Annotated in this window: 55 protein-coding genes; 28 read left to right on the top strand and 27 right to left on the bottom strand. The window is 54.3% G+C overall.

The window, feature by feature from the left end:
- Window positions 1-331 precede the first annotated feature (331 nt).
- Both QQZ17_RS25965 and QQZ17_RS25960 read left to right on the top strand, forming a co-directional pair.
- Window positions 332-1162, top strand: coding sequence for a transketolase (locus QQZ17_RS25965; protein ID WP_152405546.1), 831 nt, complete (start codon window positions 332-334; stop codon window positions 1160-1162).
- Entirely contained in the window at window positions 1155-2090 is a 936-nt protein-coding gene (locus QQZ17_RS25960) for a transketolase family protein (RefSeq protein ID WP_152405545.1), read from the top strand. Before QQZ17_RS25965 ends, QQZ17_RS25960 begins: the two co-directional genes overlap by 8 nt.
- A gap of 3 nt (window positions 2091-2093) precedes the next feature.
- Here QQZ17_RS25960 and entD read toward each other — a convergent pair whose 3' ends face one another.
- Complete coding sequence (gene entD / locus QQZ17_RS25955) at window positions 2094-2717, bottom strand: enterobactin synthase subunit EntD (protein ID WP_152405544.1); 624 nt, start codon at window positions 2715-2717, stop codon at window positions 2094-2096.
- 51 nt (window positions 2718-2768) lie between these two features.
- Entirely contained in the window at window positions 2769-5042 is a 2274-nt protein-coding gene (locus QQZ17_RS25950; protein ID WP_152405543.1) for a TonB-dependent siderophore receptor, read from the bottom strand.
- Between the two features lie 243 nt (window positions 5043-5285).
- On the opposite strand from QQZ17_RS25950, the gene fes reads away from it, so the two are divergent.
- From fes to wzz(fepE), 4 genes are all read left to right on the top strand, one after another.
- Entirely contained in the window at window positions 5286-6488 is a 1203-nt protein-coding gene (gene fes / locus QQZ17_RS25945; RefSeq protein WP_178823980.1) for an enterochelin esterase, read from the top strand.
- Window positions 6489-6518: 30 nt separating this feature from the next.
- The gene (locus tag QQZ17_RS25940; RefSeq protein ID WP_152405541.1) at window positions 6519-6737 is read left to right on the top strand and encodes an MbtH family protein; all 219 of its coding nucleotides are present in this window, start codon (window positions 6519-6521) and stop codon (window positions 6735-6737) included.
- Entirely contained in the window at window positions 6734-10630 is a 3897-nt protein-coding gene (entF, locus tag QQZ17_RS25935) for an enterobactin non-ribosomal peptide synthetase EntF (protein WP_152405540.1), read from the top strand. Before QQZ17_RS25940 ends, entF begins: the two co-directional genes overlap by 4 nt.
- 226 nt (window positions 10631-10856) lie before the next feature.
- Window positions 10857-11990, top strand: coding sequence for an LPS O-antigen length regulator Wzz(fepE) (gene wzz(fepE) / locus QQZ17_RS25930; protein WP_152405539.1), 1134 nt, complete (start codon window positions 10857-10859; stop codon window positions 11988-11990).
- Between the two features lie 37 nt (window positions 11991-12027).
- Here the strand turns inward: wzz(fepE) and fepC are convergent, their stop codons facing one another.
- The 3 genes from fepC to fepD are packed head-to-tail and all read right to left on the bottom strand — an operon-like array spanning window position 12028 to window position 14812.
- Entirely contained in the window at window positions 12028-12822 is a 795-nt protein-coding gene (gene fepC, locus QQZ17_RS25925; RefSeq protein WP_152405538.1) for an iron-enterobactin ABC transporter ATP-binding protein, read from the bottom strand.
- Window positions 12819-13811: an iron-enterobactin ABC transporter permease gene (fepG, locus tag QQZ17_RS25920; RefSeq protein ID WP_152405537.1), complete on the bottom strand. Its 993-nt coding sequence runs from the start codon at window positions 13809-13811 to the stop codon at window positions 12819-12821. Before fepG ends, fepC begins: the two co-directional genes overlap by 4 nt.
- The gene (gene fepD, locus QQZ17_RS25915; RefSeq protein ID WP_152405536.1) at window positions 13808-14812 is read right to left on the bottom strand and encodes a Fe(3+)-siderophore ABC transporter permease; all 1005 of its coding nucleotides are present in this window, start codon (window positions 14810-14812) and stop codon (window positions 13808-13810) included. The genes fepG and fepD overlap by 4 nt, the downstream gene beginning before the upstream one ends.
- Window positions 14813-14923: 111 nt before the next feature.
- Here fepD and entS point away from each other — a divergent pair, with 111 nt between their 5' ends.
- Window positions 14924-16162, top strand: coding sequence for an enterobactin transporter EntS (gene entS / locus QQZ17_RS25910; protein WP_152405535.1), 1239 nt, complete (start codon window positions 14924-14926; stop codon window positions 16160-16162).
- 47 nt (window positions 16163-16209) lie between these two features.
- On the opposite strand, the gene fepB is transcribed toward entS, so the two are convergent.
- Window positions 16210-17151, bottom strand: coding sequence for a Fe2+-enterobactin ABC transporter substrate-binding protein (gene fepB, locus QQZ17_RS25905; RefSeq protein WP_152754347.1), 942 nt, complete (start codon window positions 17149-17151; stop codon window positions 16210-16212).
- A 190-nt stretch (window positions 17152-17341) separates the two neighbouring features.
- On the opposite strand from fepB, the gene entC reads away from it, so the two are divergent.
- The 7 genes from entC (at window position 17342) to QQZ17_RS25870 (ending at window position 24722) form a co-directional block, all read left to right on the top strand.
- Entirely contained in the window at window positions 17342-18517 is a 1176-nt protein-coding gene (gene entC / locus QQZ17_RS25900; protein WP_152405533.1) for an isochorismate synthase EntC, read from the top strand.
- A 9-nt stretch (window positions 18518-18526) separates the two neighbouring features.
- The gene (entE, locus tag QQZ17_RS25895) at window positions 18527-20134 is read left to right on the top strand and encodes a (2,3-dihydroxybenzoyl)adenylate synthase EntE (protein WP_152406376.1); all 1608 of its coding nucleotides are present in this window, start codon (window positions 18527-18529) and stop codon (window positions 20132-20134) included.
- 13 nt (window positions 20135-20147) lie between these two features.
- Window positions 20148-21005: an isochorismatase family protein gene (locus QQZ17_RS25890; RefSeq protein ID WP_152405532.1), complete on the top strand. Its 858-nt coding sequence runs from the start codon at window positions 20148-20150 to the stop codon at window positions 21003-21005.
- Window positions 21005-21760: a 2,3-dihydro-2,3-dihydroxybenzoate dehydrogenase EntA gene (entA, locus tag QQZ17_RS25885; RefSeq protein ID WP_152405531.1), complete on the top strand. Its 756-nt coding sequence runs from the start codon at window positions 21005-21007 to the stop codon at window positions 21758-21760. The genes QQZ17_RS25890 and entA overlap by 1 nt, the downstream gene beginning before the upstream one ends.
- Window positions 21761-21762: 2 nt before the next feature.
- Window positions 21763-22176, top strand: coding sequence for a proofreading thioesterase EntH (gene entH / locus QQZ17_RS25880; protein ID WP_152405530.1), 414 nt, complete (start codon window positions 21763-21765; stop codon window positions 22174-22176).
- 185 nt (window positions 22177-22361) lie between these two features.
- On the top strand, window positions 22362-24467 hold the full coding sequence (gene cstA, locus QQZ17_RS25875) for a pyruvate/proton symporter CstA (protein ID WP_125368887.1): 2106 nt from the start codon (window positions 22362-22364) through the stop codon (window positions 24465-24467).
- A gap of 57 nt (window positions 24468-24524) precedes the next feature.
- Entirely contained in the window at window positions 24525-24722 is a 198-nt protein-coding gene (locus QQZ17_RS25870; RefSeq protein ID WP_042320768.1) for a YbdD/YjiX family protein, read from the top strand.
- Between the two features lie 48 nt (window positions 24723-24770).
- Here the strand turns inward: QQZ17_RS25870 and QQZ17_RS25865 are convergent, their stop codons facing one another.
- The 3 genes from QQZ17_RS25865 to dsbG form a co-directional block, all read right to left on the bottom strand.
- Complete coding sequence (locus QQZ17_RS25865) at window positions 24771-25388, bottom strand: IbrB-like domain-containing protein (protein WP_152405529.1); 618 nt, start codon at window positions 25386-25388, stop codon at window positions 24771-24773.
- Complete coding sequence (locus tag QQZ17_RS25860) at window positions 25373-26596, bottom strand: phosphoadenosine phosphosulfate reductase (protein ID WP_152405528.1); 1224 nt, start codon at window positions 26594-26596, stop codon at window positions 25373-25375. Before QQZ17_RS25860 ends, QQZ17_RS25865 begins: the two co-directional genes overlap by 16 nt.
- A 310-nt stretch (window positions 26597-26906) precedes the next feature.
- Window positions 26907-27653 (bottom strand): thiol:disulfide interchange protein DsbG, encoded by a 747-nt coding sequence (gene dsbG / locus QQZ17_RS25855; protein WP_152405527.1) that lies wholly within the window; start codon window positions 27651-27653, stop codon window positions 26907-26909.
- Window positions 27654-28029: 376 nt separating this feature from the next.
- Between dsbG and ahpC the strand changes: the two genes are divergently transcribed.
- The 6 genes from ahpC to QQZ17_RS25825 all read left to right on the top strand — a co-directional run bounded on the left by ahpC (window position 28030) and on the right by QQZ17_RS25825 (window position 34749).
- Window positions 28030-28593: an alkyl hydroperoxide reductase subunit C gene (gene ahpC, locus QQZ17_RS25850; RefSeq protein WP_152405526.1), complete on the top strand. Its 564-nt coding sequence runs from the start codon at window positions 28030-28032 to the stop codon at window positions 28591-28593.
- Between the two features lie 211 nt (window positions 28594-28804).
- Window positions 28805-30370, top strand: coding sequence for an alkyl hydroperoxide reductase subunit F (gene ahpF / locus QQZ17_RS25845; protein WP_152405525.1), 1566 nt, complete (start codon window positions 28805-28807; stop codon window positions 30368-30370).
- 228 nt (window positions 30371-30598) lie between these two features.
- Entirely contained in the window at window positions 30599-31162 is a 564-nt protein-coding gene (locus tag QQZ17_RS25840) for a TorD/DmsD family molecular chaperone (protein WP_152405524.1), read from the top strand.
- Complete coding sequence (locus QQZ17_RS25835; RefSeq protein WP_152405523.1) at window positions 31152-33428, top strand: molybdopterin-dependent oxidoreductase; 2277 nt, start codon at window positions 31152-31154, stop codon at window positions 33426-33428. The genes QQZ17_RS25840 and QQZ17_RS25835 overlap by 11 nt, the downstream gene beginning before the upstream one ends.
- Entirely contained in the window at window positions 33425-33982 is a 558-nt protein-coding gene (locus tag QQZ17_RS25830; protein WP_152405522.1) for a 4Fe-4S dicluster domain-containing protein, read from the top strand. Before QQZ17_RS25835 ends, QQZ17_RS25830 begins: the two co-directional genes overlap by 4 nt.
- Entirely contained in the window at window positions 33982-34749 is a 768-nt protein-coding gene (locus tag QQZ17_RS25825) for a dimethyl sulfoxide reductase anchor subunit family protein (RefSeq protein ID WP_152405521.1), read from the top strand. Before QQZ17_RS25830 ends, QQZ17_RS25825 begins: the two co-directional genes overlap by 1 nt.
- Before the next feature lie 55 nt (window positions 34750-34804).
- Here QQZ17_RS25825 and uspG read toward each other — a convergent pair whose 3' ends face one another.
- From uspG to rnk, 3 genes are all read right to left on the bottom strand, one after another.
- Window positions 34805-35233 carry a universal stress protein UspG gene (gene uspG, locus QQZ17_RS25820; protein WP_046477250.1) on the bottom strand — a complete coding sequence of 143 codons (429 nt, stop codon included), beginning with the start codon at window positions 35231-35233 and terminating at the stop codon, window positions 34805-34807.
- Between the two features lie 111 nt (window positions 35234-35344).
- Window positions 35345-35434: a small membrane protein YldA gene (gene yldA / locus QQZ17_RS25815; RefSeq protein WP_284554214.1), complete on the bottom strand. Its 90-nt coding sequence runs from the start codon at window positions 35432-35434 to the stop codon at window positions 35345-35347.
- A gap of 147 nt (window positions 35435-35581) precedes the next feature.
- Window positions 35582-35992, bottom strand: a complete 411-nt coding sequence (gene rnk / locus QQZ17_RS25810) for a nucleoside diphosphate kinase regulator (protein ID WP_152405520.1) — start codon at window positions 35990-35992, stop codon at window positions 35582-35584.
- Between the two features lie 273 nt (window positions 35993-36265).
- Between rnk and QQZ17_RS25805 the strand changes: the two genes are divergently transcribed.
- Together QQZ17_RS25805 and QQZ17_RS25800 are read left to right on the top strand one after the other, a co-directional pair.
- On the top strand, window positions 36266-37102 hold the full coding sequence (locus tag QQZ17_RS25805) for an alpha/beta fold hydrolase (RefSeq protein WP_152405519.1): 837 nt from the start codon (window positions 36266-36268) through the stop codon (window positions 37100-37102).
- Window positions 37103-37198: 96 nt separating this feature from the next.
- Window positions 37199-37822 carry a flavin reductase family protein gene (locus tag QQZ17_RS25800; protein ID WP_152405518.1) on the top strand — a complete coding sequence of 208 codons (624 nt, stop codon included), beginning with the start codon at window positions 37199-37201 and terminating at the stop codon, window positions 37820-37822.
- Between the two features lie 38 nt (window positions 37823-37860).
- Here the strand turns inward: QQZ17_RS25800 and rna are convergent, their stop codons facing one another.
- The 8 genes from rna to citC form a co-directional block, all read right to left on the bottom strand.
- On the bottom strand, window positions 37861-38667 hold the full coding sequence (gene rna / locus QQZ17_RS25795) for a ribonuclease I (protein ID WP_152405517.1): 807 nt from the start codon (window positions 38665-38667) through the stop codon (window positions 37861-37863).
- A 111-nt stretch (window positions 38668-38778) separates the two neighbouring features.
- A complete protein-coding gene (gene citT, locus QQZ17_RS25790) occupies window positions 38779-40242 on the bottom strand; it encodes a citrate/succinate antiporter CitT (RefSeq protein ID WP_152405516.1) in 1464 nt (487 codons plus the stop codon).
- 25 nt (window positions 40243-40267) lie between these two features.
- Window positions 40268-41176 carry a triphosphoribosyl-dephospho-CoA synthase CitG gene (gene citG, locus QQZ17_RS25785; RefSeq protein WP_152405515.1) on the bottom strand — a complete coding sequence of 303 codons (909 nt, stop codon included), beginning with the start codon at window positions 41174-41176 and terminating at the stop codon, window positions 40268-40270.
- On the bottom strand, window positions 41148-41699 hold the full coding sequence (citX, locus tag QQZ17_RS25780; protein WP_152405514.1) for a citrate lyase holo-[acyl-carrier protein] synthase: 552 nt from the start codon (window positions 41697-41699) through the stop codon (window positions 41148-41150). The genes citG and citX overlap by 29 nt, the downstream gene beginning before the upstream one ends.
- Window positions 41700-41702: 3 nt before the next feature.
- A complete protein-coding gene (gene citF, locus QQZ17_RS25775) occupies window positions 41703-43235 on the bottom strand; it encodes a citrate lyase subunit alpha (RefSeq protein WP_152405513.1) in 1533 nt (510 codons plus the stop codon).
- A gap of 10 nt (window positions 43236-43245) precedes the next feature.
- Window positions 43246-44154, bottom strand: a complete 909-nt coding sequence (gene citE, locus QQZ17_RS25770; RefSeq protein ID WP_046477264.1) for a citrate (pro-3S)-lyase subunit beta — start codon at window positions 44152-44154, stop codon at window positions 43246-43248.
- A complete protein-coding gene (gene citD / locus QQZ17_RS25765) occupies window positions 44151-44447 on the bottom strand; it encodes a citrate lyase acyl carrier protein (protein ID WP_152405512.1) in 297 nt (98 codons plus the stop codon). Before citD ends, citE begins: the two co-directional genes overlap by 4 nt.
- Window positions 44444-45520: a [citrate (pro-3S)-lyase] ligase gene (gene citC, locus QQZ17_RS25760; RefSeq protein ID WP_152405511.1), complete on the bottom strand. Its 1077-nt coding sequence runs from the start codon at window positions 45518-45520 to the stop codon at window positions 44444-44446. The genes citD and citC overlap by 4 nt, the downstream gene beginning before the upstream one ends.
- A 389-nt stretch (window positions 45521-45909) precedes the next feature.
- Between citC and dpiB the strand changes: the two genes are divergently transcribed.
- Both dpiB and dpiA read left to right on the top strand, forming a co-directional pair.
- Entirely contained in the window at window positions 45910-47571 is a 1662-nt protein-coding gene (gene dpiB, locus QQZ17_RS25755; protein ID WP_152405510.1) for a sensor histidine kinase DpiB, read from the top strand.
- A complete protein-coding gene (gene dpiA, locus QQZ17_RS25750) occupies window positions 47540-48217 on the top strand; it encodes a two-component response regulator DpiA (RefSeq protein WP_042320718.1) in 678 nt (225 codons plus the stop codon). The genes dpiB and dpiA overlap by 32 nt, the downstream gene beginning before the upstream one ends.
- Before the next feature lie 54 nt (window positions 48218-48271).
- Here the strand turns inward: dpiA and dcuC are convergent, their stop codons facing one another.
- A complete protein-coding gene (dcuC, locus tag QQZ17_RS25745) occupies window positions 48272-49657 on the bottom strand; it encodes an anaerobic C4-dicarboxylate transporter DcuC (RefSeq protein WP_152405509.1) in 1386 nt (461 codons plus the stop codon).
- 443 nt (window positions 49658-50100) lie between these two features.
- On the opposite strand from dcuC, the gene pagP reads away from it, so the two are divergent.
- Both pagP and cspE read left to right on the top strand, forming a co-directional pair.
- Entirely contained in the window at window positions 50101-50679 is a 579-nt protein-coding gene (gene pagP / locus QQZ17_RS25740; RefSeq protein ID WP_152405508.1) for a lipid IV(A) palmitoyltransferase PagP, read from the top strand.
- Between the two features lie 173 nt (window positions 50680-50852).
- Entirely contained in the window at window positions 50853-51062 is a 210-nt protein-coding gene (gene cspE / locus QQZ17_RS25735) for a transcription antiterminator/RNA stability regulator CspE (RefSeq protein WP_000034826.1), read from the top strand.
- A gap of 53 nt (window positions 51063-51115) precedes the next feature.
- Here cspE and crcB read toward each other — a convergent pair whose 3' ends face one another.
- The gene (gene crcB, locus QQZ17_RS25730; protein ID WP_152405507.1) at window positions 51116-51499 is read right to left on the bottom strand and encodes a fluoride efflux transporter CrcB; all 384 of its coding nucleotides are present in this window, start codon (window positions 51497-51499) and stop codon (window positions 51116-51118) included.
- Window positions 51500-51590: 91 nt separating this feature from the next.
- Between crcB and QQZ17_RS25725 the strand changes: the two genes are divergently transcribed.
- Window positions 51591-52379, top strand: a complete 789-nt coding sequence (locus QQZ17_RS25725) for a deaminated glutathione amidase (RefSeq protein ID WP_152405506.1) — start codon at window positions 51591-51593, stop codon at window positions 52377-52379.
- A 129-nt stretch (window positions 52380-52508) separates the two neighbouring features.
- Window positions 52509-52712: a twin-arginine translocase subunit TatE gene (tatE, locus tag QQZ17_RS25720; RefSeq protein ID WP_152405505.1), complete on the top strand. Its 204-nt coding sequence runs from the start codon at window positions 52509-52511 to the stop codon at window positions 52710-52712.
- A 97-nt stretch (window positions 52713-52809) separates the two neighbouring features.
- Here tatE and lipA read toward each other — a convergent pair whose 3' ends face one another.
- The 5 genes from lipA to dacA all read right to left on the bottom strand — a co-directional run bounded on the left by lipA (window position 52810) and on the right by dacA (window position 57565).
- Entirely contained in the window at window positions 52810-53775 is a 966-nt protein-coding gene (gene lipA / locus QQZ17_RS25715) for a lipoyl synthase (protein ID WP_042320707.1), read from the bottom strand.
- Between the two features lie 208 nt (window positions 53776-53983).
- The gene (locus QQZ17_RS25710; protein ID WP_152405504.1) at window positions 53984-54937 is read right to left on the bottom strand and encodes a YbeF family transcriptional regulator; all 954 of its coding nucleotides are present in this window, start codon (window positions 54935-54937) and stop codon (window positions 53984-53986) included.
- Between the two features lie 301 nt (window positions 54938-55238).
- Window positions 55239-55880 carry a lipoyl(octanoyl) transferase LipB gene (lipB, locus tag QQZ17_RS25705; RefSeq protein ID WP_152405503.1) on the bottom strand — a complete coding sequence of 214 codons (642 nt, stop codon included), beginning with the start codon at window positions 55878-55880 and terminating at the stop codon, window positions 55239-55241.
- A gap of 102 nt (window positions 55881-55982) precedes the next feature.
- Window positions 55983-56246, bottom strand: a complete 264-nt coding sequence (gene ybeD, locus QQZ17_RS25700) for a DUF493 family protein YbeD (RefSeq protein ID WP_042320704.1) — start codon at window positions 56244-56246, stop codon at window positions 55983-55985.
- 107 nt (window positions 56247-56353) lie between these two features.
- Entirely contained in the window at window positions 56354-57565 is a 1212-nt protein-coding gene (gene dacA / locus QQZ17_RS25695; protein ID WP_152405502.1) for a D-alanyl-D-alanine carboxypeptidase DacA, read from the bottom strand.
- Window positions 57566-57671: the final 106 nt, after the last annotated feature.

Here is a 57671-nt window from a genome sequence, read left to right as displayed (position 1 = left end):
CATTATCTTAGAAACTTTTATCATACGCGAAAACAAAAGCCAGGTAAGTGTGATAAAGCTCTAACTTTAACCAATCCTCAAAAACAGGGATGGACAAATACGGAAATGTGGTTGCATAATTGAATAAAGAATCATTTGTGAATATATATTCATAGTGATTTCAGGTCAACTGATTATTCCCGACGTCAATGTGGTCGCGGTGAGGAGGCAGAATGTTCCTGAGTAAGAGACCGTGGCGTAAGCCGTGTGATGCGAAGCAAAGGGATTTCTGGTTTTTTTAGTCCCTGATGGAATAAATATTCCATATTGAAAATAAATTCAGAGGTGTTAAATGAATCCCTGGCACTATGATATCCAGACTCTTGAGCGCACAGCGCGAGCGGTGCGCCGTCACATCGTCAAATTAAACGCCTACAGCCCGGCAGGAGGGCATACCGGTGCGGACCTGTCTCAGGTTGAACTGCTCACCGCACTCTATTTCCGCATTTTGAATGTCGCCCCGGATCGCATCGACGATGAGGAGCGTGACATCTACATTCAGTCCAAAGGCCACGCGGTAGGCTGCTACTACTGTGTTCTGGCGGAGGCGGGGTTTTTCCCTGTTGACTGGCTGAGCACATACCAACATGCCAATTCTCATCTTCCGGGCCATCCGGTGCGCCAGAAAACGCCAGGTATTGAACTGAACACCGGCGCGCTGGGTCACGGTTTGCCTGTCGCGGTGGGGCTGGCGCTGGCGGCGAAGAAAAGCAACAGTGCCCGTCGTATCTTCTTAATTACCGGCGATGGTGAGCTGGCAGAAGGTAGCAACTGGGAAGCTGCGCTAGCAGCGGCGCATTATGGACTGGATAACCTGGTGATCATCAATGACAAGAACAATCTCCAGTTGGCCGGACCCACGCGTGAAATCATGAACACCGATCCGCTTGCGGATAAATGGCGTGCCTTCGGCATGCAGGTCACTGAATGCCAGGGAAATGATATGGCGTCGGTCGTCAGTACGCTGGAAGGCCTGAAGCAGGAAGGGAAACCAAACGTCGTGATTGCCAATACCACAAAAGGCGCAGGTATCTCGTTTATCCAGGGGCGTCCTGAGTGGCACCACCGGGTGCCGAAAGGTGAAGAGATTGAACTGGCTCTGGAGGAGTTGAAAGATGAGTAATGCAGAACACCTCGCGAACGTCATGGTTCAGGCGTTTATCGATGCGGTAGAAAATGGCGTTGATCTGGTGCCGGTCGTCGCTGACTCAACATCCACCGCGAAAATAGGCCCCTTCATTAAGCAGTTCCCGGACAGGCTGGTCAACGTGGGGATTGCCGAACAAAGCATGGTCGGGACGGCGGCAGGGCTTGCGCTCGGCGGAAAGGTTGCGGTCACCTGTAACGCGGCGCCATTCCTGATTTCCCGCGCGAATGAGCAAATCAAAGTTGACGTTTGCTACAACAATACCAACGTGAAGCTGTTTGGTCTGAATGCGGGGGCCAGCTATGGTCCGCTGGCGAGCACGCACCACGCGATTGACGATATCGCCATTATGCGTGGATTTGGCAATATCCAGATCTTCGCCCCCTCTTCACCGCGAGAGTGTCGACAGATAATCGACTATGCCCTTGGCTACAAGGGGCCGGTGTACATTCGCATGGACGGAAAAGCGCTCCCTGAACTGCATGACGAGAGCTATCGTTTTGTGCCGGGTGCCGTAGTGACCTTGCGTGAAGGCGACTCGCTGGCGCTGGTGGCGACAGGTTCTACCGTCCACGAAATTGTTGATGCGGCCGCGTTGTTAGCCGATTCCGGTATTCAGGCGACGGTGGTAAGCGTACCGTCCATTCGTCCATGTGATACCCAGGCATTGTTAGCGGCAGTGAAAGGCTGTAAAGCGGTGATCACCGTTGAAGAGCATAATATCAACGGTGGACTGGGAAGCCTGGTGGCGGAAGTCCTGGCCGAAGCAGGCACTGGCGCGGTTCTGAAGCGCTTAGGGATCCCGGATGGTGAATACGCGGCGGCGGCTGACCGCGGCTGGATGCGCCAGCACCACGGTTTTGATGCACAGTCGATTGCGGCCCAGGCGCGGGAAATGCTTTGAAGGTTAACGCGTTGCTACGGTAACGACATGGCTATCGGAAGCGAGCCACTGTACACGCCAGATCTGGTCGAACGCCCGTAATCTCATCTGGTCATGTTGAACGTCCAGAATGCGATAGTGCATGAATCCGCAGCCTGTCTGCGATAGCCCCTGGGTTGCCTTAAAGGCGCTCTCTTTGGCGGAAAACGCCAGCGTGAGCGCCTGTTCAAAAGGTAATCCGCTCTCTGCAAGTCGTGCTTTTTCTGCCTCCGAGACGATACTGTTTGCCAGTTCTGCCGCTATCTGCGTCGTAAATACTTCCTCTCTATCCACCCCGACAGGCTGGCGGGAAACCACCGCCAGTGCGGTAGTCGCGCAGTGGCTGATGCTGCCAAACAGACCTTGCGGCCATAACGGCTGCCGTTGTTCGCCCATTCCCGGCACGTTTTTATGCCCCAACTCGCGTAGCGCATGGACGGCGGCAATACGACCAGCCAGGTGTTCGGCTTTCCGCTTACGCCCGGCATGTGCCAGTTGCGCATAATGAGGAAGCCACAGCAGATCGTGCTCGTGGAAGGTGTCCGGTTCGAAGGTCACACAATGCAACGTGTGGTAAGCCAGAGTGAGAAGGGAGTGAGTTGTCTGCATCGCGTCATTAAAACCAAAACCCCTCCTCCGGGTGGAGGAGGGGAGTGGACATCAGAAGTGCGTGTTAACGCTCATGTACCACGTACGGCCCGGTTCGTTATAGGTGTACGCACCCGCGCCACGCATATAAGAAACATCCGTTGTACTGCCGGTAGTCTGCGCATTGCCTTCACGCCATAGACGTTTATCGAAGACGTTATCCACGCCGCCGGTCAGGCTGACATTTTTGGTCACGTCCCAGGTCGCGCTCAGACCCACGATGCTGTACGGACTGATGGATTGTTTATCCGAGCCTGTCACCGGTTTACCCTGGTAATCGTATTTCTTCGGCTCTTGTTTGCCATACCAGGTAAAGGTGGATTGCAGAGAAACGTCCTGATGTACCTGCCAGCTCAGCGTTGAGTTCAGCGTGTACTCCGGAATAATCGACAGGCGTTCGCCGGTCTCTTTGTTTTTGCTCTGCAGCATGTAGGTGATGTTGTTGGTCCAGTTAACGGTGCTGCTTACCGGTACGTTCAGCGTCCCTTCCAGCCCTTCGACTACCGCTTTAGGCACGTTCTCCCACTGATAGATATCGGTGTAGGTGGTTTTGCCTTTGTTGGTAATCGATGTGCGGTCCATGGGTACCGTACCGGCTTCAATCTTGTTGCGATAATCGTTACGGAACCAGGTCACACCCGCCAGCCAGCCATCACGTTTGAATTCAAGACCAATCTCTTTGTTGACGCTGGTTTCCGCTTTCAGATCGTCGTTACCCATCATGTAGCAGCCGATGCCGGTTGCGGCGCCCGTGGCGTAACAGCCCTGGCCTTTACTGTACAGAATGTAGTTTGGGTTGGTCTGATACAGGCTTGGCGCTTTGTAAGCCCGCGCGATGCCCATCTTCAGGGTGAAATCATCGCCCAGCCCCTGTGACAGGTTTAGCGATGGACTCCAGTTGTCGCCCACGATGCTGTGGTGATCGAAACGCAGACCCGGCGTCAGCATGGTGCTGTCGGTCAGCTCCATGTTGTTCTCAGCAAACAGCGAGAAAATTTCCGCTTTCGAATACGGGCTGCGGTCGGTGCTGCTGGAGCCCGGAATTTCACCGCCCATAAAGGTTTGCGAATTGGAGAGCATATCCTTCATGCGCTGCTGGGTCCATTCGGTGCCCAGCGTCAGGTTCTGATTAACCAGGAAATCGAACGGCAGGCTGACTTCACTGTGCAGCGTGACGTCGTTCAGGTCGGCATCAACATATTTCTGTGACGCTTTCGGGTCGAAGATCCCTTCAGTTCCCCCCGCGAGGCCTTCCGGCGTACGGGAGTTGCGCGTGTGTTCGTACTGAACCCAGTTGGTGGTGGTGACGCCGTTATCCCAACCGCCGTTCCAGGTCAGAGAGTAGTTCTGGCGGTAGAGACGGTTGGTCTCTTCGCCATAGTTATCTTTCACCAGTTGGTTGGTGTTGGTGTTCTGCGTGTCCCCGGCGTACAGGTTACCCTGACGGCTGTAACCGGCTTCCAGTTCAATCGACTGCATCGGTGCGAAGTCCCAGCGCACCACGCCGTTAATGTCTTTATTGATGACGCCTTCACGACCGGCTGGCAGCGTGTCGGAATAGGTGCCGGTACGTTCAGACTGGTGACCCTGGTTGATGTTACGCGCATCGGCCTGTGTTTTATCCAGATTACCGAACAGGCGGAAGCTGAAATCCCCGCCCAGCGGGCCATTGAGGGTAAAGTTAGTGCGTTTGGTCGCCCCTTCCTCTTTGTGTTCCGGCGCGTTGAAATAGGTGTTCCAGGAACCGTGCCACTCGTTACTGCCTTTTTTAGTGATGATATTCACCACGCCACCGGCGGCACCGTTACCGTAACGCGCGGCGGCAGGCCCGCGCAGGACTTCAATGCGTTCGATCATCTCGGGGGGGACCCACGAAGTATCGCCACGGGTATCACGCTCGCCGCGCCAGCCGAGACGCACGGAATTACGGCTGGTCACCGGTTTACCGTCGATCAGAATCAGGGTGTTTTCGGGTCCCATACCGCGAATATCAATCTGACGGTTGTTGCCGCGCTGACCGCTGGTTGAGTTACCGGTCAGGTTTACGCCAGGCATGGTACGGATGATTTCAGAGACGTCGCGAGCGGGAGGGTTTTTGCGAATTTCATCTGCGGTGATAGTCGACACGCCGGGGGCCTGCAAGTTCTGCTGGGCGGCGGTGACCACGATGGTATCTTCATGAGAGACCGCGGTGCTATCTGTTGTTTCTTCTGCCATCGCAGGCAGCGCTACCCCGTAAATCCCTAAGTTGACCAATAAGGCCAGGGAATGAATCTTCTTGTTCATTGTATTTCCTGCTTTTCTTTAGCCACGTGTACCAGACGCCTGAGATCGGTATCCGGCCCGATGTCGCCCGCCTCTGCGAAAACCCTCCATTCCAGAAAAGCCCGCAGCGCGGTTGGTTAAAAACTGTTCGCGCTTCCCACAGCGCGTCAATACGCTATTGCAAATGCAAATAGTTATCAATAATATTATCAATATATTTCATCTATTAATAAAAAAATTCACAGTAAACATGGGGTTATGACGGTGACGGCGTTAACGGTAGGCAGTGAGGCCTGGTGGCAGTCAAAAAACGGTCCGCAATGGGCGCGTGAAGCAGACGGAAATTACCGGGTGACCTTCTGGTGGCGCGACCCGCAGGGGAGTGAATTTCACTCAGCCATTCAGCGAGTCTGGGTGTATATCACCGGCGTTACCGACCATCACCAGAATGTCTTTCCTCAGACGATGCAGCGCGTTGCCGGAACGGATGTCTGGCAGTGGCAGACCGTTTTAAGCGCCAACTGGCGCGGTAGCTACTGCTTTATTCCTTCTACGCGGGACGATACGTTTGCGTCGCTGAAGGCGGATGAAGCGCTGGATCGCACGGCGTTACGCGAAGGCTGGCGACAGCTGTTACCGCAGGCGATTGCCGATCCGCTTAATCCTGTTAGCTGGAAAGGCGGGCGAGGGCACGCTGTTTCGGCGCTCGAGATGCCGCAGGCCCCTGCGCAACCGGGCTGGGACTACCCGCAAACGCCTGCGTCATCGCCGGTGGTTCTGCACTGGAACAGCGCGCGCCTGGGTAATACGCGCCGGGTGTGGGTCTTTACGACGGGCGATGCGCAACCAGGCGAACGCCCTCTGGCGGTTCTTCTCGACGGGCAATTCTGGGCGCAGAGTATGCCCGTCTGGCCCGCGCTCACTTCACTTACCCGGCGTGGTCAACTTCCACCGGCGGTGTATCTGCTTATTGATGCCATTGATACCGCGCACCGCGGTCGTGAACTGCCCTGCAATGCGGATTTCTGGCTGGCGGTTCAACACGAGTTATTGCCGCAGGTCCGGGCCATCGCGCCGTTCAGCGATCGTCCGGAACGCACGATCGTTGCGGGGCAAAGCTTCGGTGGCCTGTCATCGCTGTTTGCCGGGCTGCACTGGCCGGAACGCTTTGGCTGCGTGCTCAGCCAGTCCGGCTCTTACTGGTGGCCCCATCGCGGTGGCCACCAGGACGGACTGATTATTGAACAGCTTAACGCCGGCACGCTGTCCGCGCAGGGACTGCGGATTGTCCTCGAAGCGGGAGTCCGTGAACCGGTTATCTTCCGGGCAAATCAGGCGCTTTACGCGCAACTACAGACGACACAGCAGTCGGTTTTCTGGCGTCAGGTTGACGGCGGACATGATGCGCTTTGCTGGCGTGGCGGTCTGATGCAGGGGTTAATTGACCTCTGGAAGCCGCTGCTCTGAGCGAGCGATTTTCCACGACAGGAGTTGAGTATGGAATTCAGTAATCCCTTCGATAATCCGCAGGGACAGTTCTACATTCTGCAAAATTCGCAGCAGCAGTTTAGCCTCTGGCCACAGCACTGCGCATTACCTGCCGGCTGGCAGGTGGCGTGCGAACCGCAGTCTCAGGAAGCTTGCGAGCAGTGGCTGGCGCGTCACTGGACCACGTTAATTCCCGGCCATTATGCCGTTTCTCAGGAGGCGCAATGAGCCCACGTTTACCGCTTGTCGCCGCACAGCCTGGCATCTGGATGGCCGAAAAACTCTCCACATTACCTTCCGCCTGGAGCGTCGCACACTATGTGGCATTAACTGGCGAACTGGATGCGCAGATGCTGGCGCGCGCGGTGGCCGCTGGCATGCAGCAGGCCGATACGTTACGGATGCGTTTTACCGAGGATAACGGCGACGTCTGGCAATGGGTGGATGAATCTTTTACGTTTGCCGAACCGCTGATTCTCGATCTCCGCACTGCAGCGAACCCACATGACGCCGCGCTGGCGCTGATGCAGGCCGATCTCCAGCAAAATCTGCGCGTCGACGGCGGTAAGCCGCTGGCGCATCATCAATTGATTCAGGTCGGCGATCGCCAGTGGTACTGGTATCAGCGCTATCATCATTTACTGGTTGATGGCTTCAGTTTTCCGGCGATTACCCGCCAAATTACCGCAATTTACAGCGCATGGCGTCGGGGTGAAGCGACGCCTGATTCCCCCTTCACGCCGTTTGCCGAGGTCGTGGAAGAGTATCAGCAGTATCGCCAGAGTGAAGCCTGGCAGCGTGACGCCGCGTTCTGGGCCGAGCAGCGTAAACAGCTTCCGCCACCGGCATCGCTTTCACCGACTCCGCTGCCCGGGCGTGCGGCAACGTCAGAAATTTACCGTATGAAGCTGAATGCGCCACAAGGCGCGTTTCGCCACCTGGCAGCGCAACTGCCTGACGTACAGCGAACCGATCTGGCGCTGGCGCTGGTAGCGCTCTGGCTGGGACGCCTGTGCAGCCGGATGGAGTATGCGGCAGGCTTTATCTTTATGCGCCGCATGGGATCGGCAGCGCTGACTGCCACCGGACCGGTACTCAACGTGTTACCGCTGGGCGTGCGTATAGATGCCGGAGAAAGTCTGGCGGAACTGGCAAAACGACTGTCCGAGCAGCTTAAGAAAATGCGCCGTCATCAACGTTATGATGCAGAGCAAATCGTCCGCGACAGCGGACGGGCTGCGGGGGAAGAACCGCTGTTTGGCCCGGTGCTTAACGTCAAAGTATTCGACTATCAGTTGGACATGCCGGGTGTTTCAGCGCAAACCCATACGCTGGCGACGGGGCCGGTGAACGATCTGGAACTGGCACTGTTCCCGGATGAAGAGGGGGGCCTGAGCATTGAGCTTCTCGCCAACCAGCAACGTTATGATGAAGCGACGCTCAAACAGCATGCATCACGTCTGATGGCGCTAATCGAACAGTTTGCCGCCAACCCTGCTCTGTGCTGCGGTGATGCCGATCTGCTGCTTCCGGCTGAATATCAGCAGATTGCGCAGGTTAATGCCACGGCGGTTGATATCCCTTCCACGACGCTGAGTGCGCTGGTAGCGGAACAGGCGAGCAGAACGCCGGACGCTCCCGCGCTGGCGGATGCCCGCTATCAGTTCAGCTACCGCGAAATGCGCGAACAGGTGGTGGCGCTCGCCGGTGTGCTGCGCGAACGCGGTGTGCAACCGGGCGACAGCGTCGCGGTGGCCTTACCGCGTTCCGTATTTCTGACGCTGGCGCTGCACGGGATTGTTGAAGCCGGCGCGGCCTGGTTACCGTTAGACACCGGTTATCCGGACGATCGTCTACGGATGATGCTGGAAGACGCGCAGCCGAAGCTGCTGATCGCCACGGCGGAACAGCTATCGCGCTTTAGCGACATTCCGGGACTGGAAAGCCTCTGCTATAACGAACCGCTGGCGGCAGGCGATAGCGCGCCGCTGGGGTTATCGCAACCGCAGCATACGGCGTACATTATCTTTACCTCTGGTTCAACGGGCAGACCGAAAGGGGTGATGGTCGGGCAAACCGCCATCGTTAACCGTCTGCTGTGGATGCAAAACCAGTACGGGCTGACGGCGAAGGACGTGGTAGCGCAGAAAACGCCATGCAGCTTTGACGTCTCGGTGTGGGAATTCTTCTGGCCGTTTATTGCCGGGGCGAAGCTGGTGATGGCTGAGCCGGAAGCACACCGCGATCCGCTTGCCATGCAGCGTTTCTTTGCCCACTACGGGGTAACGACGACCCACTTTGTGCCGTCGATGCTGGCGGCATTCGTCGCCTCGTTGACGCCAGAGAGCGCCGGTGAAAGCTGTGCAACGTTAAAGCATGTCTTTTGCAGCGGCGAAGCCTTACCCGCCGATTTATGCCGTGAGTGGGAGCAACTGACGCATGCCCCGCTGCATAATCTGTATGGTCCAACGGAGGCGGCGGTTGATGTCAGCTGGTATCCAGCCTGGGGCGATGAACTGGCAAAGGTCACCGGCAGTAGCGTACCGATTGGCTTCCCGGTGTGGAATACCGGACTGCGGATCCTGGATGCGATGATGCATCCGGTCCCCATCGGTGTAGCGGGCGATCTCTACCTGACCGGTATCCAACTCGCTCAGGGTTACCTTGGCAGACCGGACCTCACGGCGAGTCGCTTTATCGCCGATCCGTTTGCGCCAGGAGAGCGGATGTACCGCACCGGAGACGTTGCGCGCTGGCTGGAAAACGGGGCGGTGGAGTATCTGGGACGCAGTGACGATCAGCTTAAGATCCGCGGTCAGCGTATCGAACTGGGCGAGATCGATCGTGTCATGCAGGCATTGCCTGACGTTGAACAGGCGGTGGTTCACGCCTGTGTCTTTAATCAGGCGGCGGCAACGGGGGGCGATGCCCGCCAACTGGTAGGGTATCTGGTCTCGCAGTCAGGCCTTCCGCTCGATATTCCCACTCTCCAGGCGAAGTTGCGTGAGAAACTCCCGTTGCATATGGTACCCGTGGTGTTACTGCAACTGGCGCAACTGCCGCTCAGCGCCAACGGCAAGCTGGATCGTAAAGCGTTGCCGATGCCGGAATTAACGCCGCGTGCCAGAGGGAGAGCCCCGCAGCCGGGCAGCGAAACGACGGTGGCTCAGGCATTCAGTGAACTGCTGGGCTGTGACGTCAACGACGTTGAGGCTGATTTCTTCGCGCTGGGGGGGCATTCGCTGCTGGCCATGAAGCTGGCAGCGCAACTGAGCCGGACCTTCGCCCGTCAGGTGACGCCGGGGCAGGTCATGGTGGCTTCAACGGTGGCGCAGCTGGCGGCGCTGCTGGATGCGGACGATGACGCACAGACGCAGCGTCTTGGGTTTGAAACGCTGCTGCCGCTGCGTAAAAGCGACGGCCCGACGCTGTTTTGCTTCCATCCGGCATCGGGATTTGCCTGGCAGTTCAGCGTACTGTCGCGCTATCTCAGTCCACAGTGGTCGATTACGGGGATTCAGTCGCCGCGTCCACAGGGGCCGATGCAGACGTCAGCCAATCTGGACGCGGTCTGCGAACACCATCTGGCGACGCTCCTTGAACAACAGCCGCATGGCCCGTATTACCTGTTGGGCTATTCGCTTGGCGGCACGCTGGCGCAGGGTATTGCCGCACGTCTGCGGGCGCGGGGTGAAGCGGTCGCTTTCCTCGGTCTGCTGGATACCTGGCCGCCGGAAACGCAAAACTGGTCAGAAAAAGAGGCCAATGGACTCGACCCGGAAGTGCTGGCGGAAATTGATCGTGAGCGGGAGGCGTTTCTGGCCGCGCAGCAGGGGAACGCGTCGGGCGAATTGTTTAGCACCATTGAAGGGAATTACGCTGATGCCGTCCGCTTACTCACCAGCGCGCACAGCGTCCCCTTTGATGGCCGCGCGACGCTGTTTGTTGCCGAGCGTACTCTGCCGGATGGCGTAAGCCCGGAACGCAGCTGGGCGCCGTGGATTGCGGAGCTGGAGGTGTATCGTCAGGACTGCGCGCATGTGGAGATTATCTCCCCATCCGCCTTTGAAAATATCGGCCCTGTCATCGCCGCGTGCTGTGATAAATATAAGTATAGCTGATTAATAATTCGATTTCTAAGCATCCCTCGTAACAACGCGCCAACAACGCGTCATAGTTACGGGGGATCTTTTATTGCGATAATTCCTTGTATTAAGAATATTACCTTCAGGAGGGTAACTTCTGAATTTAGCTTTAGCCATGCATTAGTGTTTCGGAATATTATGGGGGTTTGTTACGCTGTTAGCAGGAATTAGCTTTCATGGAACATGCAACAGGACGTACAGTATGCCGTCACTTAATATTAAGCAGAGCAAAAATACGGAGTTTACTGGTTTTCCGTTGCCCCACTCTCAGAGTAATGAAATCGATTTATTAAAGCTGATTGATATTTTATGGCAGGCTAAAAAACGTATTATTGCGTGTACGCTCGCGTTTGCGTGCGTGGGATTATTCGTCACGTTCTTTTTGCCGCAGCGCTGGACCAGTGAAGCCGTGGTGACGCCTGCCGAATCAATCCAGTGGCAGGATCTGCAGAGAACGCTGACGGGATTACGTGTTCTGGACCTTGATATCAAAGTCGATCGTAGTCACACCTTCAATCTCTTTATCAAGAAATTTCAGTCGTCTTCACTACTGGAGCAATATTTACGCTCATCTCCATATGTAATGGATCAATTAAAAGGCGCGGAAATCAATGAACTGGAATTGCATCGGGCCATCGTCGCGCTGAGTGAAAAGATGAACGCGGTGGACAGCAATGCCGGAAAGAAAAATGAAACGGCGCTGTATACGTCCTGGGTGTTGAGTTTTACGGCCCCGGTCAAAGAAGAGGCACAGCAGGTTCTGGCGGGGTATATCCGGTTTATTGCTGATATTGTGGTGCAGAATTCGCTGGAAAATATCCGCAATCAGCTGGAGGTCAAAACACGTTTTGAGAAAGAACGTCTGGCACTGGACCGCGTGAAACTTAAAAATCAACTGGATACAAATATTAAACGACTCAATTATTCACTGGAGATTGCCAATGCAGCCGGAATTAAAAAACCGGTTTACAGCAATGGCCAGGCGGTGAAAGACGATCCTGATTTTTCTATTTCTCTGGGCGCCGATGGGATCCAGCGAAAGCTGGAAATTGAAAAATCGGTAACGGATGTGGCTGAACTGAATGCTGAATTAAAAAACCGGCAGTATTATGTTGAGCAACTGGAATCCGTCAATATCCACGACGTGAAGTTCTCGCCGTTCAAATACCAGCTTGAGCCATCATTACCGGTGAAAAAACAGGGGCCGGGTAGAACGATCGTGGTCGTGTTGGCGGCAATCATGGGAGGAATCGTGGCCTGTGCTGGCGTGCTTCTCCAGCATGCGATGGTCGCGCGTAAAATGGATGACGCCACTGTCAAAGAACGTCTGGTCTGACAGACGGCCGGAAGGTTCAGCACCTTCCGGCGATCGATTAACGACGGCCCAGCGGCACCACCAGCGGTGTGTCCGCCACTGGATCGTCGATAATCATGCAGCGTAACCCATAGATTTTCTCAATCAATTCCGCCGTGACGATCTCCTTTGGTGCCCCCTCAGCGACTATTTTTCCTTCCCGCAACGCGATCAAATGGGTGGCGTAGCGGCAGGCCTGGTTGAGGTCATGCAGCACGGCGGCGAGGGTATAGCCTTTCTCGCGGTTCAGTTCGCTCAGTAATTCCAGCAGATCAATCTGATGGCTGATATCAAGCCAGGTAGTCGGTTCATCGAGCAGCATGATCGACGTTTCCTGCGCCAGCACCATCGCTATCCATGCGCGCTGGCGCTGACCACCGGACAGCGTATCCACGCTTTGACCGGCCAGATGCGTAATGCCGGTGGCGCGCATTGCCTGCGTCACGGCATCTTCATCTTCTTTACGCCAGCGAGTAAAAAGCGGTTGATGCGGATAGCGTCCGCGCGCCACCAGTTCCTGCACGGTGATATCGCCCGGCGTCGTGGCATTTTGCGCCAGCAGGCCGATGCGCCGGGCCACTTCTTTACTCGGGTAACGTTGGATAGGCTCGCCGTCCAGCCAGACGTGACCGTTTGTCGGCGTCATCAGCCGACTGAGGGTCCGCAAGAGCGTCGATTTCCCGCAGCCGTTTGGCCCGATAATGGCCGTGAAATGGCCATCGGGAATGGTGACGTTAAGGTCTTCGGCAACGGTGAATTTTCCATAACCCAGCGTTAACTGGTCGCCACGCAAACGGGCTACTGATTCGGTCATTTTTTGCGGGACTCCTGAATTAACAAGGCGATAAGGTAAATACCGCCGATGCTCACGGTGACCACACCCACCGGAAGCTGATAAGGCATAAACAGTTGCTGCGCGCACAGATCGGCCGCCAGCAGTAATAGCGCGCCGCAGAGTGCGGCCTGGGTTAATCCCCAACGCGCGGTGCCGCTCAGGCGACGGGCGATATGTGGCGCAACCAGCGCGATAAAGGAAATGGGGCCGGCCAGTGCGGTGGCTGCCGCGGTTAATGCCACGGCGACCAGCATCATGGCGAGTCGCGAGCGCTCCACGCTGACGCCCAGCGCGCAGGCGCTGTCATCACCCATCTCCAGCAGACGCATGCGGCGCACCAGCAGTCCGGCACCTACCAGCATGAGGATAATGATCGGTGCGGAAGGCCAGGTTTTCGCCCAGGTCAGGCCGTTAAGCGACCCGGCGTTCCACAATCCGGCGGTCAGTGCAGTGTCCAGCGAAGCCTTCAACAACAGCCAGGTGTTAAACGCAAACAGCATGGCGCGAATGCCGATGCCGATAATGATCAGGCGGAAGGTTTCAATACCGTTGCGCCAGGCCAGCAGCCAGACTACCAGCGACGTCAGAATACCGCCGGCCATCGCCGCCAGCGCGATAGCGGTCAGATGCTGACCAAACAGCACCATTGCGACCAGTACGCCGCTCCAGGCTCCGGTATTAAAGCCCATCACGTCCGGGCTGCCGAGCGGGTTGCGCATCAGGGACTGAAAAATCGCGCCGCTGACGCCGAGTGCCGCGCCAATCAGCAGCGCCATCAACACGCGCGGCAGGCGCCATTCGGTCACGACCATCGTCAGACTGCGCGGCGCATCGCCGGTTAAGGCGGCAATAATTTGAGGAATTTCCAGCGGCAAGGCACCGCTACGCAGGCCCCAGAGAGCGAAGAACAGGCAGCCGACCGTCAGTAACAGGCACGCGATCAGCAGGCGACGCGATACGTACATCATGCGGCACCTCGCGGACGACGACGAACCAGAAAGATCAGCACCGGGGCGCCAATAAAGGCGCTCACTACCGACACGCGCAGCTCGCCGGGAACAATCAGGCGGCCAATGATATCGGCAAAAAGCAGCAGAACAGGAGTGGCGATCAGCGTCACGGGGAGCGACCAGCGGTGATCGGCGCCGACCAGCCAGCGCGACATGTGCGGCATCATCAGGCCGATAAACGCAATCGGTCCGACAATCGCCGTGGCGCTGCCGCATAAGACAGTGATGGCTAGCAGGCCGATGAGCTGCGTGCGTGCGACTTTGCTGCCAAGCGCCGTGGCGGTATCACTTCCCAGACTCAGGCTGTTCAGCGCCCGGCTGAGCATCAGCGCAGTAGCACCGGCAATCAGTACCGGCACAATAACCACTTTGAGCGTTTGGAGGTTGCGGATATCCAGTGAACCGGCCTGCCAGTAGCGAAGACTATCGTAGACGTCCGGGTTTAACAGGGAGATACCGCTGGTGAGACCTTCCAGAACGGCGGCGAGCGCAACGCCCGCCAGCGTCAGGCGCACCGGACTTAACTGACCGCCGCCCTGGCTGCCGGTAAATGCCACAACCAGCGATGCCACCAGCGCGCCGATAAAGGCCATCACCAGTTGTTCCTGCGGTGTGGAAAAGCCGAACAGCGCCGCGCCCAACACAATGGCAAAACTGGCTCCGGCGTTCACGCCAAGCAGACCCGGGTCGGCCAGCGGATTACGGGTGAGCGTTTGCATCAACGCGCCAGCAAGTCCCAACGCACCGCCCGCCAGCAGTCCCGCCAGCGTTCGCGGCAGACGGGCATCCAGCACGATAGTGCAATCAGCACTTTGACAGGTACCGGTGAGCGCTTGTGCAACCACGGAGATGGGCAAGGATTTTGCGCCGATGATCAGACTTAATGCCGTGGCGATAACCAGTAATAACAACAATCCGGGCACGGCAATGGCACGCGTCACGGAAACAGAACATGACATATCAACTTCCCTGATAATGATAGTAATTATCGTTATCGATCTTATTTGATTATGTTAGCATGTGCAGCCATTGAATGGATAATGAAAAAAAGATCGCATTAAGGCGTTGTAATGAATCGACAATCCTGGCTGCTCAACCTCAGTTTGCTGAAGACACACCCGGCATTTCGCGCTGTCTTCCTCGCCCGTTTTATCTCTATTGTCTCGCTCGGACTGCTCGGCGTTGCGGTTCCCGTACAGATCCAGATGATGACGCATTCCACCTGGCAGGTGGGTCTCTCGGTGACGCTGACCGGCAGCGCGATGTTTGTCGGGCTAATGGTAGGCGGCGTACTGGCCGATCGCTATGAACGCAAAAAAGTGATCCTGCTGGCACGCGGCACCTGCGGCATTGGCTTCATCGGCCTGTGTCTGAACGCGATGCTGCCAGAACCCTCACTGATCGCCATTTATCTGCTGGGCCTGTGGGACGGCTTTTTTGCCTCACTGGGCGTGACGGCATTGCTGGCGGCGACGCCTGCGCTGGTAGGACGTGAAAATCTGATGCAGGCAGGGGCAATTACCATGCTGACCGTACGTCTGGGCTCGGTGATTTCGCCTATGCTGGGCGGACTGCTGCTCGCCACCGGTGGCGTGGTCTGGAACTACGGTCTGGCGGCGGCGGGCACTTTTATCACCTTACTGCCGCTGTTGAGCCTTCCGACGCTGCCGCCTCCACCACAGCAACGTGAACATCCGCTGAAATCGCTGCTGGCGGCGTTTCGCTTCCTGCTTGCCAGTCCGCTGATCGGCGGCATTGCGCTGCTTGGCGGTCTGCTGACGATGGCAAGCGCCGTGCGCGTGCTCTATCCGGCGCTGGCAATTAACTGGCAGATGTCGGCGGCGCAGATTGGCATGTTGTACGCCGCTATTCCGCTCGGGGCGGCGATTGGCGCACTCACCAGCGGGCAACTGGCGCACAGCGTGCGTCCGGGATTGATCATGCTGGCCTCGAGCGTGGGGGCGTTTCTGGCGATTGGGGTGTTTGCCCTGATGCCTGTCTGGGGGTTAGGAGTGGTCTGTCTGGCGCTGTTCGGCTGGCTGAGCGCCATCAGCTCGCTGTTGCAGTACACGATGCTGCAAACGCAGACGCCGGAAAATATGTTAGGGCGCATCAACGGTCTGTGGACAGCGCAGAACGTCACGGGAGATGCCATCGGTGCGGCATTGTTAGGCGGTCTGGGAGCCGTCATGACGCCGGTGGCTTCGGCGAGCGTTAGCGGTTTCGGCCTGGTCATTGTGGGACTGCTACTACTGCTGTTGCTCAGTGAGTTACGTCGATTCCGGCAGACGCCGCCGGAACCGGCATAATGTGAGGCAGGCCAGATAAGGCGTTAACCGCTATCCGGCAATGGCGATTAAAACAGCGTGGAGAGACGATCGAGCACTCGCATCGCGCTGTAATAATCAAGGCGGAAAGATTCGGTGCCCAGGGCGTAAACGCGCTTGTTCTGTACCGCCGGCAGATGCGCCAGCAGTGGGTTGGCGTAAATTGCCTGCTCGTCTTTCTCGTCACCGGCAAACAGGAACAGCGCTTCGCCGTTCAGTCCGGCCGCCAGATTCTCACCACCAAGCTGAATGATATCGTGACGTTTCCCCTGGCTTTGGCTGGCCTGCAATCCGCCAGGCAACGTTGCCAGCGTAAAGCCGAGTTGTTCCAACATTTGTCCCTGCGCGGACTCTGGCGTCCACAGGTTGGCTCTGTGGGCCGCAGCGGTGTAAACCAGCGCGCTCACCGGTTGCGGCGGCAGCACCAACTGCTGTTTAACGACGGTCAGTTGCTTATCGAATTCCGCAATACGCGCGGCGGCCTGTTTCTCCTGGCCGGTGATGTCGCCCAACTGCGTCAGCAGCGACTGCCAGCTTTTATCGTCGTAATTAATGATAAGCGTCGGGGCGATAGGGGAGAGCTGATCGTACAGGGCCAGCGCGGAGTCGCCGCCGGTCGCGCTAATCAGAATGAGATCGGGCATCTGCGCAGCCACGGCTTCGGCGTTCGGCTCGCCGATATAAAGGCGGGTCAGTTTGCGTGCTTTTGCCACGTCGCCCCACTGACGCAAAAATCCCTGATCGTCAGCCACGCGATTGTTTGGCGTCGTTGCCCCGCTGGCGATCACCGGCGCATCAATCGCCAGCAATGAACCAGTGAGCGTGACGCTGGTAGAGACGATGCGTTCAGGTTTGTGTTCCAGCGTGTGGCTGCCGCGAACGTCAGTCACCTGACGCGGCCATTCCGCGGCGTGGGCTGAGGAGAATCCGAAAACGAAGAGCGTAACGAGCAGGCCGGGCAGAGAAGGCAGTCTCACAAATCAGTTCCTGTGCTGAGTTATTAATGCTTCTCATTTTCATTATTAAGCGTAAGGGATGCAAGCGTTAGTCGCACTTTGTGCTACCTCAAGAGTTGACATGTCGCCTGTTTGCTTTTAGGTTAGCGCCCGAAAATATAAATGATAATCATTATTAAAACCTTTATCATTTTTGGAGGATGATATGGATACGTCTTTGGCCGAGGAAGTTCAGCAGACTATGGCAACACTTGCACCCCATCGCTTTTTCTTTATGTCGCCGTATCGGAGCTTTACGACGTCAGGATGCTTCGCCCGCTTCGATGAACCTGCCGTGAACGGCGATTCGCCAGACAGCCCCTTCCAACAAAAATTACAAAAAATGTTCGCCGATGCCAAAGCGCAGGGTATCGCAAACCCGGTCATGGTGGGGGCTATTCCGTTTGACACCCGTCAGCCATCGTCACTGTTTATTCCCCAATGCTGGCAGTCCTTTTCTCGCCAGGAAAAACAACAGTCATCACGTTACTTCACCGACCATCAGGCGCTGAACGTTACGGCGCGCAAAGCGATCCCCGAGCAGGAGACGTTTGAAGAGATGGTCGCGCGCGCTGCCGCGCTGACGGCGACGCCGGAAGTCGACAAGGTGGTGCTGTCGCGACTGATTGATATCACCACCGATGCCGAGATCGACAGCGGTGCGCTGCTTGAGCGTCTGGTGGCGCAAAACCCGGTTAGTTACAACTTCCATGTCCCGTTGCACGATGGTGGCGTTTTGCTCGGCGCGAGCCCGGAACTGCTGCTGCGCAAAGAGGGCGATTGCTTTAGTTCTCTGCCGCTGGCGGGCTCCGCGCGCCGTCAGCCTGATGATGTGTTGGACCGGGAAGCCGGAAACCGTCTACTGGCCTCTGAGAAAGATCGCCATGAACACGAGCTGGTTACGCAGGCGATGAAAACCGTGCTGCGCGGTCGCAGCCAGAGTCTGCAACTGCCGTCTTCTCCGCAGCTCATCACCACGCCAACGCTCTGGCACCTCGGCACACCGTTTGAAGGCAAAGCCAATGCCGGAGAAAACGCCCTGACGCTGGCCTGTCTGCTGCACCCGACGCCTGCGCTGAGCGGCTTCCCGCATCAGGCGGCGAAACAGTTGATTGCTGAACTGGAGCCGTTCGATCGCGAACTGTTTGGCGGCATCGTCGGCTGGTGCGACGCCGAAGGCAACGGTGAATGGGTGGTGACCATCCGCTGTGCGACGTTACGTAAAAACCAGGTCCGCCTGTTTGCGGGCGCAGGGATCGTCCCGGCCTCTTCACCGGTGGGAGAGTGGCGTGAAACCGGCGTCAAACTTTCCACCATGTTGAACGTTTTTGGATTGCATTAAGGAGCGATGATGAACATCCCTTTCACCCGGTGGCCTGACGAATTTGCCCGTCGTTACCGTGAAAAAGGTTACTGGCAGGATCTGCCGCTAACGGACATTTTGACCCGCCATGCGGAAAACGACCATATGGCGGTCATCGAAGGCGAGCGTCAGTTGAGCTACCGTGAACTGAACCAGGCAGCGGACAACCTCGCCTGTACGCTGCGCCGCCAGGGGATCAAACCCGGTGAAACCGCGCTGGTGCAGTTGGGCAATGTGGTGGAGTTGTACATCACGTTCTTTGCGCTGTTGAAGCTTGGCGTCGCGCCCGTTCTCGCCCTGTTCAGCCATCAACGCACAGAACTTACCGCGTATGCGACGCAAATCGAACCCGCGCTGCTGATTGCCGATCGTCAGCACGCGCTGTTTGCCGACAATGATTTTCTGAACGCCTTCATTACTCAACATAAGACTATTCGGGTGGTGCATCTGCTCAATGACAGCGGTGAGCACTGCCTGCAAGCGGCGATAAATCAACCGGCAGACGCGTTTGTCGCCACGCCGTCGCCCGCGGATGAAGTGGCCTACTTCCAGCTTTCCGGCGGCACGACCGGGACGCCGAAGCTTATCCCGCGAACCCACAACGACTACTACTACAGCGTACGCCGCAGTAATGAAATCTGTCACTTCACTGCCGATACGCGTTTTTTATGTGCGATCCCTGCTGCGCATAACTACGCCATGAGTTCTCCCGGCTCGCTGGGGGTATTTCTCGCCGGTGGCACCGTGGTACTGGCAGCGGATCCGAGCGCCACGCTGTGCTTCCCGCTGATTGAAAAACATCAGATTAACGCGACGGCGCTGGTGCCGCCTGCGGTCAGCCTGTGGTTACAGGCGATTAACGAGTGGGGCAGTAACGCGCAACTGGCTTCGCTGACGCTGTTGCAGGTTGGCGGTGCGCGTCTGTCAGCCTCGCTGGCGGCGCGGATCCCGGCCGAAATTGGCTGCCAGCTGCAGCAGGTCTTCGGCATGGCGGAAGGCTTAGTGAACTACACCCGTCTCGACGACAGCCTGGAGCGGATCGTTAATACCCAGGGGTGTCCGATGTGTCCGGATGATGAAGTGTGGGTGGCGGATGCCGATGGCAACCCATTGCCGCAGGGAGAAATCGGGCGGCTGATGACGCGCGGCCCGTACACCTTTCGTGGCTACTACAAGAGCCCGCAGCATAACGCCAGCGCCTTTGACGCCAACGGTTTCTACTGCTCAGGCGATCTTATCTCTATCGACGAGGATGGCTACATCACCGTGCAGGGACGGGAGAAAGATCAGATCAACCGTGGCGGCGAGAAGATCGCAGCCGAAGAGATAGAAAACCTGTTACTGCGTCATCAGGCGGTGATCCATGCGGCGCTGGTGAGTATGGAAGATGAACTGATGGGTGAGAAAAGCTGCGCGTATCTGGTGGTAAAAGAACCGCTACGCGCGGTACAGGTGCGCCGTTTCCTGCGTGAGCAGGGCGTTGCTGAATTCAAGTTACCGGACCGGGTGGAAACCGTTGAGGCGCTGCCTCTGACCCCGGTCGGGAAAGTCGATAAAAAACAATTACGTCAGTGGCTGGCAACACGTTCGGCCTGAAGGAGAACACGCAATGGCAATTCCTAAACTGCAGGCTTACGCGCTGCCAACCGCGCTTGATGTTCCGGTTAATAAAGTCAACTGGGCGTTTGACCCGGAGCGTGCGGCGCTGCTGATCCACGATATGCAGGACTACTTCGTCAGCTTTTGGGGTGAAAACTGTCCGATGATGGCGCAGGTGATCGCCAATATCGCCGCCCTGCGCAGTTACTGTAAAGCGCACAACATTCCGGTTTATTACACCGCGCAGCCGAAGGATCAAAGCGACGAAGATCGCGCCCTGCTTAACGACATGTGGGGACCGGGACTCACGCGCTCGCCGGAGCAGCAAAAAGTGGTCGCCGCGCTGGCACCCGATGAAGCTGATAACGTGCTGGTGAAATGGCGCTACAGCGCCTTTCACCGTTCCCCGCTTGAACTGATGCTGAAAGAGACCGGACGCAACCAGTTGATTATCACCGGGGTGTATGCGCACATCGGCTGCATGACCACGGCGACGGACGCCTTTATGCGCGATATCAAGCCGTTTATGGTGGCGGATGCGCTGGCTGATTTCAGCCGTGAGGAGCACCTCATGTCGCTGAAGTATGTTGCAGGACGTTCAGGTCGCGTCGTGATGACTCAGGAGCTACTGCCCTCGCCGGTACCGGCCAGCAAAGATGAACTGCGGGCGCAGATTTTACCGCTGCTTGATGAGTCTGATGAGCCGATGGATGATGAGAACCTGATCGACTACGGTCTGGACTCTGTGCGGATGATGGCGCTGGCGGCGCGCTGGCGTAAAGTGCATGGCGATATCGACTTTGTGATGCTGGCGAAAAATCCGACCATTGATGCCTGGTGGGCACTGCTTTCCCGTGAGGTGTGTTAATGGCCGGATTCGATTTTCGCGGCAAAACGGTGTGGGTCACTGGCGCGGGTAAAGGCATTGGTTACGCAACGGCGCTGGCGTTTGTCGAGGCCGGGGCGCAGGTCACGGGCTTCGATCGTGAGTTCGCTTTGCAGGATTATCCGTTTACCACTGAAGTGATGGATGTGGCAGACGCCGGACAGGTGGCTGAGGTATGCCAGCGCGTGCTGGCGCACACCGAACGGCTGGATGTGCTGGTAAACGCTGCCGGGATTTTACGTATGGGCGCAACTGACGCGCTGAGCCCGCATGACTGGCAGCAGACGTTTGCGGTTAACGTCGGCGGCGCCTTTAATCTGTTCCAGCAGACAATGGCGCAATTTCGCCGTCAGCAGGGCGGGGCGATAGTGACTGTGGCTTCTGATGCCGCCCATACGCCACGCATCGGCATGAGCGCCTATGGCGCGTCGAAGGCAGCACTGAAAAGTCTGGCGCTGACCGTCGGGCTGGAGCTGGCGGGCAGCGGGGTACGCTGTAATCTGGTGTCACCCGGCTCCACGGATACCGACATGCAGCGCACGCTGTGGGTCAGTGATGACGCGGAACAGCAGCGTATTCGCGGCTTTGGTGAGCAGTTCAAGCTCGGTATTCCGCTGGGCAAGATTGCCCGGCCTCAGGAAATCGCCAACACTATTCTGTTCCTCGCTTCCGATCTGGCCAGCCACATTACGTTGCAGGATATCGTAGTGGACGGCGGCTCCACGTTGGGAGCGTAACGATGATCTGGAAACGTCACTTAACGCTCGACGAACTGAACGCCACCAGCCAGAACACGATGGTGGCGCATCTGGGCATTGTCTACACCCGACTCGGTGATGACGTGCTGGAGGCGGAAATGCCGGTGGATACCCGCACGCATCAGCCGTTTGGTTTACTGCACGGCGGGGCTTCGGCGGCGTTGGCCGAAACGTTAGGTTCAATGGCAGGTTATCTGATGACTCGCGACGGGCAGTGCGTCGTCGGGACAGAACTGAATGCCACTCATCACCGGGCGGTTTCGCAGGGCAAGGTGCGCGGAGTCTGTCAGCCGCTGCATCTGGGGCGGCAAAGCCAGAGCTGGGAAATCGCGGTGTTTGATGAACAAGGTCGGCGGTGCTGTACCTGCCGACTGGGAACGATGGTACTGGGCTGAGCGCGCGTAATGTCATGAGATTGCAGCGTTAGCTGGTGAATGAAGTGATCCAGTTAACAATGCAATGTAAATAGTCGGTGATACTTCAGGTTTATTGGGTTGTCAGGTTGTTAAAGCCAGAAAAGATGTTATAGAAACAAAATGTAACATCTCTATTCTCTGGAACACGCAAACGGATAACAACCATGAATAAATCAGGGAAATACCTCATCTGGACAGTGCTCTCGGTAATGGGTGCATTTGCTCTGGGCTATATTGCGCTAAACCGTGGGGAACAGATCAACGCGCTGTGGATAGTCGTGGCGTCGGTCTGTGTTTATCTCATCGCCTATCGTTTCTACGGTCTGTACATTGCCAAAAATGTGCTGGCGGTTGACCCGACGCGTATGACGCCTGCGGTACGCCATAACGACGGGCTTGACTATGTGCCCACCGACAAGAAAGTGTTGTTCGGTCACCATTTTGCGGCGATTGCCGGCGCGGGTCCGTTAGTCGGACCGGTACTGGCGGCACAAATGGGTTATCTGCCGGGCATGATCTGGCTGCTGGCCGGCGTGGTCTTAGCCGGGGCGGTTCAGGATTTCATGGTGCTCTTTGTTTCAACCCGTCGCGATGGCCGCTCGCTGGGTGAACTGGTCAAAGAAGAGATGGGGCCAACCGCAGGGGTAATTGCGCTGGTGGCCTGTTTCATGATCATGGTGATTATCCTCGCGGTGCTGGCGATGATCGTGGTGAAAGCGCTGACCCACAGTCCGTGGGGAACCTACACCGTCGCGTTCACCATCCCGTTGGCGATCTTTATGGGGATCTATCTGCGCTACCTGCGTCCGGGGCGTATCGGCGAAGTGTCGGTTATCGGTCTGGTGTTCCTCGTTTTTGCCATTATTTCCGGCGGCTGGGTCGCGGAAAGTCCAACCTGGGCACCGTACTTTGACTTCACCGGCGTCCAGTTAACCTGGATGCTGGTGGGCTATGGTTTCGTGGCGGCGGTACTGCCGGTGTGGCTGCTGCTGGCTCCGCGCGACTACCTCTCTACGTTCCTGAAAATCGGTACGATTGTCGGTCTGGCGGTGGGTATTTTGATCATGCGCCCGACGCTGACGATGCCTGCGCTGACTAAATTTGTCGATGGTACCGGACCGGTGTGGACGGGTAACCTGTTCCCGTTCCTGTTTATCACCATCGCTTGTGGCGCCGTTTCGGGTTTCCACGCGCTGATCTCCTCCGGGACTACGCCGAAGATGCTGGCGAACGAAGGCCAGGCCTGCTTTATCGGCTACGGCGGGATGTTGATGGAATCGTTCGTCGCCATCATGGCGCTGGTGTCTGCCTGTATCATCGATCCGGGCGTCTATTTTGCCATGAACAGCCCAATGGCCGTGCTGGCTCCTGCCGGCACCACTGACGTGGTGGCTTCTGCCGCTCAGGTGGTTAGCAGTTGGGGCTTTGCCATTACGCCGGATACGCTGCATCAGATTGCCAACGAAGTGGGTGAGCAGTCGATTATCTCTCGTGCGGGTGGTGCGCCAACGCTGGCGGTGGGGATGGCCTATATCCTGCACGGCGCGTTGGGCGGCATGATGGATGTCGCCTTCTGGTATCACTTCGCCATTCTGTTCGAAGCGCTGTTTATTCTGACGGCGGTCGATGCGGGGACGCGTGCGGCGCGCTTTATGCTTCAGGACCTGCTGGGCGTGGTATCTCCTGGCCTTAAACGTACGGACTCATTGCCTGCCAACCTGCTGGCGACCGCATTGTGCGTGCTGGCGTGGGGTTACTTCCTGCATCAGGGCGTGGTGGATCCATTAGGCGGCATTAATACCCTGTGGCCGCTGTTTGGTATCGCCAACCAGATGCTGGCGGGTATGGCACTGATGCTCTGTGCGGTTGTCCTGTTCAAGATGAAACGTCAGCGTTATGCGTGGGTGGCACTGGTGCCGACCGCATGGCTGCTGATTTGTACTCTGACGGCGGGCTGGCAGAAATCGTTCAGTCCGGATACAAAAGTGGGCTTCCTGGCGATTGCCAATAAGTTCCAGGCGATGATCGACAGCGGTAATATCCCGCCGCAGTACACCGAATCGCAGCTGGCGCAACTGGTGTTTAACAACCGTCTGGATGCGGGCCTGACTATCTTCTTCATGGTGGTGGTCGTGGTGTTGGCGCTATTCTCCATTAAGACGGCGCTTGCCGCACTTAAAGAGGACAAACCAACGGCGAAAGAGACGCCGTATGAGCCGATGCCGGAAAATGTGGAAGAGATCGTTGCGCAGGCCAAAGGCGCGCATTAACGTGTAATCAATCCCCCTCTTCCTGCCGGGAGAGGGGTTTTCTGACAGGTGGTAACGATGTTTGATACGCTTTCGAAAGCCGGGAAATATCTGGGCCAGGCCGCGAAACTGATGATCGGTGTGCCTGACTATGACAACTACGTTGAGCATATGCGGATGACCCATCCGGATCAGACGCCAATGACCTACGAGGAGTTTTTCCGCGAGCGGCAGGATGCTCGCTATGGCGGAAAAGGTGGGGCGCGCTGCTGTTGAGTGTGAGAAAATTCGGGCCGGATAAGCGCGTCATCCGGCACAAGCCGATTATTTTACCGTCCAGGCTTTTGAAAACCGCCGACTGGCAAACAGTTCCTGAAGACCGTTGATCTGTTTCAGGCGCAAGACTTCATCCTCGTCCATCCCCAGTTCTTTACCGATTTTTTCGTCCCCCCATCCCAGCAACGCCAGTTCACGCACGATTTCAGACATCGCGTGGATCTGATGCCGTCCACGGGCGCGGTTATGGCGAATGGTCGCTGCCATGCGGTCGTGGCGACTTCCCTCCAGACAGGTAATAGGTAAATAGCCTTTGAGACGGGACCTGAGCGAAGCTTTGCCTTTCCCCAGTTCATGACGATGAAAGCCATCGACTATCTCGTACTCCTCCGCGCTGGACTGGGTGACAACAATAGGCTGGGTAAATCCATCCGTCTCGATGGATTTCAGCAGTAGCTTTTTCTCCGGCGGAGCAACGTTATTGGGGTTGTAATCGTTAGGTGAAATGTGCTCGTTTTTTATCCACAGTACACAATCAACCGGTTCGTCACGAAACGGACTGACGCTGTGAATCGCCATTCTGAAATCATTGATAGCCTTGATTTTTTCTTCTTCAGACAGGCCAGAGAGAAAGCCAATGAGATCCTGTGTCAATCGTTGTTGCATAAAATTCCCCACTCCTTGCGTCTCGCTTTCATGCGTTCGCTATAACGCTGGTAACTTTTCGGTTTGGTTGGACTGAAAGAGAGTGCCCGGCACCAGTAATCATTGTTCAGTAGCACTTTGCAGATGCGTCGCCAGGAGGGGATATCTTTCGAACCAATATCGCCAGGCTGCGTTTGCGGGATCTCGCCGAGGCCGTTTTTCTTGTACCACTGTAAATAGACGGCGATCTTGTTACGGTAATGCTCAGCGGTGTTATCCGGCATGCTGAGCAGTAACATCATGGCGTAATCCTGCCAGCTCAAATGGTCGGGCTTGAGTATTTTTCGATGGCCATAGAAGTGATTATCCTGCCCTGCGTAGATCCCACCGCTTCTGACGCCACTGACACGTGCGCACATTGCCGCCCACCTTTCGGGTTCAACAACGTGATAGAGCCATAATCCCTGACGCTGTTCGGGACCAAATGGTTCGCAAATGCGCATGTAACGGGCCGGGACACCGGCCTGATACATCAGATTGTAGAGCGGATTACAGGGCAGATTCGTGCGAGCAAACCAGGTCCAGATATCGGCCGTTTTCCAGTCATACAGCGGATAGATGTACCAGGTATGTCCACCAGGTGCGGCGGTCGTCCAGGGTTTGTCATCGGCAAAACGCTGTTTGCGTAAACTGGCGATCGCCACAAAACGGTTGTAAGACTCATCCGCCCGGATGCCTATCATCATGGCCGCCGGGCGTTTATTCGAAAACCAGTCGGCAAATTCACGCACGAAGTGTTCGAAGGTCATGCCGGGTTGATAAAAGGAAAAATAGCCCGGATCGGTGATAGCGTCTGGCGGCGGCTGGCGAACCCACTGGGTATCGGGTTCCCAGCACTGCCATTCAGGTTGAAACTGAGACAGTGAGTTTTGGGTGGTAAGCGAAAGGGCAACCCAATAGAAATGGTCGATGACATCGGCATACATTTCGCGCAAGGCGCTAATATAACTAATGGTACAGGAAAATTGCGCTTCCCAGTCAATGAACAATACGCTGATTTTTTTGTGTCGCTTACGTGCAAGATTTGCCGTCAGATGCAACATCAGTCCGGAATCTTTGCCACCGGAAAAGGAAACACACACGCGGGGAAGATTTTCGAGAGTCCAGATGATGCGTTCTTCAGCGGCTTCCAGAACATTTTGGTTTAATGATATTTTATAAACAGACATGCATCGCTTATCCTTAAACGTTAAAGTCGTACGTCTGGAATAGATATCCCTCTATAATATAAGTCTTTTTTGTATGTGCGCAATGGTTAAATAAATTCAACAAGTTAATTAATTCATAATTAATATATTAATTATGAATATATTGTAATTGATATCAAAAGTCCGCTATGTGAGTCGACGTGGTTAACAAAAGGGGTTTATACAAAAGAAAATTTCTTTATGCCGTGTTTACGTTGCGAGAAGAGTTAAATTTTGCGGTTAAAATTATTCAGGGTAATTATATTTTATTGAATATAATTACCCATATTAATTATGGTTGCGCCATCATGGCATCCAGCTGCGCTTTTTCGGGTAAGCCAACGACCTGCTGAAGGACGTTATCTTTACTCATATAATAAATCGCGGGTGTGACGTTCGCGCCTAAATCATCCATGATTTTCTGGTTCATATTGAGGGTTTTCATGTGATCCGGCGAAATCGCTTTGGGCACATTGAGCGTCATTTTTCCACCAGAGGCTTCGTAATCATGCCAGGTTTTCGCCGGATCGTTCGACGCCAGAATGGCCGCGGCAGTGGCAGGACTCTCTGGCTTGATGACGCCGACGAGTAGCGTACGTAATTGTACTTTACCCGACTCCACCCACGGACGCGCCTGTTGCCAGAACTGTTTACAGTACGGGCAGAATGGGTCAGCAAAAACATAGAGCACCACCGGGGCGTCTTTCTTGCCATCCAGTAACCAGTTGGCTTTTTCCATGCGCTGCCACATTTCTCGCCCGGCGGGCGCATAGATCTCTTTCTCTATCAACTGATTGCTCAGGTTTTCCCCTTTTTCATTGTACATGTAGCCTGAAATGGCCTGTTTGCCATCAGGTGTCAGGTAGATAGTGACGCCCATATCCTGGTATTTCCCGAGATAACCTTTCATCCCGCCGGGCGCATCGAACGACTTGATAATAGTAATGCCTTGTTTTTCTATCGCTTTGACCGGCGCAGGCAGGTCTTCGGCCCAGGCAAAGAGAGGGAAGAGGGAGAGCAAAAACGTACGTTTTAACATCTTTTATCCTTATAAATCAGAGCGATTGCGAGTGAGGTGAGAAAACCTATCACAGCCATAGGTAAGACCTCAGCCAGGAACATTGCCCTTTCAGGAGTGGGGTGGTGTAATCCTTCTCGCTGTTACAGCCTTTGTTAAGGTAATGTAGAGCGCAACACATAGCCAGTTTCACTGGCGCTGAAGTTACCCACGGGTAGTTCAGGTAACGGGGCTGCCTGCAAAGGCGGCCCTTTTTACTTTGCGTCATCGCACGTTCACAACGTTGAATTGAGAGGTTTGTTAGTTAACGCTTATTGATTTGATAAAGGAAACGCATTAGCCCTGTCGGTCAATCTTCGGTAACGTATCCCTCAACGAAAACACGGAGGAAGTACAGATGTCTTTGATTAATACAAAAATTAAACCTTTTAAAAACCAGGCGTTCAAAAACGGTGAATTCATTGAAGTGACCGAGAAAGATACTGAAGGCCGCTGGAGCGTCTTCTTCTTCTATCCGGCTGATTTTACTTTCGTATGCCCGACCGAACTGGGCGACGTTGCAGACCATTACGAAGAGCTGCAGAAACTGGGCGTAGACGTTTACTCTGTCTCTACCGACACCCACTTTACCCACAAAGCATGGCACAGCAGCTCTGACACCATCGCCAAAATCAAATACGCGATGATCGGCGACCCGACTGGCGCCCTGACCCGTAACTTCGACAACATGCGTGAAGATGAAGGTCTGGCAGACCGCGCAACGTTCGTTGTTGACCCGCAGGGTATCATCCAGGCGATCGAAGTTACCGCTGAAGGTATCGGCCGTGATGCTTCTGACCTGCTGCGTAAAATCAAAGCCGCTCAGTATGTCGCTTCTCACCCAGGCGAAGTGTGCCCGGCTAAGTGGAAAGAAGGCGACGCGACTTTAGCACCGTCTTTAGACCTGGTTGGTAAAATCTAAGCCTTTAAGGCGCTTCGAAGCCGGATGGCGCTGCGCTTATCCGGCCTACACATCGGGCCTACAACATCGTAGGCCGGGTAAACGAAGTGCCACCCGGCAACAAACGGGTGCATCACGCACCCGTTTTATTCCAAACCCCATGATGCAAGTTGCATTCACGCAGCCCGATTAAGGCAGCTTGCATGATGATGTTTTCAGAGAGGGAAGAAGAATGCTCGACACAAATATGAAAACCCAGCTCAAGGCCTATCTTGAGAAACTGACCAAACCTGTTGAGCTGATTGCTACGCTGGATGACAGCGCTACATCGGCAGAAATCAAGGAACTGCTGGCTGAAATCGCCGAACTGTCAGAGAAAGTCACCTTTAAAGAAGACAACAGCTTAGCCGTACGTAAGCCCTCTTTCCTGATTACCAATCCGGGTTCAAATCAGGGGCCGCGCTTTGCGGGTTCCCCGTTGGGCCACGAATTTACCTCACTGGTTCTGTCACTGCTGTGGACCGGTGGACACCCGTCAAAAGAAGCGCAGTCTCTGCTTGAGCAGATCCGCGATATTGACGGTGATTTTGAGTTTGAAACCTATTACTCACTCTCCTGCCATAACTGCCCGGACGTGGTGCAGGCGCTGAACCTGATGGCGGTGCTGAACCCGCGCATTAAGCATACGGCAATTGATGGCGGCACGTTCCAGAACGAGATCACCGAGCGTAATGTGATGGGCGTTCCGGCCGTGTACGTTAACGGTAAAGAGTTTGGTCAGGGCCGCATGACGCTGACGGAAATCGTGGCGAAAGTGGATACCGGTGCTGAAAAACGCGCCGCCGAAGAACTGAGTCAGCGTGATGCCTATGATGTTCTGATCGTCGGTTCCGGCCCTGCGGGCGCGGCAGCGGCGGTCTACTCCGCGCGTAAAGGCATTCGTACCGGCCTGATGGGCGAGCGTTTCGGCGGTCAGGTGCTCGATACCGTGGATATCGAAAACTACATTTCTGTACCGAAAACAGAAGGGCAGAAACTGGCCGGCGCACTCAAGGCCCACGTCGATGATTATGACGTCGATGTGATAGACAGTCAGAGCGCCAGTAAACTGGTGCCAGCGGCCAGCGAAGGCGGTTTACATCAGATTGAAACGGCGTCCGGGGCGGTACTGAAAGCGCGCAGCATTATCATCGCCACCGGTGCGAAATGGCGCAACATGAACGTACCGGGTGAAGACCAGTATCGTACTAAAGGCGTAACCTATTGCCCGCACTGCGACGGCCCGCTGTTTAAAGGTAAGCGCGTGGCGGTGATCGGCGGCGGTAACTCCGGCGTGGAAGCGGCGATTGATCTCGCCGGGATCGTGGAACACGTAACCCTGCTGGAATTTGCCCCAGAAATGAAGGCCGACCAGGTTTTGCAGGATAAAGTCCGCAGCCTGAAAAACGTCGACATCATCCTGAACGCCCAGACGACGGAAGTGAAAGGCGATGGCACGAAAGTGGTTGGTCTGGAATACCGCGACCGCGTGAGTGGCGATGTTCACAACGTGGAGCTGGCGGGCATCTTTGTTCAGATTGGTCTGTTGCCAAACACCACCTGGCTGGAAGGGGCGATTGAGCGCAACCGGATGGGTGAAATCATCATCGACGCGAAATGCGAAACCAGCGTGAAGGGCGTATTCGCCGCGGGCGACTGTACCACCGTGCCGTACAAACAGATTATCATCGCGACCGGCGAAGGAGCGAAAGCGTCTCTGAGCGCCTTTGATTACCTGATTCGTACGAAAACGGCATAAAAAAGAAAGTAAGACTACACCTGCAATACCGAAACCGCCTGTTAACCACAGGCGGTTTTTTTATGTCTTTTGCCATCCATTGTTAGCTTTTGAAACAATAAAAATAATTCACGTCCCATTAAATACAATTAATCCTTCCTTTAATCAAAGAATGGACGACATATTTCGTTATTATACCCTCTCTGTTTTATTTATATATTTACCTCATGAATTAAAAACTGGGCATTTATGGATTTATTTAATAATACTTTGACGGACAGTGAATCGTCAGGACTGCTATTACGTGATTTTTTTCATTCCCGTGACGGTGAGTCGTTAAAAGCCGCGTGTATTGCCCTTGATCCTCCGGCGGTGTTTGTCATGACCGCGTCGGCGTGGCAGGAGGTTGAGTATGACTACAATGCCCTGTTTATCGGGCCCTGCGCGCTAAAGGCCGCGCCATATGCTTCGGTGTATCTGGAAGAAGAAGGCCTTGTCATGGGAAAAACGACGAGGACGATAAGGGATTTTATGGCAAGTATTGGGTTGTCCATAAATAGCGAAAATAATATACCGGACGATCATATTTCATATGTTATAGAACTCGCGATCGTGTTATCGGCGAATGTCAGACAGTCCCCGCAATATCGTGACATGCTGGCGCGCTATATCAATGACTATGTTGCGTTATGGGTCCCTGAATTTATCGCAAGGATAAAACGTTATGCCCAAACCGCAACGCTGCATGCGGTGGCGGAAAAGTTATCTTACTGGATTGATGAATTAAAACGAGATTATCTTTATGAGCAATGAACCAGGACTTCTTAACCGACGTTCTTTTTTAAAAGGGCTGATTGCCCTCGGTACCGTCGCGGCGTTACCGGGTGGATTACTGACGTCCCGCTGCGCGCTGGCGCAACCGCCCATTCCATTTAACCCAAAAACCTACAAAATCTATCGCAATGCGTGTCCACGCAACTGCTACGACACTTGTAGCCTGAAAACCTGGGTCAAAAACGAGGTGATTACCTTTGTGGAGGGGGCATCGGAGTCGACGTTTACCCATGGAACGCCGTGTGTGAAAGGGTTGAGCTATCCCCGCCGGGTCTACAGCCCCGATCGGATCAAGTATCCCATGATTCAGGATGGGCGAGGTACCGGTAAATGGCGTCGTATTTCCTGGGAAGATGCAATGCAGCGTATCGCCCGCAAAATGCTGGAAATTAAAAAGCGAGACGGTTCGATGCTCGGACTGGCGTTGTCCAAATATTCAGGCAATCTGGGCGTGATGGGCTATGCCGTTGAGGGGATGATGTCTTCACTCGGCTATACCACGCGTTTTGCCGGTACGCCGTGCTGGCCTGCAGGTATTGATGCGCAAAATTATGATATGGGCGATATGTGGTGTAACGACCCGGAAGATTTTGTGAAGGCCAAATACATCATCATCTGGGGCGCAAATCCGGCCTGGTGCTCCATGCATACCATGAAGTACATCTATCAGGCGCGTGAGCAAGGGGCGAAGGTGGTCGTTATCGATCCCCTGTTAACCCAAACGGCGGCGAAGGCCGATCTGTTCCTGCGTGTGCGTCCTGGATCTGACGGAGCGCTGGCGCTGGGTATGGCGCGTCACCTGCTCGATACCGGGCGTGTCGACCAGGATTTCGTTAATAATTATGCTCATGGTTACCCGGAGTTCGAAGCTTATCTACGCAGCCACGTTACCGTTGAATGGGCGGCGGAACAGTGCGGCCTATCTGCAGCGGTGATTCGCGAACTGGCGGAAGAGTTTACTGCCGTTAAGCCTGCCACTGTATGGATTGGCTATGGCATGCAGCGTCATGTCAACGGCGGTGCGAATGTGCGCGCCATTGACGCATTTGTCGCGATGACCGGCAATATAGGTCTGGAAGGCGGTGGTGCGCGCTACGGGCATTTGCAGACCTGGGGTTATAACTATGCCGGGATGATGCAAAAACCGCCAGCAGGCTCTGTGGGTATCAAAGGGGCGGGCGGTCCTGTCGGCGAGTTTGTCAGCGACAGCGGTGAAAAGAGTGAATACTCCGATCGCGCGCTGAATATCAACCAGACGGCGCAGGGTATTCTCGACGCCAGCGAACCGCCTGTCCGCATGCTATGGGTGGCGTCCAAGAACCCGTTTGCGCAGGATTTCGATCGTAACAAGATGGAGAAAGCGTTCGAAAAACTGGAAATGGTAGTCTGCGTCGATCAGTTCTTCAATGAAACTGTTCAGCATGCCGATATCGTGCTGCCGGTCACGACCACTTTCGAGCAGTGGGATGTCTGTTCGTCTTACTGGCACTACTGGTTGTCGATCAACGAGCCGGCCATTAAGCCGCTTTATGAGTGTAAAAGCGATCCTGAAATTGCTGCGCTGTTGTCTAAAACCATCAACCAACTGGAGCCTGGTTCCTGTACGTTCCCGCAGGAGTTTGATGCGAAGCGTTGGCTGGATAAGGAGTTCAACGACGGCATGGGCAAGCTGTTTGCCATCAGCGGCTGGGACGATCTGCGTGACGGTCCACGCAAAGCTAAAATGCCCAGCACTGCCGCCTGGTACGATCGCAAATTCAAAACGCCATCCGGGAAATATGAGTTCAAATCTGAACGTTGCGAACAAAACGGCCACACCGCGCTACCGGAATACAAACCCGCCGCGCAAGGGGCGTTGCCGTTCCATCTGTTCACCCCGCATCTGCAGTATGGCCTGCATTCGCAGTTTATGAATCTTGACTGGATGCAGGTGTTCTGGCCTGAGCCTTTTGTCTACATTCATCCGTCAGCCGCTGCAACAAAAGGCATTGCTGAAGGCGATCTCGTCAAGGTCTTCAATGAGGCGGGGCATGTGGAACTGCGCGCCAAAATTACCACCAACGTGCCGGATGATTTCCTGGTGATGTACGAGTCGTGGTTTAACAAGCTGCGCTATAACGTGCAAAACGTCGTCAAGGATACGCCTGCGGATATGGGAAAAATGGCAACGGGCGCGCCAGGCGCCGCTATTCATAGCCAATTTGTCGATATCATTCGATTGGACAGTGAAGGAGCCACAGCATGAGACGCGCGTTTTTAGTGAATAGTGATAAGTGCATCGGCTGCCGTGGCTGTGCAATGGCATGTAAAAGCTTTAACCAACTGGAGCCGGAGCGCTTCTGGCGCTACGTATATCCGCTGGATAAAGAGATCTATCCGCACGAGGAGCGCGCATTTTATTCGCTGGCCTGCAACCATTGCGAAAAACCGGCCTGCGTTGCGGCATGTCCGGTAGAAGCGTACACCAAACGGGAAGATGGCGTGGTGGTGCATAACCCAGAGCGCTGCATCGGTTGTAAAAACTGCATCCGCAATTGTCCGTATGGCGCGCCGCGCTTTAACGAAGAGACGCGCAAGGCGGAAAAATGCAGCATGTGTTATGAGCGACTGGACATCGGCATGAACCCGGCCTGCGTCAATGCCTGCCCGGTGGGGGCGCTGACCCTGATCGATCTCGATGCAGACTCCATTCCGACCAATGCGGTGCAATATCCGCCAGGATTCCCGCGGATGCCGCAACTTAACCCTGGCACGCGTTTTATCCTCGCCCGTCAGCCCAAACAACCGGAGGACAAGTAATGGAAAAATATGAACTGCCTTTGGTGATCTTTACCTTATTAAGCCAGACGTCAGTAGGGATGACGCTGATCCTGACGCTGCGTTCACTCCGTGGCGAACTGGAAGGAAAACGTGTGTACTGGCTGGTTACGGGGTTAATTCTTGTGGTGGCATCTGTCGCGGCGGTACTGCATCTGGCACATCCGGACAGAGCGTATAATGCGCTGATTAACCTGAAACACGCCTGGCTGAGTCGGGAGATCCTCGGTGCTACGCTGTATGGTGTGGCGATAGGCATTACATTTCTGACTAAAGGGCACAAAGTTCCGGCTATTCTGACGTCGATGCTTGGGGTTGCGCTGGTGGTGGTGCAGGGGATGACCTATGCTGCACCGGCGATGGTGGCTATCGCCAACGGTCTGACGATGCTGTTGTTTTTGATCACAGTGTGGGTGATGGGATGTGCGACGATTCCATTGCTGAAGCTAAAACCGTCATTATCCGCGCTGCGCCAGGCGATTGTGGTTTGTCTGGCGGTGCTGATCGCCGCACCGATGATTTGGCTCATTGGCGGTACCATCATGCAGATGACAGCGCATGCGTGGCTGACGTCTCCGCTTTATCTGGTAAGTCTGGCGTGTTTGTTGCTGGCATTTGTTCTGACGCGCGGTGGTGAGCGCCGCGGGGCTGTGCTGTTTGGGCTACTGTTTGTCGGGATGTTCTTCAGTCGGTTGGTCTTTTTTGGCGATACCGTGAGTACGATTGTGAACATTGGTCATCTGTTCTGATGCGGATGAAAAAAGCCCTGCCTGCTGACAGGGCTTGTTGGTATTCGGGCGCAATTTAGCGCACAACCAGTACCGGCAGGGTCGCATGACGTACCACGCTTGAGGCGTTAGAACCCAGCAGGTGTGTGGTGATTGACGGATTACGTGAGCCAATGACCACCACGTCTGCATTCAGCTCTTCGCCGAGCTCATTGACCACGTCGCGGACGCTGCCAAAGCGGACATGCTGCTTGATGCGGGCAGGATCGATACTGAAGTGACCGACCATCGTTTGCAGTCGGGTTTCGGCTTCATGCTGTAAATGTTCTTCAAAACGACGAACGTCGGCGGCGAAGCGATGCAGGCTCAGGCTGGCAGAACCTGGTAGCACATGCAGAAGATGAATGACGCCATCCTGCTGCGCCAGAAATTCAGCGTGGCGAATCGCCTTATCGCTGAGTTCCATTTCAAAAACATCAACCGGCATAATGATTGTCTTATACATACCCGTTTCTCCCTGTTAATTAATACTCAAATCATTCAAGCATATAATAATAATTCTGTCTGCTTTCTGCAGGGGATTTTTCGCATTGTGCGGCGATTCCTTGTGCATTCGCTACCAGTGATTCTCCAGGTAAAGCACGGCCCCGACGATGATCGCCGCCATGATGAGGAATCCCAGTAATATGCTGAATGTTTCGTTCATGACCGCACCTGTCAATGAAACCGATTCAGTGTGGACGAGTCAGGCGAAAGGCGAACCAGGAAGAATGGGTGATTTTACGCAAAGTGGCGGAAAGAGGATGCGAACGCATCCTCTGGGTAAAGCGGAAAGTCGCTTATGCAGATGGGATTAACGCAGGAAGTCGCCTGCTGCTTCGGGTTGGTATTCCAGCTCCAGCACTTCGAGGTGGGTGGATGCGCCGCCCGGAAGTTCCCAGTGAATGGTGTCGCCCACACGCACGCCTAACAGCGCAGCACCGACGGGGGCCATCACTGAAAGTTGCGTATTGCTGTCGGTCATCGCCGCAGGATACACCAACGTACGCACGCGAATTTCGCCATCGCTGAGATTGCGGAATTTAACGCGGCTGTTCATGGTCACGACGTCATGCGGCATGGCTTCCGGCGAACACATTTGGGCACGATCCAGCTCGTCATTCAACGCGTCGGCAATGGGTAAATCTGCATACGCGGGTTGTTCCAGTAAGCGATCGATGCGTTCTGCATCAAGGTCGTTAATGATGATAGTTGGTCTGGACATTTTTACTCCATGTCGTCAGTACTGCGTTTTGCCGCAGGTAATATTCCCAAAAGAAAACCCTCACCGTCTGGCGGCAAGGGTTTAACTCTCCAGATGATACTGAGACTTACCCCGGGTTTGAAGTGATTTAGTTCACATTCGGGTAAATAGCTAAAAAAGCATCACTAGTATGAATTTTATTCGATAAACGTGATCGTTCTCAAATTTGCATTATGCTTTTTAAGCACGCGCCGCGGCGCGTCACTCTCTCAGTGTTCTATTACAGGAGATCTCATGAGCCAGTACGACAAAATTACTCTCAAAGATGGCAGTTATCTGTATTTTAAAGACTGGGGTAACCGCAGTGGCCAGCCGATTGTCTTCAGCCACGGCTGGCCGTTAACGGCTGATGCCTTTGAAGATCAGATGCTTTTTCTTGGCTCGAAAGGATTTCGGGTGATAGCCCACGACAGGCGCGGACATGGTCGCTCAGCCCAGCCGTGGGAGGGGCACAATATGGACCAGTATGCGGACGATCTGGCTGAACTGACCGCACACCTGAATCTGCAAAATGCGGTGCACGTTGGTCACTCAACCGGCGGTGGCGAAGTGGCGCGTTATATCGGGCGACACGGGACGCAGCGGGTGGCAAAAGCGGTATTGATTGGCGCGGTGACGCCCATTATGGTGAAAACCGAGTTCAACCCAAACGGTGTGCCGGAAGCGGTTTTCGACGGCATTCGTGAAGGGGTTGTCAATGACCGTGCCGCCTTTTTCTATGAGCTGACCGCTGCATTCTATGGCTATAACCGTCCGGGCGCGAAAGAGTCGAAAGCGGTGCGGGAAAGCTTTGTGGAGCAGGGATTACAGGGCTCAATAAAAGCGCTGTACGACTGCATCAAGGCGTTCTCGGAAACGGACCTGCGTGAAGACTTGCGCAAAATGACTATCCCAACACTGGTTATTCATGGTGATGACGATCAAATTGTCCCATTTGAGACCTGTGGCAAAGTCGCAGCGGAAATACTGCCTGACGCGCAACTGAAGGTCTATGCGGGCGGTTCCCATGGCATTTGCACCACCCATAAACAGCAGATAAATCAGGATCTGCTTAACTTTATTCAGTCGTAATCTTTAACGGATTACTCTACGCTGATCCTCTTCTATTAGGGGGATGAGCGGAGCGCAATTCGTGCTTCGCCGACGTCACATTCATCAGAGAATACTATGTATTTCTATCAACCCTCGCAGGGACACGGCCTGCCACACGACCCGCTTAATGCCATTGTTGGTCCACGGCCTATTGGCTGGATCGCCTCTCAGGATACCGCTGGTCGGGATAACCTGGCACCCTACAGCTTCTTCAACTGTTTCAATTATCATCCGCCCATTATCGGTTTTGCCAGCACCGGCTGGAAAGACAGCGTACGTAACATCATGGAAACCGGCGAGTTTGTCTGGAACCTGACCACGCGAGAGTTAGCCAGCGCGATGAATGAAACCTCCGCCAGTCTGCCACATGGCGAAGATGAATTTTTTGCCGCCGGGCTGACGAAGGCGGAAAGTCGTCTGGTGAAAGCGCCACGCGTTGCACAAAGTCCGGTGAATTTTGAATGTCGCCTGTCGCAGAGTATTCAGCTCATGACCGCGCAAGGGGAAGCCATCGAAACCTGGCTGATTCTGGGCGAAGTGGTGGGGATTCACATCGCTGAAACGCTGCTGGAAGAGGGCGTTTACCAGACCGCAAAAGCACAGCCCGTGCTGCGCGCCGGTGGCCCGACGGCCTACTATGCGATCAGCGAGTCGCACCGCTTTGACCTGGTGCGTCCGGATGCTCGCGCGAAACGTTGACGCTGTCGCCGGCGCGGATTTCGCGCCGGGACAGTGAATCAGTAACCCACTTTGTCGATGATAAACTGTTTACCACAGTTCCCCGGATGGGGTTGCGGGGCGAACGAGTCAGCGGAGAGCGGCGCGTTGATGGTCGTGGCCTTCAGTGAGAACTGGATCTCCGTCAGGTAAGCCGGATTACCGTGGCAGCTCAGTTTCACTGCGCTGACGGCCTCTTTTCCCCAGCGCCTGGCCACCGCCGCATCGAAGGCGCGGCGACTCACGCTCTTGCCGTAATTTTCACCGAGAAATACCCCTAACTCGCTGGCCTTGATCTCTTTGTTCAACCGCACCATCGTGCCAAAGTACGCATCCGGGTCGAAGCCAAAACAGGCACCGTGTTTTGCGTATTCGTAGCGCTCAAGGCAAGTACGTCCGCCCGCACCCGGCATCACGTCACTGAGTTTGGCGGCCGTTTCCAGCGACAGGCCCGTTTCGGGTGCCGCGCATTTACGGCTGGCGCGCGCTTCTGGCTGATTGGGGATGGGACGCGTGGCGCAGCCAAAGCGCATCCACCGGCGTTCATCGACCCCGCGCGACGCGATGGATTTCGGCAATCCTGGCCACAAACCGTGAACGGTCAGGAAATCGACTTTGTTAGCGGTCTCTTTTTGCAGGCGACATTCATCAGGCTCGCGGCGGTCGCGCTCATGCTGACTCTGGCAAAATCCCGTCTGCCAGGAGAGTGCCAGCACGTAACGGTCGAAATCGCCGTACTGCGTGGGCTGTAATTCGTTGGCGGTTGCCGAAGAAAGAGGGAGGAGTGAGGCGGCGAGCCACCCCCATTTTTGCCAGGTCGGTTTCATGATGGTTCTGAACTTATATAAAATCTGAATAGTATCTATTTAACCATAAAAAAAGCCCGCGAGGTGTGTTTACCCCGCGGGCCTTGATCCATTCAGCGTTTTACGTCAGGACTAGCTCCACATCGCCAGAATCGGCCAGCCAACCAGCAGCAGCATCGCAATGTAGATAACCCCGAAGATGGCGCCAAGACGCCAGTAGTCTTTGGATTTCACATAGCCGCAGCCGTAGATGATCACCCCAGGACCCGTTGCGTATGGCGTCAGACAACCCATAATCCCGATGGACAGCACCAGCAGGATACTCAAATGTTCCATCGGCACGCCCGGGATACCTTTACCGACCGCCAGAATAACCGGCAGCATTGTCGCCGTGTGCGCCGACAGGCTGGCAAACAGGTAGTGGGCAAAGTAGAACACCAGCACCAGCACAATCACCGTCGCGTTAGGCGAGAAACCTTCCAGATGGGTGCTCATGGTACCCGCGAACCAGTCGATGAACCCGGAACGGGTTAAACCGCTTGCCATCACCACAAGGGTGGCAAGGTTCACCAGCGTGTTCCAGGCGCTGTTGTATTTGGTAATGTCTTTCCACGGCACCACGTGCAGTGCCAGCATCAGAGAAACGGCGAGCAAACCGACGGCGGTGGCGTCGATCACTTCGCCGCCGAAGACCCACAAGCCTAAGCTCAGCAGAACCAGACCGACCAGCGTCCACTCTTTGCGCGTCAGAGTGCCCATGGTTTTAAGTTCATCACCCGCCCAGGCGGCGACTTCCGCACTGTGTGTGACTTCAGGTTTGTAGAGAACGTAAGAGAGCCACGGCGCAACGATCAGCAAAATGATACCGACCGGCAGGAAGCTGAGGAACCACTGCAGCCAGCTTATCTGCACACCGGCGATTTTGTTGACAAACTCCAGACCCAGCACGTTTGGCGCCGCACCCGTGACGAACATCGAAGAACTCAGGCTGGTACTGATGACCATCATCCACATCAGGTAACCGCCGATACGACGTGCGGACGGATCGTTCGGGAACGATTTAAACAGCGGTGGCAGGTTTTTGATTACCGGGAACACGGTGCCACCGGTACGCGCGGTGTTGGATGGCGTAAACGGCGCCAGCAGAATGTCGATGATGACAATCGCATAGCCCAGCGTCAGGGTACGTTTACCCATGAATTTCACCAGAAACAGCGCGATACGACGGCCAAGACCGGTGACTTCATAGCCGAGAGCGAAGATGAACGCGCCGAACACCAGCCAGACGGTGGTACTGGAGAAACCTGCCAGACCCCATTTCAGCGCTTGTTTACCGGCGTCAAATGCCGGATCCGCCAGCTCTTTGGCATCAAACAACAGGTAGTTGCTGCCAATCACGCAGATGGTGACCGCGATGAAGCTGATTGCGGTAGCCGGAATGGGCTCCAGAATCATACCGACGATCATCGCCACGAAAACGGCGAAGTAGTGCCATGCCTGAGGGGGCATGCCGTCCGGGACGGGGATAAGAAACATGACGCCCATGATTATCAAGGGGGCAAACAACTTCCATATAGTATCTTTCGATAAAGACATAAGTGATTCTCCGGAAAGGATCTTTTCAATAATTGTGTAAATGTTTAATTTGAGAAATCTGGGCCAAAAACCACGTTACGATCAGCAGGTCGGCACTGCCGCCAGGACTGAGATTGCGTTCAATGCAGTGGCTGTCGAACTGATGCAGATGAGTGAGATCGGCGGGGGTTCGGATGCCCCCTTGTTGTAACAATGCGTTTGCCTGCTGCTGTATCCAGCGCAGTCCTGCCGCACCGCCACGCGAGGCAACGTTGGTGTCGCCGTTGAGCGCAATCAGCAGGAGTAAGGTGTCGAGCAGTGCCAGCTCGGGATCGCGCCCCTCAGCTAACAGGGCGCGATAGTGTGGAAGCGCATGGCGGATAACCAATGGATATCCCGCTTCGGCTTCGCCACGTGCGCCGGTTAATCCCAGTTGCTGATAAAGTCGCTGACCTGCCGTGATTTGTTGATTGTTATTGCGCAGTTCGCGCTCGGTCAGACCGCGACAAAAGCTGGCGGCGGTAGTGCAGATCGTTTCCGGTGTAACAGATTGCCGTTGCTGATGTAGACGGCCAATGGCGGCACACAGCAGGCCGAGAGAAAAAATGCTGCCCTTATGGGTGTTCACACCCGCGGTGGCCCGAAACATGTCGGCTTCACAGGCCATACCTAACGGGCGTAAGCCGTTTAATACGGCGTCGGCTGGCATTTGCGCGCAGCAGGCACCGTATTCAATAAAACGCGGCAACCAGGCCTGAATGGCCAGCGCGCTGCGGTGAAAATCCGTCAACGACATGTCTTTATGCGCGCCACAGTTCAGACGATCGACCAGCCCGGGTTTTGGCGTCAGGTTGACTTCCGTCAGCATTGCGCGCCACGCCAGATGGCCGTACGCGTCAACCAGCGTGTGGGGAAGGGCGGTGGTTTCAACGGGCATATCGGGAATCGGCAGCATGCAGTAGCGCCTCCATGTGGTTGATCAGAAAGGAGAGCGTATGGGTTTTCCCACGCGCGCATTCCGCCGCGTTCTGTTCGCACAGCAGACAGCGGCGAGGGGGAAGCGCGAAATGGCGGCGGGAGAGAATTTCGCCTCCGGGAGTGAGCACATCGATGTCCCACAAACGTCCCAGAGGATGAGTCTGTTCGAGCTCAATGGTTGCGAGCTTGATGTCACGGGCCGGTGCCTCAATCGAGAGCATGCCTTCTGGCCCGCTGGCTGAGGCCAGTGCAGCCTGCTCCCTGATAGGCCAGTCCGCCTGCGCCGCCAGCGTACGCAGGGCGGTCACGCCATGATTAAAGAGGCGACGGGTGAGCTCGCTGTCTTTAATCGGGCCAGGCGCTACCACGGTAAAGGAGACCAGTGGAATAGGATGGCGCGCCAGCCAGACGTGTTGCCGTGCCTGTCGCTCATCCCGACTGACGAGTAGCTCGGGAATTGAAACTGCGTGGCGGGTGGCCTGTTCAGGGAGCAGGTGCATGGCTTATTCCTTCACCTGATGAACAACGTCGATCACTGAACCATCGCGATAGCGCACTACGGCAATCACGCGGTCGGTGAATTCGATTGGACGAGGTTCGCCAGTGAGTTGCTGTGCACGTTCGCGTAACCACTCAATCGAGACGACCTTCATCCCCGCGTCTTTCAGGCGTTCTGCCAGTTCCGGACGCGCCGGGTTAACCGCAATACCATGATCGGTAACCAGAATATCGACGCTGGAACCCGGTGTGACGCAGGTCAGCACGTTATCTACCAGCGTCGGAATACGGCCACGTACCAGCGGCGCGACGATGATTGACAGCGCAGCGGCGACGGCGGTATCGCAGTGACCGCCGGACGCGCCGCGAATGACGCCGTCAGAACCGGTCAGCACGTTGACGTTAAACTGGGTGTCGACTTCAAGCGCACTCAGCACGACCACGTCCAGACGGTCAACGGAGGCCCCTTTTGAACCCCAGTTGGCATACTGATTTGCACTGATTTCGATGTGATTCGGGTTGCGCGCCAGAGATTCAGCGGCGCTGCGGTCAAAGCTCTGTACGTCCAGCAGTTTGCGAATCAAACCTTTTTCATGCAGGTCGACGATAGTGGCGGTGATGCCGCCCAGGGCGAAATCTGCGCGGATATTGCGGCTGCGCATTTTGTCTTCCAGGAAGCGAGTGACCGCCAGCGAGGCACCGCCGGTACCGGTTTGCAGTGAAAAGCCTTCTTTGAAATAGCCGGAGTGGGCGATGACCTCGGCCGCGCTGCGGGCAATCAGCAGTTCACGCGGGTTAGTGGTCATTCGGGTGGCGTCGGCCCCGATTTTATCGGCATCACCGACCTGGTCTATTTGCACTATCAGATCAACCTGATCCTGGGTGATGCTGGCCGGGTTGTGTGGATAAGGCAGCAGTTGCTCCGTCAGTAGCACCACCTGGTTGGCGCTTTCCGCGTCAACGCGGGCATAGCCGAGTGAGCCGCAGCACGCTTTACCGGTATAGCCGTTGGCGTTACCGAAAGGATCGCATGACGGGACGCCGAGGAAGGCCACGTCAATGCTGAGTTCGCCGCTTTGTACCAAATGCACGCGCCCGCCGTGGGAGTGAACCTGGACGGGCTCTGCCAGCAGGCCGCGAGAGATCTCTTCTGCCAGCGGTCCGCGCAGACCGGAAGTATAAATGCGGCTGACGACGCCGTGACGAATATGGTCGACCAGCGGTGCGTGGCAGTCACTCAGGGAACTGGAGGCCAGCGTCAGGTTTTTAAATCCCATGCTGGCAATGGTTGCCATCACCAGGTTGAGGGTCAGGTCGCCGCCGCGAAACGCGTGGTGGAAGGAGATGGTCATGCCATCCTGTAAACCGGAACGGCGGATCGCCTCTTCAAGACTCGCGCACAGTTTTTGGTCACGCGGTTTTTGTGCCTGCAGAGCTTGTTTCGCGGTGCTCGTATAGGTGGAAAGGTCACTTTCGGCCTGGCGACTCCAGGCTGCTACCCGTTCCTGTCGTTGAAACTGTTCGTTTTTCTGGGTCATTGTTTTTGCCTTATTCTTCGCGGATGCCGGAAAGTTCTGCGCGGGAGAGCACCAGACGTGCGCGCTCGATCACCGGGCTGTCGACCATCTTGCCGTTCAGGGAGACCACCCCGAGGCCTTCGCGGGCGGCGGCTTCTGCGGCTTCCACGACCAGACGCGCATGCGTCACTTCTTTTTGCGTCGGGGCATACAGGTTGTGCAGCAGTTCAATCTGGCGTGGGTTGATCAGCGATTTGCCGTCAAAGCCCAACTGTTTGATGTGGGCCGCTTCATGCAGAAAGCCCGCTTCGTTGTTGGCATCGGAATAGACGGTATCGAACGCCTGAATCCCGGCGGAGCGTGCGGCCTGTAAAATCGAGCAGCGGGCAAACAGTAATTCAGTGCCCTCTGGTGAACGTTCTGTACGCAGGTTGCGTACGTAGTCTTCCGCTCCCAGCGCGATCCCGATCAGACGCTCGGAGGCGTGGGCAATTTCTACGGCGCGGGTGATACCTAACGGCGATTCGATGGCGGCCAGCAGACCTGTACTGCCTGGCTCGCGACCGCAGGCTTTTTCAATACGCAGAATTTCGCTTTCGATATCGATAACATCCTGAGCGGTATCGGTTTTCGGCAGCCGAACCACGTCAGCACCGCCGCGAACGACCGCTTCCAGATCGTTGATCCCCCATTCGGAATCCAGCGCATTTACGCGCACAATGGTTTCGACGTCGTGGTAGAGCGGATGCTGCAGCGCGTGGTAGACCAGGCGACGCGCGGTGTCTTTTTCACGCAGTGCGACGGAGTCTTCCAGGTCAAACATCAGGGCATCTGCCGGATAGATGAAAGAGTTGCTGACCATTGCGGCATTGGCGCCGGGAACAAACAGCATGCTGCGGCGAGTGCGCGTTTTGCGCTGTTGTAAAGAAGCGGAAATCATTGGCGATCCTCCCAGGGCAGGGCCGGGATGCCGCTGGCGCGTGCCAGTAATGCTTCCAGTCGTGCACGTAAAATGCAGTCCAGCGCGCCTTTATCATCGACATTCAATTGCACGCCGCGCACGTCATACTGCGCCAGAACATCCAGAATGGTGGCGCGAATGGCCTCGCCAAACTGTTTCTCAACGCTGCTGTTGATCTGCAGATCAATATCCTGCGTATCGAGAGGGGCGATGCGTATCATCACATCACCGGACTCAAGTGTGCCTGCGACGGCAGCCTGATTTATTTTCATTTTTCACCTGTTACTAATGCGGGGGTCTTTTGGCGGACTGTCGCGGGAGCGGGCGCGCGTTCAGGCATGCTTTGCAGGTACTGCAAAGTGGCTGAAGGCACCAGCGACGCGATAGCCGTGAGATCTTTTTTCACGAGCAGTTTGCGCACCAGAGAGGCGGAGATCGGCGTCTCCTGGAAACACAGTCGCTCTATTTCCACCAGTTCAATGGGCGGGGCGGGGAGGGTCGGCGTTTCCAGCCAGAAACGCATATCGTGGTTATACTGGGCGGTTACGCCGCAAAACGGTTCCGTACCGACGAAGCGATGGGTGATCCCCAGCGCGGGTGCCAGATACTGACGGAAAATTTTTAAATCAATTTCGGTGTAGCAATGGTTGATGACGCTCTGTTCTTTGATGAAGTAGCACGGGAATGTGGCACGCGAAATGATGTATTCCGAACCGCGATGGACGGTGAGATGCGCAATATCCGACGTGCCTTTAAGCACCAGATCGAGTCGGTCCTCATACGGGAAACGCGAGGTATCTTCTTTCACCAGAAACAGATGAAGCCAGTCACACTGCGCCGCTGCCTGTTTGATCAAATAGCGGTGACCATTGGTGAACGGGTTGGCATTCATCACGATACAACCGATTTTCTTTCCGTCATGACGCAGTTTGCTCAACGACTCCGCGTAGCGTTTCAGACGCGTGGTGCTGTTTTCCATCAGCACCATGATGCCGGGAACGCTGGTGAGGGTGGAAAATCCGCACTGCCTGAACAACGTTTCGTACTCTGTTTTGGTATAAATGAAGAGATGCGTGCAGTGTCTTTCGTAGGCGAGATTGATGAGTTCTGTCGCCAGCGTGAGCGCTAAACCTTCACCGCGTACCGATTCGCTAATGGCAACGCACTTAATGATATTTCCGGCAATACCGCCGCAGGCGATGAGTTTTTCGTCGCGGGTAACGGTAATAAAAACCTCAACGGTGGTATCGACGCTCAGATCATTTTCTTTCAGGAATTGCGTGATCGCCGCCATTTTTATATTTTCTGAGCGTTTGACGCGCGTGAACACATTATTACCAAACATAGTGGATGAGTCCTGAAGATATATTGTTGTTGCCAGTATTGTGCGTATGTTGTATGAGAATACTATTTGATAACGTTTTGTTTTCATTCCGGGAAAAAGACGATTTTGCAAAGGTCTATTTCTTTTTTTCCCGAATGCATACATCGTAAGGAGTATTTCGGAGATAAATTTTGATTTATTTCACAAAGGCTTAGATGGTTTTTATGAGTTTAATGGTTTTAAGTTTTTTAATTATTCTTATTGCAGATTGTGACGTGGAGTTAAATGACTTAATTGATTTAATGTGGTGAATCTGTAACGATCGTCTTTATTATTTCTGTGTTTGGATAGAACATTTTTATTACATTTGCTGGCTAACTATACCGAATAATGCCCATTAAGGAACAGTCATGTTGGTTCAAAAAAATAAAAAGCCGTTTTCTTTTTTTCGCCGACTGGCATTTCCGTTACGCATTTTTCTGCTTATTCTCGTTTTCTCAGTGTTCATTATTGCCGCACTGGCACAGTATTTTTCCGCCAGTTTTGAGGATTATTTGAGTACACATGTCCGCGATATGGCGATGAACCAGGCGAAGATTATTGCCGCCAACGACAGCGTCATTGCGGCAGTGAAGGCACGCGATTACCAACGGCTGGCAACCATTGCCGGTAAACTGCAGAGCGATACCGATTTTGATTATGTGGTGATTGGCGATAGTCACTCTATTCGACTTTATCACCCTAATCCGGAGAAAATCGGTTACCCGATGCAGTTCACTAAACCGGGCGCGCTGGAGAGAGGGGAGAGTTATTTCATTACCGGGACGGGGTCGATTGGGCTGGCGATGCGGGCAAAAACGCCCATCTTTGATGATGACGGTAACATCATCGGCGTGGTCTCCATTGGCTATCTGATCAGCAAAATTGACAGCTGGCGGCTGGACTTCATTCTGCCGATGGCTGGCGTGTTTGTTCTGCTGTTGGTGGTTCTGATGCTACTCTCCTGGTTTTTTGCCGCCCACATCCGTCGCCAGATGATGGGGATGGAACCCAAGCAAATTGCCCGGGTGGTTCGTCAGCAGGAAGCGTTGTTCAGCTCAGTATATGAAGGGCTGATAGCTGTCGATCCGGACGGCTATATTACGGCCATTAACCGCAGTGCGAGAAAGATGCTCGGTCTGCGTTCGCCGGGCCGACAATGGTTGGGTAAACCGATTCATGAAGTGGTGAGCCCGTCGGATTTCTTTACCGAACAGATTGCTGAAAGGCGTGTGGACGCAATGGTGAACTTCAATGGCCTGAGCGTTATCGCCAACCGCGAGGCGATCCGTTCAGGCAATGAACTGCTGGGGGCGATCATCAGTTTCCGCAGCAAAGACGAAATCGCCACCCTGAACGCGCAACTGACACAGATTAGGCAATATGTGGAGAGCCTCAGAACGTTACGACATGAACATCTGAACTGGATGTCAACGCTCAATGGCCTGCTGCAAATGAAAGAATACGATCGGGTCAGGGAGATGGTACAGGGGGAGTCGCAGGCACAGCAGCAGCTGATCGACAGCCTGCGCGAGGCGTTTGCCGATCGCCAGGTGGCGGGTCTGCTGTTTGGTAAGGTTCAGCGCGCGCGCGAACTGGGTCTCAAAATGACGATCGTTCCCGGAAGCCAGCTTCAGCAACTGCCGGAAGGGCTGGACAGTACCGAGTTTGCGGCGATTGTCGGGAATCTTCTCGATAACGCGTTTGAAGCCAGCTTGCGTACCGAGCAAGGGAATAAGGTTGTGGAACTGTACCTGAGCGATGAAGGCGATGATGTGGTGATCGAAGTTGCCGACCAGGGATGCGGTGTCCCTGAAGCATTGCGCGAAAAAATATTCGAACAAGGTGTGAGCACCCGTTCCGATGAGCCAGGTGAGCACGGCATCGGACTGTATTTGATTGCAAGTTATGTGGGGCGCTGTGGCGGAATGATTACTCTGGAAGATAATAATCCCTGCGGCACCTTATTCTCTCTTTTTATTCCGAAAGTGAAAAAGAACAATGACGGAACCATTAACCCTATTAATCGTTGAAGATGAAATGTTGCTTGCTGAGATGCATGCCGAGTACATTCGCCATATTCCTGGTTTTCATCAGATCTGGTTAGCCGGTAATCTGGCGCAGGCAAGAATGATGATTGAACGGTTCAAACCGGGTCTCATTTTGCTGGATAACTACCTTCCGGACGGGAAGGGGATCTCGCTGCTGCATGAGTTGACGGCGTCGCATTATCCCGGCGGGGTGGTCTTTACCACCGCAGCCAGCGATATGGAAACGGTGGCGGACGCCGTGCGCAGCGGGGCGTTTGATTATCTGATCAAACCTATCGCTTATGAGCGCCTGGGACAGACGCTCACCCGTTATCAACAGCGTAGACGGATGCTGGCAGAAAACGACAGTGCCAGCCAGCGACAAATTGATGAGATGTTTAATGCCTACGCGCGAGGTGAGCCGAAAGATGAATTACCCACCGGTATTGATGCCTTAACGCTCAATGCGGTTAAAAAGCTGTTTGCTGACCCGCAGGTACAGCACACTGCTGAAACCGTCGCGCAGGCGCTGACCATCAGCCGTACGACCGCCAGACGGTATCTCGAATACTGCGCCAGTCGGCATCTGATTATTGCGGAAATTGTGCATGGTAAAGTGGGGAGACCACAGCGTATTTACCACGGTTAATGACGGTTTGGCCGGATGAGACGCACAGCGCCACCATCCGGCATTGGCCCTGAATCAGCCTCCCGTCACCGCGGAAGATGAACCTGGAACCATCACTTCAGTCGCGATGATAACGATCAACAGCCCGACCATGACCGGTACGGATGTGCGTTTTACCACTTCGAACGGCGAGATTTTTGCCATCCCCGCCACCGCCACGACCACGCCGGAGACCGGGGAGATCGTACGGCCCAGGTTGGACGCCTGCAGCATTGGAATCGACAGGTACGCCGGGTTGATGCCCGATGATTGCGCCAGCTTAGGAATCATTTCAACGAAGGCATAGAACGGCGCGTTACCGGAGCCGGTAGTCATTGCTGCCAGCATAGTCAGAATCACCAGTACCAGCATCAGGATGATGCTCGCCGATCCAAATGAGGTGGCGATGGAGATCAGACTCTGGATGAAGCCAATCGTGCTCAGACCCTGCGCGAACACGCCTGCCGCGACTAACAGCATTACCACGTTTGCAAAAGCGTCGGCCATGCCGCGATACGCCACTTCGAGTCCTGAATACACTTTCTGAGTGTTGAAACCCCGGACGAATTCCAGTACCGCAGCGATAAGCATGCAGAGCACCAGAATCGTAATGATGTGCAGTTGTGGCCCCCACTTGCCGTCAAAAATCAGCACCCCGATAATCGGCGTAAACGGCAGAATGGCGTAGAACGCCGGTGCCGTGGTGGTGATTTCATTCACGTCGAGCATTTCATGGGCAGCATTCTCTTTTTTATCCAGATAGCGCTGCCAGAAATAGTGCGCAATCGCCATCCCGATAATCGCCGCAATGGAAATCGGCAGCGTGGTTTTAAAGGCAAAATCGATCAGCGGCATTTCGGCCGCTTTTGCAGCCAGCACCACATCACCGGAGGTGGGGGAAAGGATAATCGCCGCAGGCGAGGCACAGATGGCCGCAGCGGCCCCCCGGCTAATTCCCACGTTAACCATGATCGGGAAAAGCGTTGCCATCAACAACACGCCGAGCCCGGTGGCGGAAGAGACAGCCAGGGACATCAGACAGGCGACAAAATAGGCGGCAATCATTAGCAGATAAGGTGAATTGATGTACTGCAACGGCTTAGAAGCCAGTTTCACGACCATATCGTTCGCGCCGATGTGGGTCATGTAGGCGGCAAAACCGCAGAGCATCATGATCATCATACCGAGATCGCCACCACGGCTCATCAGCAGGATTTTGACGTACTCAACGATATCCGTTGCGGAATAGCCCGTAGACGTTTCGCTGGAGGGCAGCACTTTATGGCCCATCAGGGCGCTGATAATCAGCAGCGCCAGACCGCCAACAAAGAGCACGCCGGTAGCCGAATACCCTTTAATGATGTAGCGCGCTACACCCACAATAACCACAACTCCAATAAGGAGTTCGATAAAAGTCAACATTGTTTCCCCTGTCGCGTGGACACCAGAAGTAAAATTAAGAAAATGCCAATTGTTGGTGTGAAAATGTGCCGAATAAGTGCGTGCTACTTGCTGATTAAAATCAATAAACAGAACGATTAACTGTCGGTAAGCGGCTATTTTTACGTTAGGGTGATGAAGACGGAATATTTTATTTTCCTGTTTTCCGGAAAATGCCTGGTTGTTTGTGATTTGTTTTGTTTTTGTTTTATCATTGTTAATTGATAAGGGTTGAAGAGTGTTTTTACCGCAATTGTGTTAAAGTCAGACAATATCTGACTGATAATTCAGCGATAAATAACATTACAAAGAACGTGGTTTAATTGATGAATTCAAAATCTTAGAACAATCTGATTCATGTCAGTGCTACCGCTGTTAAGGTTTCATTCAAGTTATTTTTGATACAATAAAGACTGAACTTAAGAATGGTAATAAATGTTGTGAGCGCAGCTAAAAAATATTTTCTCTTTTTTTCATTTCTTTTTATTCAGTTAGCGATGCTGCCGCAGGCGGTGGCGGAAGAAAAAGGGTGGTTTAATACCTTTACCGACAATGTTGCCGAAACCTGGCAGCAGCCTGAGCATTATGATTTGTATATTCCCGCTATTACGTGGCACGCGCGTTTTGCCTATGATAAGGAAAAAACGGACCGCTATAACGAGCGTCCGTGGGGCGGCGGTTTTGGTCAGTCGCGCTGGGATGAAAAGGGAAACTGGCACGGCCTGTACATTATGGCCTTCAAAGATTCCTGGAATAAATGGGAACCGATTGGCGGTTATGGCTGGGAGAGTACCTGGCGACCTCTGCCGGATGACAATTTCCATTTGGGACTCGGTTTTACCGCCGGGGTGACGGCACGTGACAACTGGAACTACATTCCTCTTCCGGTCCTGCTGCCGTTAGCTTCCATTGGCTACGGTCCTGCGACGTTTCAGATGACCTATATCCCTGGTACCTATAACAACGGTAACGTCTACTTTGCGTGGATGCGTTTTCAGTTCTGAACCAATGAATGGCAATAAACGTAATATAAAACATAGCGTTATAAGCTTATGCTAAAAAATAACGCGACTTTTATCACTTTTTGCCAAAGTTCGACTGGACAAAGTGAACCACAATTGGTGTACTGGTACCCGACACAGCATTTGTGTCTATTTTTCATGTAAAGGTAATTTTGATGTCTAAGATTAAAGGTAACGTTAAGTGGTTTAATGAGTCCAAAGGATTCGGTTTCATTACTCCGGAAGATGGCAGCAAAGATGTGTTCGTACACTTCTCTGCAATCCAGACCAATGGTTTTAAAACTCTGGCTGAAGGTCAGCGTGTAGAGTTCGAAATCACTAACGGTGCCAAAGGCCCTTCTGCTGCAAACGTAACTGCTCTGTAAGCTTACGTCAGCAAGATTTCAAAACCCGCTTATTAGCGGGTTTTTTTTGGTCTCTAGTGCGCGCTGGAGGCGGAAAACAGCCAGAACGCCAACGCCGTCATCGCAAAGGATCCCAACAGGTTGGCCAACACATTTAGCATTGCCCAGCCCAGTCGTCCTTCCTGAAGCAGAAAGACCACTTCCGCCGAAAAGGTAGAGAATGTCGTCAGGCCGCCACAAAAGCCGGTTGTGATCAGCACCTTCCACATGGGATCGATGTTGGTCATGCGACTAAACCATGCCAGACCCATACCAATGATGAACGCGCCAAGTAAATTTGCGGTCAGGGTTCCCATCGGAATCGCCTGATGCATAGGGTTAAACCGCATACTGAGCATCCATCTCGCTACACTTCCTGTGCCACCGCCAATAAAAACCGCTAAAAGAAGTTGTAACACTGCATAATCCTGCTATTTGGTTGGTATATAAGATAAGTGTAACGCCGAATAATCATTGTTGGCGAGTGTGATAAACCTGACCGGAGGAGTTATGTTAGTTGCTGCTGGGCAATTTGCCGTCAGTCCTGTGTGGGAAAAGAATGCAGATACCTGCGTCGCACTCATGTCGCAGGCGGCGGAAAACGGCGCATCGTTGCTGGTTCTGCCGGAGGCATTGCTGGCGCGAGACGATTCGGATCCCGACCTGTCGGTGAAATCCGCCCAGCATTTAGAGGGGGATTTCCTGAAACAGCTGCTGCGGGAAAGCGCATCGAATACGATGACCACCATTCTCACACTTCATGTCCCTTCGCGACCCGGTCGTGCGGTGAACACGCTGGTGGCACTGCGCGGGGGGAAAATCGTGGCAAGCTACGGCAAGCTGCATCTTTATGATGCCTTCTCCATTCAGGAGTCCCGTAACGTTGACGCTGGCAACGCCATCGCGCCACTGCTTGACGTTGAGGGGCTCAGGGTAGGGTTGATGACCTGCTATGACCTGCGCTTTCCCGAATTGTCGATGGCGCTTGCGTTGCAGGGCGCGGAAGTCCTGGTGTTGCCGGCAGCCTGGGTCAAAGGGGCGCTGAAGGAACACCACTGGTCAACACTGTTGGCGGCCCGCGCTCTTGATACCACCTGTTATATGATTGCCGCAGGGGAGTGCGGTAACAAAAACATTGGTCAGAGTCGTATCATCGACCCCTTTGGCGTGACAATTGCGGCTGCGGCAGAAGTTCCGACGCTTGTTATGGCGGAGATTTCCGCACAGCGGATCCGCCAGGTGCGGGCACAGTTACCGGTATTACGTAACCGCAGATTTGTGCCACCGCAATTATTATGACGTTTTTTTAAACACTGCTTGATTCACCTTGTTACAGATTGCTATTGTGTGCGCGCGTCAAATGACCGTTAATATTCTCAGGTTACTAAGGGCGCGCTACGCCGCCTGTTTTAAGTTAAGAAGGTATCTATGGGTGAGATTAGTATTACCAAACTGCTGGTGGTGGCTGCACTGGTCGTTCTGCTGTTTGGTACCAAGAAGTTACGTACACTGGGTGGAGACCTGGGCACGGCGATTAAGGGTTTCAAAAAAGCGATGAATGATGAAGATGCGGGCGCGAAAAAAGACGCAGACGGCAACATTCAGGCTGAAAAACTCTCTCATAAAGAGTAATACCCGGAGTTAAAGGCTCATCCGTCTTACTCTGACGTGAAAAAACCCGCGATTAAGCGGGTTTTTTATGGGCGAAATGTAAGTATTTATTTCGAAATTACTTCACTTCCATCCCTTTTGCCTGCAGGTCAGCGTGGTAAGACGAACGGACGAACGGTCCGCAGGCAGCATGGGTAAAGCCCATCGCCATCGCTTCCGCTTTCATCTCTTCAAATTCGTCCGGGCTGACATAGCGTTGAACCGGCAGGTGGTGACGACTTGGCTGCAAATACTGGCCCAGCGTCAACATGGTCACGCCGTGACGACGCAAATCACGCATGACTTCAATGATTTCGGCATTCGTCTCGCCAAGACCAACCATCAGACCAGATTTGGTTGGGATCTCCGGATGCGCTTCTTTAAAGCGTTCCAGTAATTTGAGTGACCAGTTATAGTCTGCACCCGGGCGCACCTGACGATAAATGCGCGGTACGTTTTCAAGGTTATGGTTGAAAACGTCCGGCGGAGTGGCGGTCAGAATTTCCAGAGCGCGATCCATACGGCCACGGAAGTCGGGCACCAGCGTTTCAATCTTAATCGTTGGGCTTTTCTCACGAATAGCGGTAATGCAATCGGCAAAGTGCTGAGCGCCACCATCACGCAGGTCATCACGGTCAACGGAGGTGATCACCACATAGCGCAGGGCCATATCGGCAATAGTTTGCGCCAGCTTAACCGGTTCGTTGGCGTCCGGTGCCACAGGGCGGCCATGGGCCACATCGCAGAACGGGCAACGACGGGTACAAATGGCGCCGAGGATCATAAATGTGGCGGTACCGTGGTTGAAACACTCCGCAAGGTTTGGGCAAGAGGCTTCTTCACAAACAGAATGCAGGCCATTCTTACGCATTGCCGCTTTGATACCCTGGATACGAGTGGAGTCTGCTGGAAGCTTAATTTTCATCCATTCCGGCTTGCGGAGCAGGGCTTCGCGCTCTGTAGCCACATTTTTGACCGGGATAAGGGCCATCTTATCGGCATCGCGGTATTTAACACCGCGTTCCATCACAATGGGTTTACTCATAGCGTGCATGTTCCAGTTGCGAATAACGAGGGAAAGCGTTTCAATTCAAGGGAATGTTGTATTTATCAACTATTTTTGAATTAACGACACGCAGTATATCATTGAAACGGGTCTTAAAGCAGCCTGAGTGGCCGGCAAAATGTAAAATAGTTGTTGTTTTGTGCCATTTGCTCAGCATCAGTTTTGACCAGGTCGCAACATTTCTTTTTCAGAATGCGTCGCGGATCACCGTGATGACATTCTCCAGTACCGGATCGCGTAAGCTCAGCTTGTTGTAATGCAGTGAGAAGTCGATTTTTTCCTGGTTCAGGGACGAGTGAGGGATCCGCTGAAGCGGCCAGCAGTGGTTGAACAGCGTGAAGAAGCGCGCAGGCATAATACCCACCAGATCGCTGTGCGCAATGAGCGATGCCAGCGTGAAAATGTTGTAACTGCTAAAGCTGATTTGCCTGTCGGGAAACAGTTCCTGGATACGCTGGCGCAGGAGCGTGAAGCTTTGCCCTTCGATCATTAACAAGCTATGTTCCGCGCCATCGAGGGCCTCAGGGGCCGGGGAGCGCGTCAGGGAAGGGTGGTTCTGACGACAGACCAGTTCGATTTTGTCAGAAAACAGAACATGATTCTCTACCGCACGGTTGCTGTAGATGTGGTTATCGATAATCAAATCGCTCTGAAACTGGCTGAGTTGCGTTTCGGCGTCATGAACGGGGATGTTACGCAGATGCAGTTGCGGATGGCGCGTTTTGATGGCGTGATAAATGGTCGGCATCACCAGCGCGCCGATAGACGGTGTGGTCCCGATAGTAATCGTCCGTTGTTTATCGTAGCTGCCGGTGAGGTCCAGGGCCCCGAGAATGGACTCCAGCCCCTGGCTAATATACTCGTGTAGATGAGTGGCATAGGTAGTGGGTGTCACGCCCTGGCCTTTTCGGATAAACAAAGGGTCGGGAAATATTGTGCGTAATTTTTGAATAGACTGGCTGATCGCGGAGGGTGTCAGATTAAGAATTTTCGCAGCATTGACGATCCCCTTATGAACATAAACGGCTTCAAAAATAGTCAGCAGGTTCAGGTCTATATTTCTCAGCGTTCTGAAAATTTGCGGCTTATCTTCGGGGCGATGTTCATAGAAATGTCCTTTCGGCTTACTTTTCTCACTCACGTTCTAACTCCAATTTAATTCACATTATAAATAATAGTGGTGTTTTGTATTTGTTATGAGTATGCGTTTTTCACCACTATTGTTCATCTCGCGGTATCGATAACCATTTTATGGCAATTGATTGAAGGTTTAACGTTTGTATAAAGAAAAATCCTACGTCATTTTTTTAAATGACGGAGTAAAGGCGTTAAAAATTCAAGCTAAGATAGACAGAAAATATAGAAACCCGGAGGCATTGTAAAGCATTTGAGCGGGAAGGAGGGAATGGCCCGCGAATTTTTGGGCCATTGCATTCAATGAGTTAAGCAGGGATATATTCGTAAGGGGGATTATTTAGCAGCGCTAAAATATTGGCTAATAATCGTGGTCGGATATTATCTGTCGTGGCCTCGTTATCCCATTGAGATATTTTTGTCATTTCCATACCTGCATAGCCACATGGATTAATTCGTAAGAAAGGTGAAAGATCCATATTAACGTTTAATGCCAGTCCGTGGAAAGAACAACCGCGACGAATGCGCAAACCGAGAGAACATATTTTCTTTTCACCGACATAAACGCCAGGGGCATCCGCACGCGGGTGGGCGTCAATATCCCGTTCTGCCAGGGTATTCACCACGGTCTGTTCCAGCAGCGTGACCAGTTCCCGTACGCCCAGTTTACGCCGCTTCAGGTTCAGCAGCACATACATGACCTGCTGACCCGGTCCGTGGTAAGTCACCTGTCCGCCGCGATCGCTTTGAATGACCGGGATATCCCCTGGCATTAAAACATGTTCTGCTTTGCCTGCCTGACCCTGAGTGAAAACAGGGTAGTGCTCAACCAGCCAAATTTCATCGGCGGTATGTTCATCGCGGGTGTTGGTAAAGTCGTGCATGGCCTGGGAGACGGGTTCGTAGGGTTGAAGACCGAGCTGGCGGACCAGTATTTTATCCTGAGACAAAACAGCATCTCCGTAGAGAAGTAACCAATGGGGGAGAGAAGTATATCACAGCGAAGAGAAGGCGAGGTGGGCACCCGAACAAGGTCGGGGCCCGAACCTGTATTACAGAACCATACGGACGATTTCGATGTTACCGAGCTCTTCGTACAGGGTTTCAACCTGCTCAATATGGGTCGCGTTGATGGTAATTGAAACCGAGTGGTAATTGCCTTTGCTGCTGGGTTTTACCGTCGGGGAGTAATCACCTGGCGCATGGCGCTGTACCACTTCAACCACCTGTTCAACCAGCTCAGGTAACGCCTGCCCCATGACTTTGTAAGTAAAAGGAGTAGGGAATTCAAGCAGTTCGTTAAGTTTGGTTTTCATGTCAGCTCCGGCGTAACGTAAATAAATAACAACTCCCGCCAGAGGGCGGGAGTTTTACTGATGCTTAGTATATGGGGATGGAAATCACACTTTCAAGTGTTCAATTTTTAACCAAACCAGTGATGGAACATTAACTTAATGTAATCAATGATTTTGCTGAAGAAGTTGCCTTCGGGGATTTCCTGCAGTACGACCAGAGGACGCTGCTCAATGGTTTTACCGTCAAGCTGGAAGTTGATGGTACCGACCACCTGATTTTTCTGCAACGGAGCATGCAACTCCGTGCTGTTCAGCACATAGCTGGCCTTCAGGTCTTTCATACGGCCACGCGGGATGGTCAGATACACATCTTTATCGACCCCTAAGGAGGCGCGATCGGTATCACCAAACCAGGACGGTTCAGATGCGAATTCTTTGCCTGCTTTCAGCGGATTAACCGTTTCGAAGAAACGGAAGCCCCAGGTCAGCAGTTTTTTGCTTTCTGTTTCACGCCCTTTATAGGTGCGTCCGCCCATGACCGCTGAGATCAAACGCATCTGACCTTCAGTCGCCGAAGCAACGAGGTTGTAGCCAGCTTTGTCAGTGTGACCCGTCTTGATACCATCCACCTTCAGGCTGTTGTCCCACAGCAGGCCGTTACGGTTCAACTGACGGATGCCGTTAAAGGTGAACTCTTTTTCTTTGTAGACGGAGTACTCGTTAGGAACGTCGCGGATCAACGCCTGACCAATCAGCGCCATATCACGGGCGGAGCTGTACTGACCGTCGGCATCCAGACCGTGAACCGTCTGGAAGTGGGTGTTTTTCAGGCCCAGCGCGTTCACGTAACTGTTCATCAGCCCGACAAACGCATCCTGGCTGCCGGCAGAAAAGTCAGCCATCGCGACACAGGCATCGTTACCGGACTGCAGGTTAATCCCGCGAATCAGTTGCGACACCGGAACCTGCATGCCAGGTTTCAGGAACATCAGCGATGAACCTTTAAAGACCGGATTACCCGTGGCCCAGGCGTCATTACCGATAGTGACCAAATCCGTTTCTTTGAACTTACCCGCTTTCATTGCCTGACCGATAACGTAACTGGTCATCATTTTGGTCAGACTGGCCGGGTCACGACGCGTATCGGCGTTCTGTTCCGCCAGCACTTTACCGGAGTTATAGTCAATGAGGATATAGGACTCCGCGTCGATCTGCGGAACACCCGGGATCATGGTTTTGATGTTCAGGTCATCGGCATGCGCGCCTGAAATAGCGGCTGTACAAAGAGCCGTGGTGAGCGCCATGCGCTGCAGGAAACGAGCGGAAAAAGTGGTCTTCATGGTCTGAACTACGACGTCCGTGATGGAATTAAAAAAAGTGCCCTACTATAGCAAATGCAATACCGGCAGGCATCTGACTTTCCGCACGACTTTGTTAACGTAGTTA

Origin of the sequence: Citrobacter sp. T1.2D-1, assembly GCF_950098555.1 — a bacterium.
In the GTDB taxonomy this organism is placed as follows: Bacteria; Pseudomonadota; Gammaproteobacteria; order Enterobacterales; family Enterobacteriaceae; genus Citrobacter_A; species Citrobacter_A telavivensis.
This window is presented reverse-complemented; position numbering and strand designations above follow the sequence as displayed.

Coding starts and splice junctions, on each gene's coding strand:
- QQZ17_RS25965 (WP_152405546.1), top strand. CDS start 332: ATGAATCCCTGGCACTATGATATCCAGACTCTTGAGCGCACAGCGCGA.
- QQZ17_RS25960 (WP_152405545.1), top strand. CDS start 1,155: ATGAGTAATGCAGAACACCTCGCGAACGTCATGGTTCAGGCGTTTATC.
- entD (WP_152405544.1), bottom strand. CDS start 2,717: ATGCAGACAACTCACTCCCTTCTCACTCTGGCTTACCACACGTTGCAT.
- QQZ17_RS25950 (WP_152405543.1), bottom strand. CDS start 5,042: ATGAACAAGAAGATTCATTCCCTGGCCTTATTGGTCAACTTAGGGATT.
- QQZ17_RS25940 (WP_152405541.1), top strand. CDS start 6,519: ATGGAATTCAGTAATCCCTTCGATAATCCGCAGGGACAGTTCTACATT.
- entF (WP_152405540.1), top strand. CDS start 6,734: ATGAGCCCACGTTTACCGCTTGTCGCCGCACAGCCTGGCATCTGGATG.
- fepC (WP_152405538.1), bottom strand. CDS start 12,822: ATGACCGAATCAGTAGCCCGTTTGCGTGGCGACCAGTTAACGCTGGGT.
- fepG (WP_152405537.1), bottom strand. CDS start 13,811: ATGATGTACGTATCGCGTCGCCTGCTGATCGCGTGCCTGTTACTGACG.
- fepD (WP_152405536.1), bottom strand. CDS start 14,812: ATGTCATGTTCTGTTTCCGTGACGCGTGCCATTGCCGTGCCCGGATTG.
- entS (WP_152405535.1), top strand. CDS start 14,924: ATGAATCGACAATCCTGGCTGCTCAACCTCAGTTTGCTGAAGACACAC.
- entC (WP_152405533.1), top strand. CDS start 17,342: ATGGATACGTCTTTGGCCGAGGAAGTTCAGCAGACTATGGCAACACTT.
- entE (WP_152406376.1), top strand. CDS start 18,527: ATGAACATCCCTTTCACCCGGTGGCCTGACGAATTTGCCCGTCGTTAC.
- QQZ17_RS25890 (WP_152405532.1), top strand. CDS start 20,148: ATGGCAATTCCTAAACTGCAGGCTTACGCGCTGCCAACCGCGCTTGAT.
- entA (WP_152405531.1), top strand. CDS start 21,005: ATGGCCGGATTCGATTTTCGCGGCAAAACGGTGTGGGTCACTGGCGCG.
- entH (WP_152405530.1), top strand. CDS start 21,763: ATGATCTGGAAACGTCACTTAACGCTCGACGAACTGAACGCCACCAGC.
- cstA (WP_125368887.1), top strand. CDS start 22,362: ATGAATAAATCAGGGAAATACCTCATCTGGACAGTGCTCTCGGTAATG.
- QQZ17_RS25870 (WP_042320768.1), top strand. CDS start 24,525: ATGTTTGATACGCTTTCGAAAGCCGGGAAATATCTGGGCCAGGCCGCG.
- QQZ17_RS25865 (WP_152405529.1), bottom strand. CDS start 25,388: ATGCAACAACGATTGACACAGGATCTCATTGGCTTTCTCTCTGGCCTG.
- QQZ17_RS25860 (WP_152405528.1), bottom strand. CDS start 26,596: ATGTCTGTTTATAAAATATCATTAAACCAAAATGTTCTGGAAGCCGCT.
- dsbG (WP_152405527.1), bottom strand. CDS start 27,653: ATGTTAAAACGTACGTTTTTGCTCTCCCTCTTCCCTCTCTTTGCCTGG.
- ahpC (WP_152405526.1), top strand. CDS start 28,030: ATGTCTTTGATTAATACAAAAATTAAACCTTTTAAAAACCAGGCGTTC.
- ahpF (WP_152405525.1), top strand. CDS start 28,805: ATGCTCGACACAAATATGAAAACCCAGCTCAAGGCCTATCTTGAGAAA.
- QQZ17_RS25840 (WP_152405524.1), top strand. CDS start 30,599: ATGGATTTATTTAATAATACTTTGACGGACAGTGAATCGTCAGGACTG.
- QQZ17_RS25835 (WP_152405523.1), top strand. CDS start 31,152: ATGAGCAATGAACCAGGACTTCTTAACCGACGTTCTTTTTTAAAAGGG.
- QQZ17_RS25830 (WP_152405522.1), top strand. CDS start 33,425: ATGAGACGCGCGTTTTTAGTGAATAGTGATAAGTGCATCGGCTGCCGT.
- QQZ17_RS25825 (WP_152405521.1), top strand. CDS start 33,982: ATGGAAAAATATGAACTGCCTTTGGTGATCTTTACCTTATTAAGCCAG.
- uspG (WP_046477250.1), bottom strand. CDS start 35,233: ATGTATAAGACAATCATTATGCCGGTTGATGTTTTTGAAATGGAACTC.
- yldA (WP_284554214.1), bottom strand. CDS start 35,434: ATGAACGAAACATTCAGCATATTACTGGGATTCCTCATCATGGCGGCG.
- rnk (WP_152405520.1), bottom strand. CDS start 35,992: ATGTCCAGACCAACTATCATCATTAACGACCTTGATGCAGAACGCATC.
- QQZ17_RS25805 (WP_152405519.1), top strand. CDS start 36,266: ATGAGCCAGTACGACAAAATTACTCTCAAAGATGGCAGTTATCTGTAT.
- QQZ17_RS25800 (WP_152405518.1), top strand. CDS start 37,199: ATGTATTTCTATCAACCCTCGCAGGGACACGGCCTGCCACACGACCCG.
- rna (WP_152405517.1), bottom strand. CDS start 38,667: ATGAAACCGACCTGGCAAAAATGGGGGTGGCTCGCCGCCTCACTCCTC.
- citT (WP_152405516.1), bottom strand. CDS start 40,242: ATGTCTTTATCGAAAGATACTATATGGAAGTTGTTTGCCCCCTTGATA.
- citG (WP_152405515.1), bottom strand. CDS start 41,176: ATGCTGCCGATTCCCGATATGCCCGTTGAAACCACCGCCCTTCCCCAC.
- citX (WP_152405514.1), bottom strand. CDS start 41,699: ATGCACCTGCTCCCTGAACAGGCCACCCGCCACGCAGTTTCAATTCCC.
- citF (WP_152405513.1), bottom strand. CDS start 43,235: ATGACCCAGAAAAACGAACAGTTTCAACGACAGGAACGGGTAGCAGCC.
- citE (WP_046477264.1), bottom strand. CDS start 44,154: ATGATTTCCGCTTCTTTACAACAGCGCAAAACGCGCACTCGCCGCAGC.
- citD (WP_152405512.1), bottom strand. CDS start 44,447: ATGAAAATAAATCAGGCTGCCGTCGCAGGCACACTTGAGTCCGGTGAT.
- citC (WP_152405511.1), bottom strand. CDS start 45,520: ATGTTTGGTAATAATGTGTTCACGCGCGTCAAACGCTCAGAAAATATA.
- dpiB (WP_152405510.1), top strand. CDS start 45,910: ATGTTGGTTCAAAAAAATAAAAAGCCGTTTTCTTTTTTTCGCCGACTG.
- dpiA (WP_042320718.1), top strand. CDS start 47,540: ATGACGGAACCATTAACCCTATTAATCGTTGAAGATGAAATGTTGCTT.
- dcuC (WP_152405509.1), bottom strand. CDS start 49,657: ATGTTGACTTTTATCGAACTCCTTATTGGAGTTGTGGTTATTGTGGGT.
- pagP (WP_152405508.1), top strand. CDS start 50,101: ATGGTAATAAATGTTGTGAGCGCAGCTAAAAAATATTTTCTCTTTTTT.
- cspE (WP_000034826.1), top strand. CDS start 50,853: ATGTCTAAGATTAAAGGTAACGTTAAGTGGTTTAATGAGTCCAAAGGA.
- QQZ17_RS25725 (WP_152405506.1), top strand. CDS start 51,591: ATGTTAGTTGCTGCTGGGCAATTTGCCGTCAGTCCTGTGTGGGAAAAG.
- tatE (WP_152405505.1), top strand. CDS start 52,509: ATGGGTGAGATTAGTATTACCAAACTGCTGGTGGTGGCTGCACTGGTC.
- lipA (WP_042320707.1), bottom strand. CDS start 53,775: ATGAGTAAACCCATTGTGATGGAACGCGGTGTTAAATACCGCGATGCC.
- ybeD (WP_042320704.1), bottom strand. CDS start 56,246: ATGAAAACCAAACTTAACGAACTGCTTGAATTCCCTACTCCTTTTACT.
- dacA (WP_152405502.1), bottom strand. CDS start 57,565: ATGAAGACCACTTTTTCCGCTCGTTTCCTGCAGCGCATGGCGCTCACC.